Here is a 55,757-nt window from a genome sequence, read left to right as displayed (position 1 = left end):
GCATCGTCGAGCACGAGGACGAGCTCCTCCGCCGTCTCGTTCAGGCACTGTGCGACGTCGGTCCAGGGGTGCAGGAGCTCGTCGCCGGACGAGCCGGTCAGACCCTTGCGAGCCAATGCGCGGAGAGCGTCGCGGGCGAGTTCGTCGCTGCCTGACCTTCTCGCATCGACCGTGACCCAGATGATCGTCGACGTGGTGGCCCGCGCCCATTCCACGAGAGCGACCGTCTTCCCGAGCCCCGATGCGCCGCGCAGCACCGTCAGGGGACTGCGGTTCTCCAACGCGGCGACGAGTCTCGGGCGCGAGGTGACATCGCTCGGCATGCGGGGGACGTCCACATGCACGGGCGCGGCGGATGCTGGCATCGTCTCCTCCCCGGATGGTGTGCGTCTCTACGATATTCCGAAAGATCGGTGGGGGAGGGACATGGGTGGTCTTCGCGCGGCAGAGGGCTTCGGTCGCGAATCCGCGCGGCGGGTGCGCGGATCTAGGCTGGTGAGATGCATGAGGCTCGACCGAGAACCGTGAAGCGAGTGCCGACGAGCGCGCTGCTGATCAGCGCAGCATTCGCCGCGGTTCAGGCGCTGATCTTCGTCATGGTCGTGCCCATCACCTCGTTGCTCGCGGCGTCGTCTCCCCCTGCGTACGCACTCGTCGCCGCCGTGCACACCGCGATGCCGCTGCTCGCCCGCGTGGTCACCCGCGTGCCGGGCATGGCCACGTTCACGGCTGCGGTCACGGGGCTGCTGACGTCGGTGATCTCGCCGATCGGCCCGATCGCGGCGGTCCCGATGGTGTGCGCCGCCGTCGCGCTCGATCTGGTCCTGCCGCTGCAACGGGGAAGAACGGCGAGCGCGCGCCGCATCCTTCTGGCCGGTGCGGCCGCCGGTGTCGTGCTGTTCCTCGTCGCGCTGCCGGTGTTCTCGCCAGAGCACCTGGTGCCCGCAGTGCTGCTGGCGACGCTCGGCGCCCGTATCGCCGGCGAACTGGCGGTGGCAGGAGGCGTCATCGGAGTGCGGCGGTTGCTCGTGCGCGCCGGGACGATTCGGTGAGGGATGCCCTCTTTCGGCGGCGAGAAGAATACTTCTCATCTGCATCAATGTGAAGTATTCTTCTCATGTAGATGAATGTGAAGTATCCTGCACAAAGGAGGATTGGCAATGCAGATGCCATCGAGTACTGCCTTCGCAGCATTCGTGCGCAGCCAGCGCTTGCGGACGAACCTCACGCAGGACGAACTCGCGAGGGCTGTGCGCAAGAGCAGGCGCTGGGTGCACGACCTTGAGATGGGCAAGGTAGACCCCTCGCTCAGCGCGGCGGTCGATGTTGCTGCGGCGCTCGGCTTCACCGTGTCCCTGGAGCGCAGCGAACGTTCTGACATCCTTGACGGACTGTTTGAAGACCTGTGATGACCGACGTTCTCGATGTCTGGCTGGACGGCCGCTTCTCGGGACAGCTCCTGCGCGGCGAGCAGGATCAGGTGGAGTTTCTCTACGACGAGGAATACGTTTCTGAGCGGAACTCGACGCCCCTGTCGTTGAGCATGCCCATGTCTGCCCTCGCGCACGGCCCCGACGTCGTGATGCCGTGGCTATCGAACTTGCTTCCTGACGCCGATGAGGTGCGAAGCCGGTGGGCGGCGAAGTTCGGCGAGCGGCGTATCGATCCGTTCAGTCTGCTCGCCCACATGGGAGAAGACGCGCCCGGCTCCGTGCAGGTCGTCCCCGAGAGTGTGGTGCCTTCGGACCCCGGTGAGCTGTCCCCGCTCACGGACCGCGATATCGCGAGACGCGTGCGCGCCATCTTGGATGATCCGGATCACTGGGTCGACGACGGCGACGATGACGAGAGCCGATTCTCACTCGGCGGCAATCAAGGCAAATTCGCACTTGCCCGAATCGGCGGCGGATGGTTCGAACCGAACGGGCGCGCGGCCAGCACACACATCGTGAAGCCCGGCATGGTGCTCGCTTCGGGTCAGACGGACGCGCACGTCCAGGCCGTGGAGTTCGTGACGATGCGCGCCGCGCGCGCTCTCGGCATCCGTGCAGCGAAAGTCGAGATTCTCGACTTCGAGGGCCTCCCCGCATTCGTCACAACGAGGTTCGACCGCAGGCTCGCCTCAGACGGCACGGTGGTGCGCGTGCACCAAGAGGACTTCTGTCAGGCGTTGGGCGTCTATCCCTCCCGCAAGTACGAGGAGGACGGAGGTCCGACGATGGCCGACATGGTGGAGCTGGTGGAGAGCGCTTCGTCCCCGGCGTATCGCGTCGACGACAAGCTCGAGTTCGCCCAGCTGTTCGCGTACAACCTGCTCGTCGCGGGCGTTGACGCGCATGCGAAGAATCACAGCCTGCTGCATGCCGGCAACGCCACCAGACTCGCGCCCGCGTATGACCTCATCTCGGCGCACGGCATCTGGCCAGAAGATCGAGTCACGTACAAGTCCAGCGCTGCGGTGAAGTACGGCAAAGAGCGTCAGTATCGGAAGATCACAAGCCGCAATCTGATGCGAACCGCTGACGTTCTCGGAATCCCGCGAGGAGCCTTCGTGACCAACCTCAGCACGATGTCGCGGGCGCTCCCCGATGCGGTTCAGGGGGCCATCGACGAGGTGCCCGTCGGAATGGTGACGCCGCAGCTCCGCGCCATGCCGACCCGCATCGGCTCCTTCGCCGAGCGGTTCGTTCAGCAGATTCAGCGCGATGACCTGAGCTATAAGAATCTGCCACGCTTCGAAGGCTCCCACGCGATCGGCCGGCCGTTCACGAACCGCGTCTGGGAGCCGGGGGAGTGGCGCGCCGGCCGCTGGACCACGGGGCATTACAGGGGTCGATCCGGCGGATAGTCGAGAGCCGAGTGCAGCGCCTGGCATCACGGCAACGAAGGGGCGGATGCCGCGGCATCCGCCCCTTCGCTCACGCCGTCGGCGCTCAGGCGGGAGCGTCGTCCGGATCGAGTGTGCGAAGGGTGTCGCGCTCGACATCGTTGTCGGCGGTCAGCTGGTCCTCGGTGTTCTCGTCTCCGCCGAGCGCGGCGTCGCGGTCGGGGCTCGCATCGCCCTGGATCGCTCCGCGGGGCGATTCGCCGTGTGAGCTGTCGCCCTGGATCGCGCCACCCTGGGCTGCGCCCTGAGCGTTCTCTTCGTCGGCGTCGCCCTGAATGGCTCCGCGAGGTGACTCGCCGTGCGAGCTGTCGCCCTGGATGGCTCCGCCCTGGTTCGAGCCCTGGGCGTTGCCGTCGAGCCCGTCGGGGTGGCGTTCCGAACCAGTCGACGACTGGCCGTCAGGAGCGGTGTTGTGCTCGGGAATCGCCTCGGGGGATCCTTCGGCGGGCTGCTCGGCGTGCGGGGTGCGTCCTGTGTTCTGGTCCATGTCGTGACGGTACGTCTGCTCCGCGTGCGCGTGGAGGGCATTGACAAACAGCGACCACGCGTTCCGAACTCGGGTCAGTCCTTCTTCGACGTGCGGATCGGCGTCGTGACGGCCGCCTCGTCGCTGAACTCGACCGGGTCCGCCTTCTCGAGGATGTCGGCCTGGTCGACGACGTTCACGGGGCGCGTCTCGTCGAGCGTCATCAGGAACCGGCTGTCTTCCGAGCGGTGCAGTCGGCCCGAGGTGAAGACCCAGATCGCACCGATCGCGCAGGCCACGAAGCCTGCGGTGCCACCGAGCATGATCGCCATGCGCGGGCCGAATGTGTCGGCCACCCATCCGGCGATCGGGGCGCCGACCGGAGTCGAGCCCATGATCACCGCCATGTACAGCGCGAGCACGCGTCCACGCAGCGCCGGGGCCGTGGTCATCTGCACGTAGCCGTTGGCGGTCGTGAGCAGCGTCACGATCATGAAGCCGGTGAACGTCAGTGTGATCGCGTAGGTCAGATAGGTCGGCATGGATGCCGAGATGAAGGCCGCGATTCCGAACCCGCCCGCCGCGAAGATGACGACGCGCACGCGAGCGCGGTCGCGTCTGGCTGCCAGCAGCGCCCCGGCGAGCGAGCCGATCGCGAGCACCGAGCTCAGCACGCCGTAGCCGTCGGCTCCCGCCCCGAACTCGATCGCCATGGTCGAGGCGAAGATCGGGAAGTTCATGCCGAACGCGCCGATCAGGAACACCGTCACGAACACCACGCGCAGATCGCTGCGTCCCCACACGTAGCGGAATCCTTCGGCGAGCCCGCCGGGACGGCGGTTCTTCAGCCGGGGTGCGAGTTGGCCGGTGCGCAGCAGCATCAGCGCGACGAGCATCGCCAGGAAGGTCACCGCGTTCGCGATGAAGACCCACCCCGAGCCGATCGCGACGATCAGCAGTCCGCCGACGGCCGGCCCGATCATGCGGGCCAGGTTGAAGGATGCCGAGTTGAGGGCGACCGCGTTCGACGTGTCGCCGGCCGAGACCATGTCCGAGACGAACGCCTGCCGCGCGGGTGCGTCGAAGGCGTTGACGACACCGAATACCGCGGCGAAGCAGAACATCATCGGCAGGGTCATCACGCCGTTCAGCAGCAGCACGCCGACCGCTATCGCGAGAAGCAGCAGGGCGGATTGGGTGGCGAGCAGGATCCGGCGCCGTTCGAAGCGGTCGGCGACCCATCCGGTGAGGCTGACGAGCACCAGGGGCGGACCGAACTGCAGCGCCATCGTGAATCCCATGGCGGCGGCGTCGTTGTCGGTGAGCTCGGTGAGCACGACCCAGTCCTGGGCGGTCGCCTGCATCCACCCGCCGATGTTCGAGACCAGGGCCCCGGCGAACCAGATGCGGTAGTTGATGTTCGAGAACGAACGGAACATCGCGCTCATCGGTCGACCACCTTCCGCATCAGGGCGCTCGCCTCTCGCAGCGTCGTCAGCTCCTCCTCGGTGAAGTCGAGTTCGCCGAGCATCTCGGCCAGCAGCTCGTCTCGCCGACGGATGGTCTGCGCGACGATCTCGGTGCCCGCCTCGGTGATGTCGACCTGCACGCGACGGCGATCTTCGGCATCCGGAGTGCGGAGCACGAACCCCTGCTCTTCGAGCCCGTTGATCATGTTCGTCATCGAGGGTGCGGTGACCCGCTCGCGATCGGCGAGGGCCGTGATCGTGCGGCGGCCGTGCATGCGCAGCGTCGCCAGCACCGCGAGCTGCGCGTCGCTCATCGCGTCGACGGCGCGGGCCGAGCGGAGGCGCCGTGCGAGTCGGAACGTCGCCATGCGCAGGTCTGTCGCGGTGAGGTGGAGGGAATCATCGGTCGCAGACATTACTTAGACAGTCTAAGTAATTGTGGGCGCGATGGGAAGCGCGCGTCCGGCGGGCCACCGCCGACAGGCCAGAATGGACGCATGACCCGACCCGTTGCCTTCGAGCTCGCCGTGCAGGACCCCACCGGAGTGCGCATCGCCGGGACCATCGGCGCAGCGCGCGTCGAATTGGCTCAGGCGCTCGCTCTCGGCGGCCTCACCCCGTCGCCGGCGACCCTCGACCTGTCGATCGATGCAGCGCGAGCCGTGGGCGTCGAGGTGCACGTGCTCGTCCGCCCCAGGGCCGGCGGCTTCCGCTACACCGCCGACGAGATCATGATCGCCGAGAGCGACGTCCGCCGTGCGATCGAGGCGGGCGCCGACGGTGTCGTGATCGGTGCCCTGGATGACGACGGACTGCTCGACATCCCCGCCATGCGGCGACTGCGCGACGCCGCAGACGGCGCATCCGTCACCCTGCACCGAGCGATCGACGTGACCCCCGACCCCGTCGCGACGCTCGTTGCCGCCCGCGATCTCGGCCTGCGCCGGGTGCTCACCTCGGGCGGCGCCTCGGTCGCGATCGACGGCATCGACACACTGCGCGCGCTCGTCGCCGAGGCAGCCGGAGAGATCGAGATCATGGCGGGCAGCGGAGTGGACGCCGCCAGTGCGGCCGACCTGATCGCCGCCGGCGTCGACGCCCTGCACTTCTCCGCGAAGCGCATGGTGCACGAAGACGGCGGCGTGCGCATGGGATCGGCCTCCGACGGCGTCGGCGGATACGAGGTCACCGACCTCGAGATCGCCCAGGGCGTCATCGCCGCAGTCTCGGGCTGAGGCGCGTCGGGCGTTCGGCCTGACGCATGTCATGCACTCTCAGTAGGGTGGGGGCGTGACCGATACGCGTGAATTCACGGATGCCGACGGCATCGCCATCGTCTACGACGTGCACCCGGCGGTGGGCGATGCGCGGGGTGTGGTGCAGCTGCTGCACGGAGTGGGCGAGCATGCCGGTCGCTACGGCGCACTGATCGCCGCGCTCACCGAGGCCGGATTCATCGTCTACGCCGACGATCACCGTGGGCACGGCCGCACCGGCATCCGTCAGCACGGGGGCCCTGCCAAGCTCGGCCGCCTCGGGAAGGGCGGCCTGCGCGCGGCTCAGGCGGCGGTCTGGCAGCTCACCGGCATCATCAAGGACGAGAACCCCGACCTGCCGCTCGTGCTCCTCGGCCACTCGTGGGGCTCGTTCCTCGCGCAGATGCTCGTGAACGACCACCCCGAAGCCTGGGATGCGGTGATCCTCTCGGGGTCGGCGCTGCGCACGCCCGGGTCGCTCAACGCCGCTCCGCTCAACGCCCGCTGGGCGGCCGACGATGCCACCGGTCTCGAATGGCTGAGTCGAGACCCTGCGGTGTGGACCTCGTTCGACGAGGATCCGCTCACCACCGACGTCCCGCTGCTGAAGCTGTTCGGACCCGTCGAGGCGGCGAAGCTCTACGGACGACCGCGCAAGGACCTCGGCCGCGACATCCCGCTGCTGCTGCTCGTCGGCCGCGACGACCCGGTCGGCGGCCCGCGCAGCGTGCACAAGCTCGCCGACGAGTACCGCACGCGATCAGGGCTCACCGACATCACGACGCTGGTCTACCCCGATGCGCGTCACGAGATCTTCAACGAGCGGCAGCAGGACGAGGTCAGGGCCGACATCCTGTCGTGGCTCGACACCCGCATACCTCCGCGCTGAGCGCGGGCATTCCTCGGCGTCGCCGTGTTACGCGCGTCGGCGTGTTACGCCCCGTGAACCCGTGTTACAGCGGGTGAATGCGAATGACGCACCACCGGCATACCGGCCACTCTTCCGCATAGATTCGCGGCGAGAGGCAGGTGCGGGGTGGGTTTCGAAGACGAGTGGCGTGCATGGCATGACTCGCGAGAGCGCTATGCCGGCGCCGACTACGGCCCGGCCGCGCTCGAGTCGACGAACTGGCTCATCACCGAACCCGCTGCGGTCGAGGGGGTCCCCGGACTCTGGGCGCTCACGGGAGACGGGGGCATCCGCGGCAGCGATCTCGGCACAGCCGGTTCTGTCGTCACGCTGAGGGGCCGCGAGACTCTGCGGCTCGGGCACCGCGAGCTGCGCGTGTTCGACAGGCGAGGCGAAGTGGCTCTGCGGGTGTTCAACCCGAGACGGCCGGAGCGGGAACGGTTCAGCGCGATCGACGCGTACCCGCCGCGGAAGGGGTGGCAGATCGCCGCGGTGTTCGAGCCGACGCCGGGAGAGACGATCACCGTGACCTCGATCGACGGTCGCTCGCACGAGTCCGACCTGGCCGGCCGGCTGCGATTCACGCTCGACGGGGTCGCGGTGACGCTCGCCGTCACCCGCAGCCCGCAAGGTGGGCTCAGCGCGGTCTTCGCCGACGGAACCAACGGCACCGAGACCTACCGGTTCCGCTTCCTGCCGATCGAGGAGCCTGCATCCGACGGGTCGGCGATCATCGACTTCAACCGGGCATACCTGCCTCCGTGCGCCTTCTCCGACCAGTTCGTCTGTCCTCTGCCGCCGGCGGGCAACCGCTTCTCGGCGCCGATCCGCGCCGGCGAGAGGGCGGTCGTGCTGGGGCGCTGAATCCGCGGCGCACTGCGCCTGAGCGACGGGCTCGCCTTAAGCTGTAACCGTGCACGGTGAATTCAAGGTTCCAGGAGGAAAGCTCGTCGTCGTCGACCTCGAGGTCGAAGACGGCAGGATCGCCCGCTTCCGGCTCGCCGGCGACTTCTTCCTCGAACCCGACACCGCACTCGATGACATCGACCGGGCGGTCACCGGTCTGCCGGTCGAGACGGATGCCACGGCCATCGCCGCTGCAGTGCGCGGCGCTCTGCCCGACGGCGCACAGCTGCTCGGGTTCACTCCCGAAGCGGTCGGCACGGCCGTGCGTCGAGCACTCGTCACGGCACCGGGATGGAACGACTTCGACTGGGAGATCGTGCACGAGAAGGCGGTCTCGCCGCGCATGAACCTCGCGCTCGATGAGGTGCTCACCTCTCGGGTCGGTGAGGGTCGCCGTCGTCCGACGCTGCGCATCTGGGAGTGGGACCAGTCGGCCGTCGTCATCGGCTCATTCCAGTCGTACCGCAACGAGGTCGACCCCGAAGGTGCTGCCCGCCACGGCTTCGACGTCGTGCGCCGCATCTCGGGCGGTGGCGCGATGCTCATGGCGGCGGGGCAGATCATCACCTACTCGCTCTACGTGCCGGCGTCGCTCGTGCAGGGCATGACCTTCGCCGACTCCTATGCCTTCCTCGACGACTGGGTGCTGCAGGCCCTGCGCTCGCTCGGCATCGACGCGATCTATCAGCCCCTCAACGACATCGCCAGCTCGTCGGGCAAGATCGGCGGAGCCGCGCAGAAGCGCCTCGCCAACGGGGGAGTGCTGCACCACGCGACCCTGTCGTACGACATCGACGGTCAGATGATGACCGAGGTGCTGCGCATCGGTCGCGAGAAGCTCAGCGACAAGGGAACCACCTCGGCTGCGAAGCGGGTCGATCCGCTGCGCAGCCAGACCGGACTCTCGCGGGCCGAGATCATCGAGCGGTTCAAGGACACGTTTCGCTCGCTCACCTCGGCGGAAGACGGCGCGATCAGCGCCGACGAGTACGCGGATGCCGAGGCGCTGGTCGAGTCGAAGTTCGCCACGGACACGTGGCTGCATCGGGTTCCGTGACCGACCCCTCGCCTGCGCCTCCGCGGGAGCCTGCTCCGGCGGATCCCGCCCCCGTCGATCCCGGTCCCGTCGATGCCGCTCCCGTCGTCCGCGGCGACGTCTCGATCATCCAGGGTGACAATCTCGCGGTCGCCGCGACGCTGCCCTCTGCATCCTTCACGCTCGTCTACCTCGATCCGCCGTTCAACACCGGTCGCACGCAGGAGCGGCAGGTGGTCACGGCCCGGCGCACGTTCACGACTCAGGATGAATCGGATGCCGACGTCGTCGCCGCCCCGGAGTCCCGCGGGTCGGAGGCCGGGATCGATCCGGCCGTGCTGACTGCCGAACCGGTGGCGGCGCACTCCGAGGTTCGGCACGGGTTCCACGGCCACGCCTATGAGCGGGTGCGCGGGATGCTGCGTACTTACGACGATCGCTTCGACGACTACGGTGCCTTCCTGATGCCGCGGCTCGAGGAGGCGTGGCGACTGCTCGCCGACGACGGCACTCTGTATCTGCACCTCGACTACCGCGAGGCGCACTACGCCAAGGTCATGCTCGACGCGGTGTTCGGCCGCGACTGCTTCCTCAACGAGCTCATCTGGGCGTACGACTACGGTGCGAAGTCGCGCAGCCGCTGGCCCACCAAGCACGACACGATCCTCGTGTACGTCAAGAACCCGCGCGAGTACGTGTTCAACTCCGATGACATCGACCGCGAGCCCTACATGGCGCCCGGCCTCGTCACGCCTGAGAAAGCTGCGCGCGGCAAGCTGCCCACCGACGTCTGGTGGCACACGATCGTGCCGACGACCGGGCGAGAGAAGACCGGATACCCGACGCAGAAACCCGAGGGGATCCTGCGGCGCATCGTGCGCGCGTCCAGCCGCCCGGGTGACCGCGTGCTCGACCTCTTCGCCGGCAGCGGCACGACCGGCGCCGTCGCCTCGGCACTCGGCCGTGACGCGGTGCTCGTCGATGACAACCCCGAGGCGGTGCGCGTGATGACCGAGCGGATGCCGCACGCCGTGGCGACCCGCGTCGGGGAGTAGGGCCTCCTTCGACGCACCCGCGAACGTCGGATGCCCTGACTACTCTCGCAGTATGACCAGTTATACTCTTCCCATGAAGACGGCGATCTCAGTACCCGACGGCGACTTCGCTCGTTTCGAACGCGTGGCTGCGCGACACGGCATGAACCGGTCGGAGTTCTTCCAGCTTGCCGGGCGACGACTCGCGGATGAGTTGGAAGGCTCTTCGGACCTGACCCGTATCGCGAACCAGATCTTGGCTCAGACCGAGACCGATGCAGACGATGAGTTGTTCGTGCGTGGCAATGAGCAGCGGCTGCGCGAGAGCACCGACTGGTGATCCGCAGAGGCGACATCGTCTGGGTCGACTTCGGGATTCCGCGAGGCTCGGAACCGGCGAAAGTGCGTCCGTCCGTCGTGGTGCAAGAGGACTGGCTGCTCGATACGAACATCAACACCGTCCTCGTCGTGCCGCTGACCTCGAACACCGCTCTTGAGGGGTTTCCCGGCAACGTGCTGGTGCCGGCCGCAGCGTCTGGGCTCGATCGCGACTCGGTGGCGAACGTCAGCCAGATCGGTCCGGTCACACGCGAGTTCGTCGACACCTACCCGGCCGGCCACCTCGCGCCATATCTGATGGCGCAGATCGGGACCGGCATCCGTCTCGCCCTGGGGGTCTGAGGCGCCCGTCGTCACGGTCACGCTCGCCGAGCTGGCTGCAGGTGCGCGTCGTCACCTGATGCCGGGTCTCGTCACGCCCGAGCAAGCTGCCCACGGACGTCTGGTGGCACGCGATCGTGCCGACGACAGGTCGCGAGAAGACCCGATACCCGACGCAGAAGCCGCGCGCAGTGGTGTGGCGCGGTGGGGAGAGTAGCTTTCGGCCCCCTTGCCGTTCGGATTGCGTGGGCTGATAGCGGCAGCGTCAGGGATGCAACCCGATCATGCGGAGACGTCGCTTCGGCGTGAACATCTGCGACGTAACGCGATCCGTGCAGGGTGTGAGACTGGGGGTGTGGCAGCCATCGGATCAGCGAGCACTCGCCTCATCGTGCTGCGCGGTGACTCGGGGTCAGGCAAAACGACAACCGCCGCTGCGCTGCGACCCTTTCTCGGTCTCAAGACTGCAGTGATCCATCAGGATTACTTTCGGCGTGAACTGCTGGCTGGTGGTGAGAAAGAGTCCCGCTCCGCCGACGCAGCAGTACTCATCGACGCTGCCGCTCGGCAATCGCTCGATCTCGGGTACGACGTCATCCTTGATGGAATCTTCAATCTCCGCGACTATGCCGGTCGATTGGAACAGTTCTGGAGAGACCGCCGAGGCGTCACGCGCATCTACCAGTTCGACGTCGGCTTCGATGAGACAGTCAGGCGTCACGAAACACGGGAGCTGCGCCATGCTTTCACCGCCGACAAGATGCGGGAGTGGTATGACGGCTGGCAGCCACTCGAGTTCGTCGAGGAGGGCCGAATCGGCCCCGACGAACCTCTCGCGCAGATCACCGAACGCATCATCACTGACATCCGCGCGGCCAGCTCGCGAGTTGATCGATGACCTCGAGTTGAACCGACCGACCAGCATCCGCGTGCCTGAATGGCCTGCCGTCGGGGGCGATGATCGCATCTGAGAGCCCGTGTCTGCCCGCACCTGAACCACGCCGCACGCGACCGTCCTCGGAGGGCCGCTTCTTCGTCCTGCCCATGCGCGACCGAAACTGACGGGTCGAAACGTCGTCTCCGAAGGATTTTCGTGCAATGTGGAACCGAGATGCTCCCACGGAGGAATACATAGTGTGAACAACGACCGCGACATCATCACTCGCTCGATCGCCGAGCCTGCACTGTTTGCGCAGATCTTCGAGCGTCACGCAGCGGCAATCGGCGGCTATACGCGCCGTCGGATCGGACTCGATGCCGTCGATGACGTTCTGAGCGAGACGTTCCTCGTGGCGTTCCGCAAGCGTGCGTCCTTCGATTCGGAAGCAGAATCGGCACGGCCTTGGTTGCTAGGCATCGCCACGCGTGTGATGCACCGGCATCGACGTGCCGAGGAACGCGAGTGGCGCGCGAGCGCATCCGAGCCGACGCGGTCCATGGCTTCGCATGAAGATCGGTCGGACGCGCGCCTGGATGCGTCATCCGCGGTGCGCGATCTTGGGCCCAGGATTGCGGCGCTCTCGCAGAGGGAACGCGATGTGCTGCTGCTCTACGCCTGGGGCGACCTCAGCTATGAACAGATCGCGGACGCGCTGCAGATCCCTATCGGAACCGTCCGGTCGAGGCTGAGCAGAGTTCGACGAAAGCTCGCACCTCCGGGCTCAAAAGGTGCGGCACGAGTGACGTGGATGGCGAAGGAGGAGACCGATGCGGTTGTTGGATGATGTTCGAGAGATCCGCTCAGACGAGGCAAGCGTGGAAGCCGAGCATCTGACCGTGGCGCGCAGGGCTTTGGAGATGGAAATCGAACTGGCGCAGCCACGTCCGGTGCGAGTTAGGCGCCGTCTGGGTCTCCGCCTCGGGCTCGGGCTTGGCGGCCTCGGTGCTGCCGCGCTGGGGACCTTCGCAGTTCTCTCCATCGTCGCAGGCAGCGTCGTGGCTCCCTCGGGGGTCACAAGTGCCTCCGCTGCCGAGGCTTTGGAGAAAGCATCCGAGGCTGCGCTGGCGCAGGTGAACGCCGTCGACGCACAACTGGCGCCGGGACAGTACCTGCGGGTGGAGACGACCATGGATCAGATCACCACCGATGGAACCTCCACGGGCGAACCAGCCGAAACAGGAGCCTTCCGGCGGCATACGGTCGAAGTCGTGTATGTGCCGGCTGACCGGACTCAGGATTGGATCGTGGAAACCCGGGCCGACGAAGTCACCGGTGTGTACGGCCCGGAAGGCGAGGACTTCTTGGAGCGAGTCCTTGCTGAGCCAAGTACGAACGAGGATTCAGTTCAGGCTTACCCGGCGGGTGTCCGAACATACGGCGATGTGTCCCAACCGATCGATATGTACCGCGATCAGTACGACGAGATGCCCCGAGATCCAGACGCGTTGCTGACATGGTTTGAAGCGCAGACGCCCGACGGATACGCGGGTCTGGCGATTCTGAATGCGCTGTACCAGAACCTGCCCCCGGCAGATCTGCGAGCTGCACTACTGGGCGCCCTTTCGCGGCTACCGGAATTCACTCTCGTCGCGGAGGACGGCGAGCTCGCAACGATCCAACGCTCCAACGCTGAAGCGACGCAGCAGTTCGTCGTCAATACGCACACGGGCATGCTCGTCTCCGTCATCGACCCGGCGCGTCATCCAAATGAGATCGTGCCCGACGGCTTACCCGACAGCATCCAAACGTTCCAGATGTCGATCGTGGATTCGGCTCCGAGGCCCACGTCGTGACCTCGACTTGTTCCGGCGACTCGAGGATCCGCCGGAACAAGTGTCCTTCGCATTTCTTGCGAGAGTGTCACTGCCGGCGCGCACAGGCGTCAGCGCGATCCGTGCTCGTTCGTGTGCGCGTGGCAACGCGCGAGCAGGTCGGCGCGGCGTCTGATGGCGGCTTGGGCGCTCTCGGTGACGCTGCGTCCCACGCTGCTCGGGGTGGTCACATCGAGTTCGGGACGGGCGAACAGGACGTCGTAGAACGGAGCGAGAGTCTCGTCGGAGAACTTGAGCGTGCGGCAGAGTGTCTGCAGCGGCGTGCCCCACCGACTGCCGCTGTCGGCATTGATGTCCGCGCCTTCATCGAGCAGGCGGGCGAGCAGAGCTGCTTCAGCGATGAAGTCGTGGGTCGTCGCGCTCAGCAACACGTGCAACGCGTTCACATGGCTCTCGGTCGCCGCGCCGGCATCAGCACCGTCGTCGAGCAGTCGCGTGGCGATCGCGACTCGGCTGGCGGGATCGGCGTTGCGCACAGCCCGCATCAGCAGGGTCGATCCATCCTCGTCCGCCCATGTCGCGAGCGATGGTTCGTAGTCGGCAAGGAACTCGGCCTCGTTCTGGATCGCGGAGAAGTAGACGCGGGGGTGGACCATGACGTCGACACTAGGCGACTGGCGGGATCCGTGACGGGAAGATGCGGGACGAGGATCGGCCGACGGGACGCATCCCGGGCTGCCGTTCGGCGGGAGAGAGTCTCGGCGTGAGAGTGTGAGAGTCATGACCGAGTACGTCGAGGCGCAGACCGCCGCAGGGCGGGTCCGAGGGCGCTGGCGCCCGACCACGGGAGGGCGAGGGGCCCCGCGGTCGGCGGCCTTTCTCGGCATCCCGTTCGCAGAGGCGCCGATCGGTGACCTGCGGTTCCAGGCGCCGGTGCCGAAGGCGCCGTGGGAGGGCGTGCGCGATGCGCTCGAGTTCGCCGCCACCGCGCAGCGGGGCGATCCCGGTGTGACGCTGATTCCCGAGCCGAGCGTCGAGGGCGAGTCGACGCTGAACGTCAACGTCTTCACGCCCGACCCCACGGCATCCGGCATGCCTGTGCTGGTGTGGATCCACGGCGGCGGGTACTTCGCAGGCTCCCCGGCGAGCCCCTGGTACGACGGTCGCAACTTCAACCGCGACGGCGTCGTCACCGTGTCGATCTCCTATCGCCTCGGGTTCGACGGCTTCGGCTGGATAGCGGATGCCCCGTCGAACCGTGGTGTGCGCGACTGGCTGCTCGCACTCGAATGGGTGCAGCAGAACATCGCCGCCTTCGGAGGAGACCCCGGGCACGTGACGATCGCCGGACAGTCCGCCGGCGGAGGAGCCGTGCTCACTCTGCTCGGCATGGAGGCGGCCCAGCATCTGTTCCACGGGGTCTATGCGATCTCGGGAGCTCTCGGCGATGTATCGACGTCGCGGGCCGAGGCGTTCGGGCGAGCGCTCGCCGCGACGGCGGGCGTCGAGCCCACCGTGGCCGGTCTGTCGACCGTGAGCGAGGACCGTCTGCTCGCGCTGCAGAAGAAGGCGACCCAGCTCGGGCCGTCGTCGATGACCGCCATGATCGACGAGGGCCTGCCGCTCGGCCCCGCGATCGACGGCGACCTTCTCACTCGTCCGACCCCTGAATCGCTGCGAGCCGGAGTCGGTGCCGACAAGCCTCTCGTGATCGGTGCCGCAGACGACGAATTCACGATGGCGTTCACCGGCAGTGCGGCGAAGGCGCTGCGATGGGTGCCGCAGGGAGTGCTGCTGACCCGGCTCGGGTTGCCCAAGAGCATCCGGGCCGAATACCTTGCAGCGAATGCCGACGTCGCTCGCCTCGGCAAGGCGCGCCTCGCGGGACGGGTGCTCACCGACCGCATGTTCCGCAGTGCCGTTCCCCGCATCGCCGCCGTCCGTGGCGACGCGCCCACCTGGCTCTACCGCTTCTCGTGGCCGTCAGGGCACTTCGGCTTCGCCGAGCACTGCCTCGACGTGCCCTTCTTCTTCGACTGCCTCGACGGGCCGTCCATGGAGGCGCTGGCCGGGCCGAATCCGCCGCAGGAACTCGCCGACGAACTGCACGGCGCTGCGGTCGCGTTCATCAGCACGGGCGATCCGGGATGGACGAGGCACGAGGGGGATGCCGGGATCGTGCGAGTCTACGACCGGCCGACACGTGACGTCGCCGATGCGTACGGCTCGGTGCGGGCGCTCCGGTGAGGGATGCCGTGTTGGCGACGCTCTGGCGTCGGGCGTCACAAGACGGAAGCAGTTGTTGGCTCAGCCGCCGTGCCCTGCCGAAAACGCTCATGCCGAAGTTTCGGTGGATCAGGTTTCGGCAGGGGGTTCCGGCGGACCGCTGGGCGGCGTGTTGCCCATGGAGTTCTTCGCGCCGCAGCGTTCGCCAAAAACGATCGTTATCGGCAGGCCGACATGACGGAATCCGCGGAGATGACTCATTAGCTAAGCTCGCGGCGTGCCCCTTGCTGCGTTCGACCTAGACGGAACACTCGTCGACCAGTCGAGCGCTGCACGTTTGTGGACCGAAGAGTTTGTCGAACAGCGGGACCTACCGACCGAAGCTACCGATCTCATCGCTGCAGCCCTGAGCGAGCGGGGATCCAAGGGCGTGGTCTTCGACCGCATTGTCAATGAATGGGCCGTAGCGTCATCCGGAGCCGAGATCTGGGCGGTCTATAGGGCGAGGATGCCGCAGCTCGTGCGCTGCTCGCCCGAAGATAAAGAAGCGCTCGCCGAACTTCGGGCTGCTGGTTGGCGCATCGGCATCGCGAGCAATGGGATGGCGGATAACCAAGAAGGCAAGATCCGGTCGACCGGCCTCGCAGAACTGGTCGACGGATGGGTCGTTTCCGGAGAAGCAGGAATCCGCAAACCGGACCCCCAGATATTCGAGGTCTTGGCACAGCGCCTCGGTTGTGCGCTCGAAGGTTGGATGGTCGGCGACAGCCTTGAGCACGACGTTATGGGCGGACTGGCGGCCGGCCTGCAAACAGCCTGGATTGCTCCGCCGGACGCGTCCGTCCCTGTCGGGAGCGCACGGTTCGACATTCATCGATCGACTGTCGCTGAGGCAGTAGCGACAATCCTCGCCGTCTAGGTATGAGGCCCCAAGCCCCAGCCGGAAACCCTTGCCGTTTGGCGGTTATGGCGAGCGTTTGCGGCAGTCGGTTCGGGCCCCACGTCAGGACCGCGCCGAAAACGATCGTTTTCGGCAGCTCCCACGGTGTGCGGTTGGCCGCCCGCTTCCGCCCTTAGGACCAGCGTTCTCTGAGCCAATCCATTCCGGCGAGAGCTTCGCGGCGTTGGAACTCTCGCAACGTCGGCATGCTTGGCGGGGAGGGTAACCGTGCTTTGTCGAAGTACCGGCCTGTGACCGCGGCAAGCACGCTATCGATGTCTCCGGTGCTGACGCCCTCGAACAGCGGGTGGGTGAGTAGCACCAGCTCTGAATCTAGGCGTTCGGCACGGAAACGGGCGTCCAATAGGTAGAGCAGGCCGTCGATCCAACGCGCCCCGACTCCTGCCCAGGGCCAGTCGATCACCCATGCGAGACCGGTTTCACCGATCAGGACGTTGTCTGCTCGGCCATCCAGGTGAAGCAGGTAGTCGCCTTGCACGACGTCGCACACGCGTTCTCCTTCGGTGCGAAGGCGAGAGCCGAAGTCCTGAGCCCAAGACGGCAGCGGCACTCTGTCTCTATCGAGGACGCTCCAACTGTCACGCTCAGCGACAAACTCCTCAGCAGCCGCGGGTAAGGTCGCTACCGCCTTCCCGGTGAGACGGGGAAATGTTGAGAAAGCATCCAAGACGGCCTGAACGTCGGTGCCATCCAGAGCGCCTCCTGGATGACGACCCTCCACATCCTCGAGGATGAGAGCCGCCCAGTCCCGGGTGACGAACGACCCAAGAAGCGCAGGAGCTCGTACCTGCGGAGGAATCACCCGCATGACTCCGATCTCGCGGCGGTGCAGGTCGTATGCATCAGCGTTTCGGCTCCGGTGCACAGCCTTGACGAACGCTCGGCGTCCATTCGCCGCTACGACCCGATCGGCGCTACCCGGCGAGAATCCCGCCGTCTGACTCATCGCTGCGACGACCGGTCCGCCGAGGATGTCCGACACCTTGGCCACCAGATCAGCCGGGAGATCAGTCCACAGCGTGCGAGCTTTCGCATCGTTCGACATCATCCCAACCTAGCCACCGTCGACGTGACCTGCCGGTGGGCCGCTGACCACCGTTTTCGGTAGGCCTCAGATGGCTCCGCCCGGAACTTCGCCGAGAACGATCGTTTTCGGCAGGCCGCCGCTCCCGTCACTGGAGGCAGATGCTTCGCTCCGCCGAAGATGTTCAGGCGTCCAGCGCGACAGCTGAGTTACTTTGAAGCCGTGACTCAACGCGCATCGAGATTGACGGCATTCGTCGGTGCTTCAGTGGCGCTGTTGGGCGCCGCGACAGCAATACTGTTCTTCTTCCAGCCCTGGAGAAGCTGTCCCTACGAGGACACGTCCGTAGGGTGCGCCATGCTGCCGAACGACGCCACAGCGATGGTGACCGCGCTGGGTATCGCCGTCATCGGTGTCGGGGTGTTCGTTGTCGGCAGGCTTCAGCCTCGTCGATCGGGTGCTAGCCGAGAGTAGGCGGCGTAGCCAGCACTGCTATCAAGGTCCCCAGCACGAGGACCGTGCTGAGTCCCACGACGCTCCATACCGTGGCACGCCGCTCGCGCGTCGGGCGGTCGCCGCGCAACCCCACAAGCACGGCAGACAGCAGCAGGATCAGCCAGGCCACAAGCGCGATGACTCCCATCCCGATGCCGATCGCTCGCTCGGCATCATCCGAATCGGAGTATTCGATGACCGTGACACCCGGCCCTGCCCAGTTGAGGCCCGAACCTGCCAGGGTGAGGCCGGCTACGCCGAGCATGAGGTTGCCGAAAAGTCCGATGAGCGTCGCTGCGATGGCCAGGAAGGCACTGCCGACGATCCGCACGGCCCCATACTGGCACGTGAAGGCGCGTCAGCCCGACGCCTAGCCGCCGCCGGCTGACGCGTGCTGCACCATGACCAGCGTCAGGAGAAGAGCTGGCGAAGCGCGTCGAGGTCGCCCGAGTCGACGACCTTCTGGACGGCGTCGATGGTCTCCTGGGTCACGAACATGCCCTTGAGGGTGTCGTTCCAGATGGCGCGCACGGTGTCCACGTCGCCGGCGTCGACTGCCCTGCCCGCGGACTCGATTGCCTGCTGGTAAGGAATCTGCTGGAACCCCGCAGGCGCGTCATTCGGGCTGTAGTACGGCACCCAGGGGCTCTCGGGGTCGGGTGTGAGCCAGAGCACCTGCCCCGGCTGGATCACGCGCACGTGGTTCATCGAGTCGAGGGTCGGGTACGCGCAGAGCCGTTCAGCGATCACAGCCTGGACGTCGCCGGGCTCGACCGTATAGGTCAACGGGGTGCCGTCCTCATCGAATGTCACCTCGCCCCGCGCGAACTCACGTGCGCCGAGGTCCCGGAGAGTCCCCTGCCGCTCCAAATACAGACTGCCGGTGGTGCCGTAGACCTCAGACATGCCGGAGCAGGTTTCCGGCTCGGTCGACGCCGGCGTCGGCGTCGGCGCAGCATCGGTCACTGGGTCAGCGACATCCGTCGGCGCGGATGCGTGGGACGTCTGAACTGCCGCCGGTTCTATGACGGTGCACCCGGCCAGCGCCGCAGCCGCCACGGAGAGTGCGGCGAGTGCATGAGCGAGCTTGTGCGTCCCAGACATGACGTCATACTGACAGACCGGTTCCCACTCTCGACCACCCTCGCCGTCCTGATCGTCGGCGAACGCCTCTCCACGCTCGGCTGAGTCATGCGCGCGGGAGCCCATCGCTGATGCAGACGTTCGTTGCTCTGCGCCTCACCCTGGCAGGGTGATGTCGGAGGACGAAGGCATCGACAACACGGCCTTTCCCCGTAGCGTGAAACCCACGCCTCGCATATTCGGGCGGGGTGCCGGCTCGTGAGGAGAAGGTCGTGGTTGAGATTCAGCGTCAGGTTCTGCCGATCCCGGATGCGAAGCATGTGGGCCTCACGACATACGTCACGACGGATCCGGCGACGAAGTTCCCGCCGATCACGCCGCTGCGGCCCCCGGCTGGCGCACCGAATGTCCTTGTGATCCTGCTCGATGACGTGGGCTTCGGCGCGTCGAGTGCGTTCGGTGGGCCGTGCGCGACCCCGACGGCGGAGAGACTCGCGGCCTCCGGCCTGAAGTACAACCGGTTCCACACCACTGCGCTGTGCTCGCCCACTCGGGCGGCGATGCTCTCCGGCCGGAACCATCACAGCGTCGGCATGGGAGCCATCACTGAGATGGCGACATCCGCCCCCGGCTATAACTCGCTTCGCCCGAACACGTGTGCACCGCTCGCCGAGATACTGCGCCTGAACGGATACTCCACCGCGCAGATCGGGAAGTGCCACGAAGTCCCCGTCTTCGAGTCCAGCCCGATCGGCCCGTTCGACCACTGGCCGCACCCCGGCGGCGGATTCGAGTACTTCTATGGGTTCATCGGTGGAGAGAACAACCAGTGGTATCCCGCGCTCTATGAAGGGACCGCGGCCGTCGAGCCATGGGGGACTCCGGAGGAGGGCTACCACCTGATGGCTGACCTGGCCGATCACACCATCAACTGGATGAAGCAGCAGAAGTCCATGGCCCCGGACAAGCCCTTCTTCACCTATCTGGCACCCGGCGCGACCCACGCTCCGCATCACGTCCCACAGGAGTGGGTCGAGAAGTACAAGGGAAAGTTCGATCAGGGCTGGGACGCTCTGCGCGAGGAGAGCTTCACGCGGCAGAAGGATCTCGGTGTCATCCCGGCTGATGCGGTGCTGACCGAGCGTCCCTCTGAGATCCCCACGTGGGACTCCCAACCAGAGGAGCTCAAGCCGGTCTTGGCGCGCGAGATGGAGGTCTACGCTGCATTCCTCGAGTACGCCGACCACCACGTGGGCCGGGTCATCGACGCTCTCGAAGACATGGGGATCCTCGAAGACACCCTGGTGTATTACATCATCGGTGACAATGGTGCTTCCGCCGAAGGCACGCTGCTAGGCACGACGAACGAGGTCATGGTCTCCGAAGCGCCCGACCTCGCGACCTCGGAGTGGCTCATCGACCGAATCGATGACCTGGGTACCCCGCGGGCCTACAACCACTATGCGGTGGGCTGGGCGCACGCGATGGACACCCCGTACCAATGGACCAAGCAGGTGGCCTCTCATTTCGGCGGCACTCGCAACGGCACGATCGTGCACTGGCCGTCTCGAATCCAGGCTGCTGGCGAGGTGCGCTCGCAGTTCCATCACGTGATCGACCTCGCCCCCACCGTTCTCGAAGCGGCAGGATTGCCGTTTCCGACGTCGGTGAACGGCGTGCAGCAGGAGCCGTTGCACGGGGTGAGCATGGCCTACAGCTTCGACGATCCCGCCGCAGCGGACAGGCACGAGACTCAGTACTTCGAGATGATGTGCAACCGCGGTATCTACCATCAGGGCTGGACAGCGGTAACCAAGCACGCCACCCCCTGGGAATTCAGCGGCCGCAGCGAAGATATCGACGCTGATGTGTGGGAGCTGTACGACACGAACACGGACTGGACGCAGTCGCACGATCTCGCCGCCGAGATGCCCGAAAAGCTCGCCGAGCTCCAGAGACTGTTCCTCATCGAAGCCACAAAATACAACGTCCTCCCGCTGGAGCCACGGTTCGCGGAGCGCTTCAACTCCGAACTCGCCGGACGACCGTCAGCGGTCAACGGAAGCAGCCAGCTCCTCTACGGGGGGATGCACCGACTGCAAGAGAACGTCGTGATGAACATCAAGAACAAGTCGCACGCCGTCACGGCCTCCATCACGGTGCCCGAGGCCGGAGCATCCGGTGTCATCATCGCCCAAGGCGGCAACATGGGCGGCTGGAGCCTCTACGCTCTCGAGGGCTCGCTCCGATACGCGTACAACTTCACCGGGGCCCGCATGTACTATGTCGGATCGGAGGTCAAGATCCCCGCCGGCGAACACCAGGTCCGCATGGAATTCGAGTACGACGGCGGTGGTATCGGAAAGGGCGGCGATGTCACCCTCTACCTCGACGGCGAGCAGGTCGGCGCGGGCCGCGTCGAGCGGACGCACTGGGGAATCTTCTCGATGGACGAGACGACAGAGGTCGGCTCCGACGCCGGCGCAGCCGTGACCGAGGAGTACGGAATGGGTGGCGGCAACGTGTTCAGCGGCGCCGTCACATGGGTACAGCTCGACATCGACACCGCAGCCGAGAACGTCGACCATCTGATCTCGCCGGAACAGCGGTTCCGAGTAGCCATGGCCAAGCAATAGCTGGGTTCGCCCCCACCGAATCCTCACCAAAACCCCGATACGGCGCATGTCTCTGGATTGCTCTAGGGCTTGCGGGTTGCGCTACGCCTATAGTGATCGTTTACGGCAGCGTGTTCGGGGACTAAAGGCCAACGTGCGCAGTGCGTACGGCTAAGCCGGTCTCCTCCCACAGCTCGCGAAGGCAGGCGTGTTGATTGATCCGCTCGCGACTCACGGCATGTATCAACGCCCGAAGCGATCGTTCTTGGCGGCACTCGTCACCCGCGGACTGCGTGAGCTACGGTCGAATCATGCCTGTTGCACTTGTCACTGGAGCTGCTCGAGCCAACAGCATCGCCGCCGGCATAGTTCCCCGGCTACGCGCAGACGGGTGGGACGTGGTCACCAGTGACCTCAATGCGGGGGACTATCCGTGCGATCTGGCCGACGCAGAAGCACCGGGCGCGTTGGTCGAGCGAGTCTCACGGGAACGAGGCACTCTGTCGGCCCTTGTGCTCAGCCATGCCCACGATGTGCAATCAGGCATCCTCGACACCACCGCCGAGAGCTTTGATCGACACGTCTCAGTGAACGCTCGAGCGGCCCTACTTCTGATCGCGGCGTTCGCCCGCCAAGTCGATGAAACCGGCGGAGCGGTCGTCGCGTTCACGAGCGACCACACGACCGGCAATCTTCCCTACGGCGCTTCGAAAGGTGCACTCGACAGACTGGTTATCTCGTCGGCCCGAGAACTGGGCTCCCTCGGAATCTCCGCCAACGTCGTCAATCCAGGCCCGATCGATACCGGGTGGATGGATGGCGAAACACGCGAAACCCTGACCTCGTACCACCCCCTTGGCCGAGCTGGCACCCCCCAGGACATCGCAGCCATCACCGCGTTCCTCCTCTCCGACGAAGGCCGATGGATCAGCGGTCAACTGCTCCACACCGACGGTGGATTCTCCGCCCGATTCTGAGACCCGTCGACTCTTCGGGACTCCCTGGGTGGACTGCTGCGTCACGACGTCTCGCCGAGCCTAATCACGAGGTGTTCACGTGACGACTGAACGTCCAGGACGTACGGTCCCTGACCGATCTCTGCATTTCGGGTAGAGCAGCCCACCAGCAGGTGCACTCGATCGGGTGCTCGCCGCGCTGTCGCAGACCGATATGTTGGGTGATCGGAACTCGCTCGCCGATGGAAAGGCACCAGCACATGCGCGTCACCCCTCGGGTCTGGATCGGCCTGGCGATCTACGTCGGCTACGTGGCGGTCATCTTCGTCGTGTCGAAACTGAGCGGGGTGGCGTACACCGAGATCGGCACCTCCGCCGAGTTCACCTGGCGCGGGGCTGTGCTCGATCTCGCGGTCGGGGCGGTGCTGCTCGCCATCACCACGTGGCTTCTGGGGTGGTGGAAGTCGGCGCTGTTCGAGCGCACGCGCTCGCACCACAAGTGGCCGATCTTCGTGCCCGCGATCATGCTCGTCGTCGCTGTCGCGAACCTGTTCAACACCGACTGGTCGAAGTTCGACGCGTCGTTCCTGCTGTCGCTGCTCGCCCTCGGGCTCGCCGTCGGATTCTGCGAAGAGCTGATGTCACGAGGACTCCTGCTCACGGCCCTCCGCTCACGCCTCTCCGAGGTGTGGGTGTGGCTGCTCACCTCCCTGCTCTTCGGCGGGATGCACATCATCAATGCCGCGCTCGGCGCCCCCGTCGGGCCCACCCTCGGACAGGTGGTGCTCGCCGCGATGTCGGGCACCTGCTTCTACATCGTGCGGCGGGTGACCGGGTCGCTCATCTGGGCGATGGCCTTGCACGGCCTCTGGGATGTCTCGGTGTTCGCGGTCGGGTTCGCCCCGCTCGGCACGGCCTGGGCCGCGTTCCTGAGCCCGGTGATCGGCATCCTCGCGGTCGCCGTCGTGTACTGGGTGATCAAGGGCGCCGATGAGAAGCCGACCGTCGCAGCGACGGCGGCAGCACCCGCGCGCGCCTGACGCGCGTCAGGCGATGTAGACCTTGCGCAGCGTCTCGGTGACCGTCCACACAGTGCGCTGTCCTTCGGGCAGGCGCACGACCGAGCCCGCGTCGACCTCGATCGCGGGCAGCGTCGGCTCGACGAACTCGATGCGGGCGTGACCTGAGAGCACGACGAAGACCTCGTCGACCTCGACATCGGATGCCGTGCCCGGCGTCATCTCCCAGATGCCGACCTCGACCTCACCGAGCGTCGCCAACGCATGCACCGCCGTCGTCGGGCGACCGATGACCACGTCATCCGCAGGCAGCGGTTCGTGCACGAGCGGCAGTGCCGCGGCATCCACCCCGGTTCCCGCAGCGAGCTCGCTCACGAGTCGAAGCCCATGCCGACGGCATCCAGCGTCTTGAGGAACAGGTTGCGCTTGCCCTCGTTGTGATCGGCCCGGTTCATCGCGGCTCGCACGAGATTGACGCCGATCGAGGCGGCCGGCTCGGGCGGGAACGGGATCGGCTTCTCGCGCACCATGGCGAGCTCGGTGCGCTCGGTCGGCTCGCCCGAGAGCTTGTCGAGCATTACGTCGGCGGCGAAGCGGGCGGCGCCGACACCGAGGCCCGTGAACCCGGTCGCGTACGTCACGCGCCCCTTGCGTGCGGTGCCGAAGAACGCGCAGAAGCGGCTCGAAGAGTCGATCGCCCCTGCCCAGCGGTGGGTGAACCGCAGGCCCTCGAGCTGCGGGAAAGTCGTGAAGAAGTGCGAGGCGAGCTTGCGGTGGCTCCCGGCGCGGTCCTCGTATTCGGGGCGCACCTTGCCGCCGAAGTGGTAGACCGCGTCGTAGCCGCCGAAGAGGATGCGGTTGTCGGCCGTGAGCCGGTAGTAGTGGAACTGGTTCGCGCTGTCGGCGAGACCCTGCCTGTTCGACCATCCGATCGAGGTGAGCTGCTCGTCGGTCAGCGGCTCGGTCATCAGCACGTAGTCGTACACAGGCACCGTCATCAGGCGGTTGCGCTTGAGCAGCGAGGGGAAGACGTTGGTTGCGAGCGCCACGGCATCCGCTCTGACCTGCCCGCCATTCCGGGTGACGAGCGTGATCGCACTCGATCCGTCGCCGATCACCTCGCGCACGAGCGAGTGCTCGTAGATCTCGACCCCGAGCTCGACCGCGACACGGGCCAGTTCGAGGCCGAGCTTCGCGGGGTGCACGAGGGCGCACGCGTCGCGTTCCCACGCCCCGGCGAGGAACGTGTCGGAGTGCACCTCGGCCTGCACGGCCTCGCGGTCGAGGAAGCCCTCCTCCTCGCGCAGCCACTCCACCTGGTGCGGCTCGACGGCGACGGCGAGCTGGCCGGTGCGTTCGAAGTCGACGTCCATGTCGTACCTCTTCACGGTCTCTTCGATGCCGTCGAGGTTCTCGATCCCCAGCTCTTCGAGGCGATCGATCTCGTCGGGCCAGCGGGTGAGGCCGTTCTCGTGCCCGTGCGTGAGGCTCGCCTCGCAGAACCCGCCATTGCGGCCGGATGCCGCCCACGCGATGCGGGATGCCTCCAGCAGCACGACGCGACGCTCGGGGTCGCGCTCCTTTGCGCGGACGGCGGTCCAGAGGCCCGCATAGCCGCCGCCGACGATGGCGAGGTCGGCCGTGATGCTCCCAGTGAGGGCGGGATGCGAGACGCGCTCGACGTCATCGAGCCAGAACACGCTGAGAGCCGTGTCGCGCAGCGAGGCGTCGATCACGGCATCCGCGGGGCGGCGACGTTCGAAGACCGTGGTTCCCATGATGTGCTCCTGGTTTCCGGACCCGCGCCTCAGCGCGTGCCCCAGTTGTAGAGGTCTTTGTAGAGCTCGGCGTAGAGCAGGCTCTCGGTGTGAGTGATGCCCGGGATCGTGCGGATGCGGGTCGCGATCAGGTCGAGCAGATGGCTGTCGCTCTCGCACACGGCCTCGACGAGGATGTCGAAGGTGCCGAGCGTGACGACGACGTAGGCGAGCTCGGTGATCTTCGTCAGCTCCTCGGCGATGAGCCTCGGATCGCCCGTCACGCGGATGCCGATCATCGACATGCGGTTGAAGCCGAGCTGCATCGGGTCGGTCACCGCGACGATCTGGATGATGCCCGCCTCGGTCATCCGCTGCACGCGCTGACGCGCCGCCGCCTCGCTCAGCCCCACCTCCCGGCCGATCTCGGCATAGGGCCGGCGTCCGTCCTCCTGCAGGAGCTCGACGATCCGCTTCGAGATGTCGTCGAGTACGGGCTGCTTCGCTGTGGCGCTCATGTGTCGATATTGACAGGATCAACCTGCCGAAGCAACTGATTCCATCGTTTGATTCAGATGAGTCTTCTGTATTCGCAATCTGATCGCTAACATGGCCGTCATGGCCACAGAACTCCTTCAGAACTTCATCGGCGGGCAGTACGGTCCCGTGAGCGGGCAGGGGCGGATGCCGCTGATCGACCCCGTGACCGAGGAGACCTACGGAGAGCTGCCCGTCTCCGACACCTCTGATGTCGATGCCGCGTACGCCGCCGCATCCGCCGCGTTCCCGATCTGGCGTGACACGACGCCGGCCGACCGGCAGCTGGCGCTCTTCCGCATCGCCGACGAGATGCAGGCGCGCGCCGAGGAGTTCGCCGACCTCGAGTCGAAGGACACCGGCAAGCCGCGCGCGAGCCTCGTGACCGACGAGATCCTGCAGTCGATCGACCAGCTGCGCTTCTTCGCCGGTGCCGCCCGCAGCCTCGAAGGGCGCGCGGCGGGGGAGTACCTCGCCGGACACACCTCGTTCGTGCGCCGCGAGCCGATCGGCGTGATCGGACAGGTCACGCCCTGGAACTATCCGCTCAACATGGCGGTGTGGAAGATCGCCCCCGCGCTCGCCGCGGGCAACACGGTCGTGCTGAAGCCTGCGGAGTCGACGCCGCTGACCACGCTGCTGCTCGCCGAGATCGTCGCGCTGCACACTCCCGCCGGCACGCTCAATGTCGTGCTCGGCGACCGCGACACCGGGGTGGCTCTGGTCGAGCATCCGACCCCGCAGATGGTCGCGATCACGGGATCCGTCCGTGCCGGCATGGCAGTGGCCCGGTCGGCGGCGAACGACGTCAAGCGCGTGCACCTCGAGCTCGGCGGCAAGGCGCCGGCGATCGTCTTCCCCGACGCGAACCTCGACAAGGCGGCATCCGGCATCGTCACCGGAGCATTCTTCAACGCCGGGCAGGACTGCACGGCCGCGACCCGCGTGCTCGTTCACTCATCGGTGCACGACGAGTTCGTCGCAGCGCTGGTCGAGAAGGCGAAGACGGATGCCCGCACGGGCGCCCCGCACGAAGAGGGAGTGCTCTACGGCCCGCTCAGCAGTGCGGCCCAGCTCGCCCAGGTGCAGGGCTTCGTCGACCGTCTGCCCGCGCACGCCACGATCGAGACCGGCGGCGCGCGTCAGGGCGAGACGGGCTACTTCTTCGAGGCGACCATCGTCTCGGGCCTGCACCAGGACGACGAGGCCGTGCAGGGCGAGATCTTCGGCCCCGTGCTGACTGTGCAGTCGTTCGACACCGAGGAGCAGGCGCTCGAGATGGCGAACGACGTGCCCTACGCGCTCGCGTCATCGGTGTGGACCACCGACCATGCCAGAGCGATGCGCTTCTCGCGGGATCTCGACTTCGGGTGCGTGTGGATCAACACGCACATCCCGTTCGTCTCCGACATGCCGCACGGCGGGTTCAAGCACTCGGGCTACGGCAAGGACCTCTCGCAGTACGGCTTCGATGACTACACGCGCATCAAGCACGTGATGTCCGCGCTGGACTGAAGGTGCTTCAGGCCGAGTCGGGACGCTTGGTCGTGGCCGGATCGGTGACTCAATCGAGCAGGCGAGTGTACTGAGGGCGAGCCTTCATCGCGTGGATGAGTTCCTCGGTACCGTCGTCCCAGACGAGAACGACGAGTTCCAGCAGGCGTCCATGCGTATCGAATCCGAGACGAAGCTCGCGTCCGGGGTTGTCGTCGTCGAGGGTGATCGCTTTCGCCGGCCAGGTCGCGGCTTCTACCGAGTCGTTTTCGGAGATGCCATGTTTGAGCGCTGAGGCGCGGACGATCATGCGTCGACGCGTGCCCAGGCAGCGAGAGCGGCGCGGAAAGCTTCTGAACGGTTCAGATGCTCGCGTTCGGCTCGGTTCATGACTGCTTCGAGCTCGGCGCTCGTCAGCCGAACAGGGACGACCTCGGAGGGTTCGCTACCGCGTGCGGGTCGCCCGCCACGTCGACGCAGAAGCTCCTCGACGTCGTATCCCGACTCGGCCTCAGCCACCCAAGCGTCGACCTGCTCTTCGGAGACCTCTTTGCCCTGCATCTTCCTCGCCATGGGGCAATTGTAATACGAAACCTGCGGGTTTTGGGGATTCGGTCGGTGCGATCGGAGCAGCCAGTCGGTCAGGAGTCGGTGAAGCGCTTGACCCGGCGGTGCTCCGGCAGGCTCATGTCCGGTCGCTCCTCGACCTTGCGCGCACCGTCGAGCTCCCAGCCGTGGCGAGCGTAGAAGGCGTCGGCGCGCTCGTTCCCGTCGAGCACCCACAGGTAGGCCCGGGTGTGCCCGGCGGCTGTGATCCGCTGCTCGGCCTCCGTGAGCAAGGCGCGCCCGACCCCGGTCGACCACTCCGCAGGGTCGGCGTAGATGCCGTAGATCTCGCCGTCGTCCGCTCCCTCGTCTTCGCGTCCTGAGCCGAACGACGTCCAGCCGATCACCCTGCCCTCGCGTTCCGCGACCAGGATGCCGATGATCGTGGGCAGCGGGGCGACGAGGTTCCGTCGCCAGCCGTCAGCGCGGTCGGAGATCGACAGGCCATCGAGGATCTTCTGGTCGATGAGGCCGCGGTAGGCCGCTTGCCACGAGCGCACATGCACTTCGGCGATCTGGTCTGCATCGGCCACGGCACCGTCGCGGATCGCCAGAGTCGTCATCCGTCCACTCTAAGAGCCAGTCCCGTCGTGTGACGGGACGCAGATCGCTGCTCCGATCCCTCGACACGTATGACGCGATGTGTCAAGCTGGGCGCACGTCGAATCCGGGGGGATCAACTTGGCACGACCACTCGCGGGGCCCCAGACCCTGCTCCGAACGCTCAACGGCCGTGCGATCCTCGAGACGCTCGCGCGCCGCGGCCCGCTCACCCGCGCTGAACTCGTCGCCGAGACAGGGCTGTCGCGTACGGCAGTGACCCAGGTGCTGCGAATGCTCGAAGCGTCGTCGGCCGTGGCCGCGGCCGGGGTGGATCGTGACACCCGCGGACCGGCAGCGGGGCGCGTCGCACTGCATCCGCAGCTCGGCTTCGCCGCAGCCGTGCACGTCGACGCCCATGCCGCCCATGTCGCCCTGGTCGACCCGACCGGGGCCGTGAGGGCCGAGAGTCACGCCGCATTCCCTCCGCGTGGAGACCGCGTGCAGCACATCGCCGGGCTGATCGAAGCGTGTCGCCGCACGGTGAACGGACGGCTGCTGCTCGCCGTCGTCGGAATCCCCGGCATCGTCACCGCCGACGGAGGCATCCGCGACGACCAGGGGCCGGACGGCGGCGCATTCAAGAACTCGCTGTCCGCACGCCTCGGCTGCACGGTGCGGGTCGAGAACGACGTCAACCTCGCGGCGCTCGCCGAACTGTCCGAGGGGACCGCCGCAGGACTCAGCAGCTTCGCGCTGCTCCTCCTCGACGACGGTCTCGGAGCAGGCATCGTCATCGACGGCTCGCTGCACCGAGGGTTCTCCGGTGTCGCGGGTGAGGTCATGTATCTGCCGCAGAGCCCGTTGCCGATCGGAGCTCCGGTGCTCGGCGACGCGGTCGTGCGCGATCTCGCGCTGGCCCACGGCCGCGACCCGGACGAGACGATAGACCAGCACCTCGATGCCGCGTGGGCCGGCGATCCGGCCGCGCTCGCCATGGCGGCCGAGATGGGGCGCAGACTCACCCTGATCGCCGGCAGCATCGCGCTCGTCCTCGACCCGGAGGCGTTCCTGCTCAGCGGCACTGCCGCGCACCCGGCTCTCGCGCGCGCCGCAGCCGAGTTCGCCGAAGAGCTCGCCCCGCAACTGCCGCTCACCCTCGTGGTCTCGTCGTTCGGCCCGGAGGCGCCGCTGGTCGGCGCGGTCGGCGAGGCGGCATCCGCTCTTCGGGCGTCGATCTTCTCGCTGCTGCTCCCCGCCTCAGACAGGAACCGTCGATGACCTCAGACCTCGCTGATCGCCTCGGCCTCGCACCGGGGGCCAGGGCCGTGATCATCAACGCCGACGACTTCGGCATGTGCCACGCGGCGAACACGGCGATCATCCGGCTGCTGGACGCAGGACACGTCGACTCGACGACTCTGATGGTGCCCTGCGCCTGGGCGCCGGAGGCGCTGGCATTCGCCGCCACGCGCACCGACCTCGACGTCGGCGTGCACCTGGTGCTCACGAGCGAGTGGACCGACTACCGCTGGCGGCCCCTCACCGGCGCCGACACCACCCTCGTCGACGACGCGGGGTATTTTCCCGCCGGCGTCCTGGCGATCGAGGAGCTCGCGTCGGTCGACGACGTCACCGCCGAGATCGCCGCGCAGCTGCAGGCGGCGCTGGATGCCGGTGTCGACGTGACCCACCTCGACAATCACATGGGATCTGTCTACGGGCTGCTCACCGGGCGGGACTTCCTGGGTCCGGTCTTCGAGCTCGCCGCCCGCCACGGACTGCCGTTCCGGCTGCCGCGCAGCATGGAGGGCACAGGAGACGACGCCGCGCTGCAGGCGAAGCTCGCCGAGGCAGCGGCTGCGGCCGACTCCCTCGGCGTCGAGATCATCGACCGGCTGTGGAGCCACCCGTTCGAGGAGATCCCCGGAGAATCGTACGAGCAGATCCGCGACGGCTTCATCGCGCTCCTGCGTGCCGTTCCGGCCGGGGTGACCGAGATCTACCTGCATCCGATGGTCGACGACGACGAGCTGCGCGCGGCCGTCGACTTCGCCGCAGCCAAGCGCGGACACGAGCTTCGACTGCTCTCCGACCCCGCGGTGCTGCAGGCGATCGCCGACGAAGGGCTCGTGCGAGTCGGATGGCGCGACCTGCGCGATCTGCAGCGGAGCCGGCGCGCATGACCTCGATGGCGACGCGGCTGCGCGACCGTCGACTCGACGAGGCCCCCACCAGGGCGCAGGCGATCGCGTTCGGCGCATCCGGGTTCCCGACGCAGCTCATGGCGCAGACGTTCTCTGCGTTCGTCGTCTACTTCTACGTCACGCACCTCGGCGTCGCACCCGGATGGGTCGCCGCGGCGATGATCGCGCACGGCATCCTGAACGCGGTGCTGAATCCGATCGTCGGCGCCCTGTCCGACCGCATCCGCACGCCGTGGGGTCGTCGCATCCCCTGGATCGGTCTCGGCATCGTTCCGCTCGTGGTCGCTTTCGCGCTGGTGTGGATGCCGCCGGAGCTGCCGACCGCCGGACTGATCGTGTGGTTCCTCATCGTGGTCGCGGTGTACGACATCGCGTTCGTGGTGGTGGTGCTGAACATCTCGGCGCTGTTCCCCGAGATCTTCCGCACGACCGACGAGCGGGCGCGAGGCAACGTGCCCCGCCAGATCTTCGCGATCCTCGGCATGGTGCTCGGCACCGCGGGGGCGCCCGCGCTCTACGGGTCGATCGGCTGGCCGGGCATGGCGATCGTGCTCTCGGCCGTCTGCCTCGTGCTGCTGGTGTGGTCGTTCGTCGGCGGCATGATCGAGCGTCAGGTGCCGGAGGCCGCATCCGAGGCGATGCGGTGGCGCGACCAGCTGAAGTACACGTTCGCGAACCGCGCGTTCGTCCCCTACGTGCTCGGCTCGCTGTTCATCCAGACGTCGATCGCCGTCATCCTCGCCGCTCTGCCGTTCTACGTGAGGTATTCGCTGGGCGCCGCCGAGGGCGAAGCCAGTCTGCTGCTGGGGGCGATCTTCGTGACCGCCATCCCGTCGATCGTGCTGTGGAGCGCGGTCGTGCGACGCACCTCACCCCGCACGGCGCTGCTGTGGAGCGTCGCGGTCTTCGGCATCGCCGTGCTCGGCTATCTGCTGCCGTCGACGGTGCTCACGGCTGCTCTCGTCGGCGTCGCGGTGGGCGTCGGAGTCGGCGGCCTGCTGCAGCTCCTCGAGGTGGTGCTCGCGCAGATCATCGATGAGGACGCCACCCGCACCGGGCATCGGCGAGAGGGCGCCTACTTCGGCGTGAACGGCTTCGTGGTGCGCGGCTCGGTCGTGCTGCAGGCCGTCGTCGCGGCGGCCGTGCTCACGGCATCGGGCTTCGATGCGTCGCTGGGCGAAGCGCAGCCGGAGGCGGTCGACGGCGGCATCCGGGTGATGGTCGCGGTGGTTCCGCTCGTGTTCGCCGCTCTCGCGTGGTTGTGCTTCTGGCTCTACCCGATCCGCACGCGCGACCTCTGACCGACGTCAGGACGCGGCTCGACGCGCCTCCCAGCCCGTCCGCACCATCTCGTCGACCGTGTATCGCATCTTCCAGTCGAGGTCGCGAGCGGCGAGCTCGCCGGTCGCGACGATGCGGTCGGGGTCGCCGGGGCGGCGGGGGCCGATCTCCGGGGTGAAGTCGATGCCGGTGACGCGTGCGACGGCATCCATGATCTGCTTCACGCTGAGGCCGTCGCCGGAGCCGAGGTTGTATGCCGCTTCGATCGACTCGCCTGCTGCGAGGCGCTTCGCGGCAGCCACGTGAGCTGCGGCGATGTCTCCGACGTGCACGTAGTCGCGCACGTTGGTGCCGTCCTCCGTGTCGTAATCGTCACCGTTGATCCGCGGGGTCTCTCCGGCGAGGAGCTTCTCGAACACGATCGGGAACAGGTTGTGCGGGCTCACGTCGTAGACCGTCGGGTCGGCCGAGCCGACGACGTTGAAGTAGCGCAGCGACGTGTGCCGCAGCGGCTTCTCGGACTCCGCGGTCGCGATCGCCTGATCGCGCAGCAGCCACTCTCCGATCAGCTTCGACTCGCCATAGGGGCTGGCCGGCTTCTTGGCGGTGTCTTCGACGACGAGCGGCACGTCGGGGGTGCCGAACACGGCGGCCGACGATGAGAACACGATGTTCGTGACGCCCGCGGCCTCCATCGCCTCGAGGATCACGCGGGTGCCTTCGACGTTCTGCGCATAGGTGTGCAGCGGACGCTGCACCGAGACTCCGGCGTACTTGTAGCCGGCGACGTGGATGACGCCGTCGGCGTCATGGTCGCGCAGCGTCTTCTCGACGAGCTCGCGGTCGAGGATGCTGCCCTGCACGAAGGCCACGCCCTCGGGCACGAACGAGGCGACCCCGCTCGAGAGGTCGTCGAGGATGACGGGCGTCAGCCCTGCATCCGCGAGTGCGCGAACGACGTGCGAGCCGATGTAGCCGGCGCCGCCGGTCACGATCCAGGACATTGTGCTCCTCAGGGTGGGGAAGTGTTCAGTATCTCAGGTCGCGATCAGCGGACCCTGACCCGGGTCAGGCGTCGCGGTGCGCCCCTGCCGACGGGGTGACGGTGAAGATGACGGGGGCGGTGAAAGCGGATGCGGCGAACGCGGCGTTCACGGCATCCGTCACCTGCTGCACCGAGTCCTGCTCGATCAGCGCGATCGCGGCTCCGCCGAATCCACCGCCGGTCATCCGAGCGCCGATGGCGCCGGCTGTGAGGGCGGCCTCGACCGCGGTGTCGAGCTCGGGCACCGAGATCTCGAAGTCGTCGCGCATCGAGGCGTGAGAGGCCACGAGCAGGTCGCCGATCGCGCGGGGTCCCTCTTCGCGCAGCACCTTCACGGTGTCGAGGACACGCTGGTTCTCGGTCACGACGTGACGCACTCGACGGAAGGTCACGTCGTCCATGAGCTCCTCGGCGCGGGGCAGGTCGTCGACCGAGACGTCGCGCAGGCTCGGCACGCCCATGATCGCGGCACCGCGTTCGCAGGCGGCGCGGCGCTCGCCGTATCCACCGGTCGAGTGGGCGTGCTTGACGCGCGTGTCCATCACGAGGATCGCGAGGCCCGCCTCGGCGATGCCGACCTGCACGAGGTTCGCGTCGAGCGAGCGGCAGTCGAGGAAGATCGCCGCATCGGGTTCGCCGAGCATCGAGGCCATCTGATCCATGATGCCGGTCGGGGCTCCGACGGCCTCGTTCTCGGCCCGGCGGCCGACGCGAGCGAGGGCGACGCGGTCGAGTCCGGCCGCCCACAGATCGTTCAGGGCGGATGCCGTGGCGCCCTCGATCGCGGCGGACGACGACAGGCCTGCGCCCACCGGGACGTCGGAGGTGATCGCGATGTCGAGGCCGGTGCCGGTGGCGGCCGACGGGGCCACGCCGTCGGCCTGACGGAGAGCCCAGGCGACGCCGAGCGGGTACGCGGCCCACTCGGGCACAGCAGGGGCTTCACCGGTGGGCGTGGGGAACAGCTCGTCGAGGTCGTCGAGGGAGACCTCTACGGGCTCATCGGCGAAGGTCGACGCGACACGCACGCGGCCTCGGCCGTCGTCGCGGATCCCGACGGCCGCGTAGGTGCGGTGCGGGATCGCGAACGGCAGCACGAAGCCGTCGTTGTAGTCGGTGTGCTCGCCGATCAGGTTCACGCGGCCCGGCGCCGACCAGACGCCGTCGGGTGCGCGTCCGGTGAGGTCTGTGAAGAGTGCGCGCGCGGCGTCCTGGGTGGTGGTCATGCGGATGCCTCGTCTGCGTGCTGGGGGTCGGGTGTCGTGTCTGCGGATGCCGTGTGCGCGGAGGCCGCCGTGTGTGCGGCGTCTGCCTTCGCGATGGCCTCGCGGATGCGGGCCGCGCCCTGCTCGGGGGTGACCTCGGCGGCCCACGCCCACATCGCGGCCTCGGAGCCGGCGAGGAACTTGAGCTTGTCGGCAGCGCGGCGAGGGCTCGTCAGCTGCAGGTGCAGGCGCACGCTGTCGCGGCCGACGTTCACCGGGGCCTGGTGCCAGGCGGCGATGTAGGGGGTCGGGGTGTCGTAGAGCGCGTCGACACCACGGAGCAGGCGCAGGTAGAGAGGAGCCAGCTCGTCGCGCTCGGCATCCGTCGTCTCGGCGAAGTCGGGCACGTGCCGGTGCGGCATCAGGTGCACCTCGAGGGGCCAGCGGGCGGCGAAGGGTACGAACGCCGTCCAGTGCTCGCCCCGGAACACGACGCGCTCGGACGCCTGCTCGGACTCGAGGATGTGCTGGAACAGGTCGGGTGCGGTGCGGTCGATCGAGTCGAGCAGGCGCGTGGTGCGCGGGGTCACGTAGGGGTAGGCGTAGATCTGGCCGTGGGGGTGGGGGAGCGTGACCCCGATCGCTTCGCCGCGATTCTCGAACGGGAAGATCTGCTCGATGCCGGGCAGCTTCGAGAGTGCGGCGGTGCGATCGGCCCAGGCCTCGATCACGGTGCGGGCGCGGGTTACCGACTGCGTGCCGAACGAGCCGGTGTGCTCAGGGCTGAAGCACACGACCTCGCAGCGGCCGACCGACGTGCGGGTGCGGCCGAGGCCCAGAGCGCTGAGATCGTCGAGCCCGCGAGGAGGGTTGCTCGCCTCGGGGGCCGTGCCGGTGGCCTCGGCGAGGGCGGGACCGAAGGCGGGCGAGCGGTTCTCGAACACGGCGACGTCGTAGAGCGACGGCACCTCAGACGGGTTGGTGGGGGACTGCGGAGCGAGCGGGTCGGCGTCGGCGCTCGGCATCATCACCCGGTTCTGACGGTTCGCGGCGACCGTGATCCAGTCACCCGTCAGCACGTCGAGTCGCATCGTGGCGGTCTCGCCGCGGGCATCGAGGGTGCGGGAGTCGACCGCGCGCTCGGCGCCGAGCGTCGTGTCGGGGTCGTCGAAGTAGATCAGCTCGCGGCCATCGGCGAGCGTCGTCGCGCGCTTGACGATGCCGGCGGAGAGGGTCTCGGTTCGCAACTCAGGAGATTCGGGCGTGTTCACGTAAACATGGTACGCACAGCGCCGTGGTAACGTCAACATTCCGGAGTTGTGAACGCGAAGAAAGGGCGCCCGTGGACGACGACCTGCTGCGCGGCGGTGACCTGTCGCGCGGCGATGACCTGCTGCGCGGCACCGCGCGCCCGCGTCGACGCCAGGCCCCGTCCGGTCGCGTCTCGATGGCGATGGTCGCATCACGCGCCGGGGTCTCAGGACAGACCGTCTCGCGTGTCGTCAACGACAGCCCCCGCGTCGATCCGGCGACCCGCGCGCGTGTCGAGAAGGCGATGACGGAACTCGGCTACCGCCCCCACCGCGCCGCCCGCGCCCTGCGCACCGGTCGCTCGCAGACCATCGGACTCGTGGTCACCACCCTCGCGACGGTCGGCAACTCGCGGATGCTGCAGGCCACCGCCGAGGCTGCCGCCGAGCGCGGCTACGCCCTCACTCTCGTGACGGCCGGGGAGAACTTGGCCGACGCGTTCGAGCGCCTCGCCGAGCAGGAGGTCGACGGCGCGATCGTGCTGAACGAGGCGTCGGCGCTGGTGCCCGCAGCCGATCGACCGCCGGGACTGCGGCTCGTGGTCGTCGACGCCCCGGGGTCCGCGGATCTCGCCGTCGTGCACAGCGACCATGTCGGAGGCGCCGCCGCGGCGACGGCGCATCTACTGGGCCTCGGGCATGCGACGGTGCACCACCTCGCCGGGCCGGCCGATTCGTTCGCGGCTGCCGAGCGTGAGCGGGGATGGCGGAAGGCGCTCGCGGATGCCGGAGCGATGGTGACCGAGGTCGTCCGTGGCGACTGGACCGCCGAGGCAGGGTTCGCCGCGGGCGAGGCGCTGGGCGCAGCATCCGCCGTCTTCTGCGCCAACGACCAGATGGCACTCGGGCTCCTCCGCGCGCTCGCCGAATCGGGGCGGCGGGTTCCCGAGGACGTCAGCGTCATCGGCTTCGACGACGTGCCGGATGCCGCCAACTACCGCCCGCCGCTGACGACGATCCGTCAGGACTTCGCCGCCTTGGCGCACCGGGCCGTCGACCTGCTCGTCGCCGACATCGAGGGTGCCGCGGACGGTGCGGCATCCGCTGTCGTCGTGCCGACGCTTCTGGTCGAACGCTCCAGCACTCGCTGACGCGCACCGCCGCGGTCGCACTTCGGTGCGAACTCGCTGAGTGTCCAGCAGGGCATCCGCCGCTCGCTGCGGGGCCGCTTCTGCATCTGCCGTCCGCTGCGGGGTCAGTTCTGCATCTGCCGTCCGGTGCGGGGTCACTTCTGCATCTGCCGCTCGCTGCGGGGTCACTTCTGCATCCGAATCGGGATTCTCCGATGCGCTTTTGGCCCCGGCTGACTGAAACGCAACTCGGGACAGGAGGCACCGGGGCGACGGAGGGACAGGGGTGCGTCGTCGACCGGCACCCTTCGTCCTGAGCGGGGCCACATCCGCGCCTCTCGTCCCGAGCGGGGCCAGATCCGCACCTCTCGTCCTGAGCGGGGCCACATCCGCACCTCTCGTCCCGAGCGGGGCCAGATCCGCACCTCGCGTCCCGAGCGGGGCCAGATCCGCACCTCTCGTCCCGAGCGGGGCCAGATCCGCACCTCTCGTCCCGAGCGGGGCCACATCCGCGCCTCTCGTCCCGAGCGGGGCCAAATCCGCACCTTTCGTCCCGAGCGGGGCCAAATCCGCACCTCTCGTCCGGTGCGGGGCCACTTCTGCATCTGAATCGAGCCTTTCCGATGCGTTTTTGACCACCGCTGGCCCGAGAGCAGTGCGGGACGGGATGCCTCCTGGGGGTTTCTGCGACGGCCTGCGACGGCCTGCGACACCCCGCACCCGGATAGCGGTTTCCGTCCGCCGCTTGCGCGCCCGACTGAGTCATGGCATGCTGACGGAAAGCGCTTACCCATCACGGGCGATCGGCGCAACGGCTTCCCACAGAACGGACCAGCAATGTCACAGGCGACAACCCGCGAGATCGGGATCATCATGAACGGCGTCTCCGGGCGCATGGGCTACCGCCAGCACCTCGTGCGGTCGATCCTCGCGATCCGCGACGAGGGCGGCATCGAGCTGCCCGACGGATCCCGCGTCACGGTGAAGCCGCTGCTGGTCGGCCGCAACGAAGCGAAGCTGGCCGAACTCGCCGCGAAGCACGGCATCGAGGACTACACGACCGACCTCGACGCGGCTCTCGCCGACCCGAAGTGGGAGATCTACGCCGACTTCCTCGTGACCAAGGCCCGTGCCTCGGCCCTCCGCAAGGCGATCGCCGCAGGCAAGGCCATCTACACCGAGAAGCCCACCGCCGAGTCGCTCGACGAGGCCCTCGAGCTCGCGCGCCTCGCAGACGCGGCCGGTGTCAAGACCGGCGTCGTGCACGACAAGCTCTACCTGCCGGGCCTGCAGAAGCTCAAGCGCCTGATCGACTCGGGTTTCTTCGGCCGCATCCTGTCGGTGCGCGGCGAGTTCGGCTACTGGGTCTTCGAGGGCGACTGGCAGCCCGCCCAGCGCCCGAGCTGGAACTACCGCACCGAAGACGGCGGCGGCATCATCGTCGACATGTTCCCGCACTGGAACTACGTGCTCGAGAACCTGTTCGGTGAGGTCAAGAGCGTCTACGCCCAGGCGGCCGTGCACATCGCCGACCGCTGGGACGAGAACGGCGAGCACTACACCGCCACCGCCGAGGATGCGGCATACGGCATCTTCGAGATCGAGGGCGGCATCGTCGCCGAGATCAACTCCAGCTGGACGGTGCGCGTCAACCGCGACGAGCTCGTCGAGTTCCAGGTCGACGGCACTCACGGGTCGGCCGTGGTCGGACTCTTCGGCGCCAAGATCCAGCCGCGCAATGCGACGCCGAAGCCCGTGTGGAACCCCGACCTCGAAGACAGCCACGACTACGACACCGACTGGCAGAACGTGCCCACGAACGACGTCTTCATCAACGGCTTCCGTCAGCAGTGGGAGGAGTACCTGATCTCGTTCGTCGAGGGCACGAAGTACCCCTTCGACCTGCTCTCCGGCGCCCGGGGTGTGCAGTTCGCCGAGGCGGGTCTGACCTCCAGCGCCGAGGGCCGCAAGGTCGCGCTCGAGCCGCTGACGCTGGGCTGAGCATGAGCACTCTCCGACTTCTCGACGCCGCAGGCGCGGTGACGGATGCCGAGCTGCGCGAGGGCGGCGGGTACTCCCGCCCGACCTCCGCGCTGCAGAGTCGCGTGGCGTACGCCGCCGCCCACGTGGTGCCGAAGGTGCACGCCGACAACACTCCGGGGCAGCCCGCCGACATCGACTGGGACTCGACGCTCGCGTTCCGCCGCAACGTCTATTCGTGGGGTCTCGGCGTCGCCGACGCCATGGACACCGCGCAGCGCAACATGGGCCTCGATGCCGCGGCGACGCGTGAGCTCATCTCGCGCAGCGCCGAGGTCGCCCGCGAAGAGGGCGGCTCGGTGGTGGTCGGCGTCAACACCGATCACGTCGCCGAGTCGCACATCTCGCTCGACCAGGTGATCGACGCCTACAAGGAGCAGCTGCACTTCACCGAGGAGCAGGGGGCGGGCCCTGTGCTCATGGCCTCGCGCCACCTCGCCCGCGTCGCAGAGAACGCCGACGACTACCGTCGCGTGTACCGCGAGGTGCTCTCGTCGGCCACGGTGCCGGTCGTGCTGCACTGGCTCGGCACCGCCTTCGATCCCGAGCTCGCCGGATACTTCGGCGCGGACGACTGGCAGACGGCATCCGCTGTGCTGCTCGACGTGATCGCCGAGAACCCCGACAAGATCGCGGGCGTGAAGATGAGCCTGCTGAACGCCGAGTCCGAGATCTCGGTGCGCGAGCGACTGCCCGCGGGCGTGCGCATGTTCACCGGAGACGACTTCAACTACGTCGGACTCATCGGCGGCGACACCGTGGCGCAGGGCGACGGGCACTCCGACGCGCTGCTCGGCGCGTTCGCGGCGATCACCCCGGTGGCGTCCGCGGCGATCCAGGCGCTGGATGCTGGAGATCCCGCGCGGTACCTCGAGATCCTCGGCCCGACCGAAGAGCTCAGCCGTCAGGTGTTCGCGGCTCCGACGTTCTACTACAAGACGGGCGTCGCCTTCCTCGCGTGGCTCAACGGGCACCAGCCCGCGTTCCAGATGGTCGGCGGGCTGCACTCGGCGCGCAGCCTTCCGCACCTCAGCCGCATCGTCGAGCTGGCGAACGCCTCGCTCGCACTCGAGAACCCCGAGCTCGCACGCGAGCGCTGGCACGGGATGCTGCGCCTGAACGGCGTCGATGCAGGGAGCGTGACCGCATGACCGTCGATCCCCGCCTGTCGATCAACCAGGCCACGATCAAGCACGCCGATCTCGCGACCGCGCTGCGGGTCACGGCGGATGCCGGCATCCAGGCGATCGGTCTGTGGCGCGAGCCTGTGAACGAGGTCGGACTAGACGTCGCTGCGCGCATGCTCGCAGACTCGGGTCTGCGGTTCACGACGCACTGCCGCGGCGGTTTCTTCACCCTGCCCGAGGGGCCGGAGCGCGTCGCCGCACTCGACGACAACCGCCGCGCGATCGAGGAGACCGCGACGCTCGCCGCCGCGGGCGCCGACGGATCGACCGCCGTGCTCGTGCTCGTCGCCGGGGGACTGCCTGCCGGGTCGCGCGACCTGATCGGTGCGCGTGAGCGGGTGCGCGACGCGATCGGCGTGCTCGCGACCGACGCGAAGGCGGCGGGCGTGACGCTCGCGATCGAGCCCCTGCATCCGATGTACGCCTCCGACCGCGCCGTCGTCTCCACCCTCGGGCAGGCGCTCGACATCGCCGCCGACTTCGATGCCGACGTCGTGGGTGCGGCGGTCGACACGTTCCACATCTGGTGGGACCCGCAGGTGCTCGAGCAGATCGCGCGCGCTGGCCGCGAGGGCCGCATCGCGACCTACCAGGTGTGCGACTGGAAGACCCCGCTCGCCGCCGATGTGCTGCTTTCACGGCACTACACGGGCGACGGGGTGATTGACTTCGGCTCGCTCACCCGCGCCGTGATCGACACGGGCTACGACCGCGACATCGAGGTCGAGATCTTCAACGCCGACATCTGGGCGGATGCTCCCGAGAACGTCGTGCGCCGCACGGCCGAGACCTTCGGGGTCGCGGTCTCGCCGCACCTGCGCTGACGCACGGGAGTCGATGGTCCCGGGTGTGCCACTGGTGTGCCACCCGCAGGCCGCCTGCAGGACTCGGGCACGGATGCAGGAATCGGGCACGCCTGCAGGAATCGGGCACGGATGCAGGAACGGAATACGGTTTCTTGTCCTGCATCCGTGCCTCGTTCCTGCAGACGGTACGGGCTCGATGTCGAATGGCGGGGAACCGCCCGGACTGGCACCGCTTTGCCGGCTTCACCTGCAGGACGCGGGCACGGATGCCGGGCCGGGGCACGGTTTCTGGTCCTGCATCCGTGCCTCGGTCCTGCAGACGGCACGGCGTGCTGATACGGAGCGAGCCGCCGGACGCAAGCCCCGCGACACCGCACCGAACGATTGAGAGGATGACGTCATGACGAAGATCCGTCCGGGACTCTGCTCGGTGACCTTCCGGGCGTTGAGCGCCGAACAGGTCGTCGAGCTCGCCGCCGATGCCCGACTCGAGGTCATCGAGTGGGGAGCCGACGTGCATGTGCCGGCCGGTGACGTCGAGCAGGCGGCGAGGGTGGCGAAGCTGACGACGGATGCCGGGCTCACGTCCTGCTCCTATGGGTCGTACTTCCGCGCCGGGGCAGAGGAGTCGATCACCCCTGTGCTCGACTCCGCCGCAGCTCTCGGTGTCGACCGCGTGCGGATCTGGGCCGGAGAGAGCGGTTCCGACGAGTCCGCGCCCCAGGACCGGGCGTCGACCATCGCCAGGTTGCAGGATGCTGTCGACGAGGCGGACGCCCGAAGCATCTCCCTCGCGCTCGAGTTCCATTCGGGCACGCTCGCCGACACGGCGCCGGCGACTCTCCGCGTGCTGGAGGAGGTCGCGAGGCCGACGCTCAGCACCTACTGGCAACCCACTGTCGGTGCTGGGGTCGATGCGGTGCTCGACGAGTATCGTGCGGTCGCAGATCATGTGAGCGCCGCGCACGTGTTCTCGTGGTGGCCCGCGCACGACAGGCTTCCGCTGCGGGCGCGGGACGCCCTCTGGACCCGATTCTTCGGAGAGGCGCAGTCCGCGACCACGCCGCCGAGAGACGCCCTGCTCGAGTTCGTGCCCGGCGATGACCCGGCGATGCTGCGCGGCGAGGCCGCGACGCTCCGCTCGTACCTCTCGCTGTAGTCGGCCATGCTCCGCAGCCGTCCGGACGCCGCAGCCCTCGGAAGCTCCCCGGCGACCCCCGCACCGCGCAGTATGCTCAGGGCATGAGTCAGCAGGAAAGCCCTTCCCGCGTGCGTCAGCCGCGGCACTCGCGGGGCGCAGCCCCGACCCTGCACGACGTCGCCCGTGAGGCCGGGGTCTCGCTCGCCACGGCATCCCGCGTTCTCAACGGATCCGAACGCAAGGTCGCCGAGTCCTTCCGCGAGCGCGTCGAGCAGGCGGCGGCCGAGCTGGGCTATACGGCGAATGCGTCGGCCCAGGCCACCGCTCGCGGCAGCTCGCCCGTGATCGCGTTGCTCGTCGCCGACATCGCCGACCCCTACTTCGGACTCATCGCCGCCGGTGTCGCCCGCGGAGCCGACGAGCAGGGTCTCGTCGTCACGATCGCGATCACCGAGCGCGACCCGGCCCGCGAGGCACGCATCGTGCGAGCTCTGCGGGGACAGCGACCTCAGGGTCTGATCCTCGCCGCGTCGCGCACGAACGAGCCGACCGACTCCGACACCTCGCGCGAGCTGGCGGAGTATGCCCGGTTCGGCGGCCGCGTGGTCACGTTCGGGGCAGGCAGTGCCGAGAACCGCCACGTCGAGATCGACAACCGCGCCGGTGCCGAGGCACTCGGTCGCCGCATGGCGTCGCTCGGCTACCGCTCGGCCATCGCGATCGGTGCCGCCGAGGGAGTGCTCACCTCCGATGAGCGTCTCGCCGGATTCCGCGCGGGCTTCGAATCAGGCGGCGGCTCGATCGATCGCGTGATCCGCGGCGATTTCCGTCGTGAATCGGGTGTGCAGGCGATGTCGGCGGCACTGGCCGACGGCGTCGAGCCGGGCACCCTCGTCTTCGGGATGAGCGACGTCGTCGCGATCGGAGCGACCGCGGCCATCCGCGAGGCAGGTCGAGAGGTCGGTCCTGACATCGCCGTGTGCGGCTTCGATGACGTGCCCTCCAGCAGCGATGTCACCCCGGCGCTCACCACGGTGCGCGTGCCGCTGAGCGAGGTCGGCTACCAGGCCTTCCGCGCGACCGTCGACTCCGACTGGCAGCAGGCGGCGCTGCCGCTCGAGGTCATCGTGCGGGCGAGCACTCCCGGTATCGCACGATGACACGGGTGGTGCTGGCGCCAGACAGCTTCAAGGGCACGATCACAGCAGCGGATGCTGCAGCATCCCTCGCCGAAGGCTGGTCGTCGGTCGACCCGAGTGCGTCGTTCGTGCACCTGCCGATGGCAGACGGCGGCGAGGGCACCGTCGCCGCATTCGCCGCGGCCGTGCCGGGGGCGCGGCGGATGCCGCTGGTCGTCGACGGGCCCGCGGGCGTGCCGCTGGAGACCAGCTGGCTGCTGCTGCCCGTCTCTGCCGGTTCTCCCGGCGGCACCGGCGTCGTCGACCTCGCCTCGACCTCGGGCATCGAACTGCTCGACGAACTGCGCCCGTGGGATGCCGACACGACCGGCTTCGGCCAGGCGATCGCCGCGGCCCTCGATCATGGCGTGACCCGCCTGGTGGTCGGCATCGGATCGAGCGCGTCGACCGACGGCGGCACCGGGATGCTGACTGCCCTCGGCGCGCGATTCCTCGACGCCGCCGGCGAGCCGGTCGTCCGCGGGGCGCGCGGGCTCGCTGCCATCGCGTCCGTCGACCTGAGCACCCTGCGCACCGCGCCCCAGGTGCGGGTGCTCACCGATGTCACCAACCCGCTCGTCGGACCGCGGGGTGCCGCAGCCGTGTTCGGACCGCAGAAGGGACTCGACGCCGACGCGATCGCCCAGGTGGATACCGGGCTCGCCCGACTCGCCGACCTGCTCGGTCTCGACGTCGCGCTGCCCGGCACCGGAGCAGCCGGCGGCACCGGCGGTGCGCTCGTCGTCTGGGGAGCGACGCTCGCTCCCGGCGCCGCAGAGGTGGCCGAGCTGATCGGACTCGCCGACGCGATCGCCGACGCCGACGTCGTCGTCACGGGCGAAGGGTCGTACGACGGTCAGTCCGGCGACGGCAAGGTGCCCTCCTTCATCGCGGGCCTCGCTGCCTCCGCGGGGGCCACCGCGATGCTCGCGGCCGGGCGCATCACGGCCGACTCCGACACGGCGCTGTTCGCGGCCTCCGCGTCGTTGACCGACATCGCGGGGTCGTCGGATGCCGCTCTCGCCGAGCCCGCCCGTTGGCTGCGCGACGCCGGGGCGCTGCTCGCCCGGTCGGTCTGACCCCGCCTCACGGCATCCGCTCGCGTTCGGGTTCGCTCCTGCACAGCATCCGCCCGCATCCTTCCGCCCGGGTCGCCCCCGCCCGCCCGGGTTGCCCCCGCCCGCCCGGGTTGCCCCCGCCCGCCCGCCAGCCCGCCAGGCGGGGTCACTTTCGCACCGGAATCGGCCGTTTCGGGTGCGTTTTTGACCCCGCACACGCAGGAGGCGAGCATGAGGACCGGAAGGCATCTCCGTCCGCCAGTCGGGGTCACTTTCGCACCCGGCCCGCCAGGCGGGGTCACTTTCGCACCGCGCCAGCCAGGCATGGTCACTTTCGCACCGGGATCGGCCGTTTCGGGTGCGTTATTGGCCCCGCACGCAGAAGGAGGGGATGCCGCGGGGCGTTCCGCCCCCCGGATTCCGCCACGGGGGCGTTCCGCCACGGAGGCGCTCCGGGCCCGGATGCACTTCTGCCCCCACACGCGCGACGTGCGGGGGCAGAAGACAGGAAGGGGCGCGAGCCTCAGCCGCCGAGGGCGGCCGACACCACGGCGCGGGCCTCGGCCTGCACCTCGGCGAGGTGCTCCGGTCCGCGCAGGCTCTCGGCATACAGCTTGTAGACGTCTTCTGTGCCCGAAGGGCGGGCGGCGAACCAGGCGTGCTCGGTCTGCACCTTGAGGCCGCCGATCGCCGCGCCGTTCCCGGGAGCGTGCGAGAGCTTGGCGGTGATCTCTTCACCGGCGAGGGTCGTCGCCGAGACGGCATCCGGGGCCAGCTTGCCCAGCGTCGCCTTCTGCGCGGGCGTCGCCGGAGCGTCGACCCGCTGATACGCCGACGATCCGAACGCCTCCTCCAGCTCGGCATACCGCTCCGACGGGGTCTTGCCCGTCACGGCGATGATCTCGGCGGCGAGAAGGCACAGCAGGATGCCGTCCTTGTCGGTCGACCAGACGGTGCCGTCCTTGCGCAGGAACGATGCTCCGGCCGACTCCTCGCCGCCGAACGCCACCGAGCCGTCGAGCAGCCCTGGCACGAACCACTTGAAGCCGACCGGCACCTCGAGGAGGCGGCGTCCGAGCGACTCGGCGACGCGGTCGATGATCATCGACGAGACGAGGGTCTTGCCGATCGCGGCGTCGCGCGGCCACTCGGCCCGGTGCGAGAAGAGGTAGTCGATCGCGACCGCGAGGTAGTGGTTGGGGTTCATCAGCCCGGCGTCGGGGGTGACGATGCCATGGCGATCGGCATCTGCGTCGTTGCCGGTGAGCACGTCGTAGTCGCCCTTCTTCGCGACCAGCGACGCCATCGCCGAGGGGGATGACGGATCCATGCGGATCTTCTCGTCCCAGTCGAGCGTCATGAAGCGCCAGGTCGGGTCGACCTCGGGGTTCACGACGGTCAGGTCGAGGTCGTAGACCTCCTTGATGAGCGCCCAGTACTCGACGGAGGCGCCGCCGAGCGGGTCTGCTCCGATGCGCACCCCGGCGGTGCGGATCGCGTCGATGTCGATGATGGTCGCGAGATCGCGCACGTAGGCGTCACGGAAGTCGTAACCCGGAAGGGCGTCCCAGTCGACGTCGGCGAACCGCTCGCGCTTGACCTCGGTGAGACCTCCGGCGATCAGCTCGTTGGCGCGGTCGGCGATCCAGCCGGTCGCGTCGGTGTCGGCCGGTCCGCCGTGCGGCGGGTTGTACTTGAAACCGCCGTCGCGGGGCGGGTTGTGCGACGGGGTGACGACGATGCCGTCGGCGCGGCCCGCGGCATCCGGTGCGAGGTCGCGGTTGAAGGTGAGGATCGCGTGGCTGAGCGCGGGTGTCGGCACCCACGCGTCGCGCGCGTCGACGCGGAGGTCGACGCCGTTCGCGACCAGCACCTCGATCGCGCTGCGCTCGGCCGGCAGCGACAGCGCGTGCGTGTCACGTCCGAGGAAGAGCGGGCCGGTGATGCCCTGCGCCGCGCGGTAGTCGACGATCGCCTGCGTCGTCGCGAGGATGTGGTTCTCATTGAAGCTCTTGGTGAGCGAAGACCCGCGGTGACCGCTCGTCCCGAACGCGACCCGTTCGGCGGCGACGCCGGGATCGGGGACGCGATCGTAGTACGCGGCGATCAGCTCGTCGACATCGATCAGATCGGATTCTTCGGCTGGTAGGCCGGCACGGCTCGTCATGCAGACAGTCTGCCCCCATCTCGGCATCCGCGCATCTTCTGGGCGCCTACCGGTGCCCTAAGGTGAAACGCGTGACTGAACGCCGCACCTACAGCTATCTCGGCCCCGCCGGAACATTCACCGAAGCGGCGCTCGAACAGGTCGCCGAAGCGCGAGGCCAGGACTGGCGTGCCGTGCACAACGTCGGCGAGGCGCTCGCCGACGTGCTCGAGGGTCGCAGCGATGCCGCCATGATCGCGATCGAGAACTCGATCGAGGGTGGCGTCTCGACCACGCAGGATGCTCTGGCGACGCTGCCCGGCCTGCGGATCGTCGGCGAGTACCTGGTGCCGGTGAACTTCGTGCTCGTGGCTCCGCGCGGCACCACGCTGGCCGATGTGCAGGTGATCGCGGCCCACCCTGTCGCCTATGCGCAGTGCCATGGCTGGCTCGGCGAGCATCTGCCGACGCACTCGCACGTTCCGGCGGCGAGCAACGTGGCTTCGGCGATCGGCATGCTCGACGGCGGTCTTCCCGCGCAGGCGGCCATCGCCGCTCCCGGCGTCGTGAAGCACCTCGACGTCGACGTGCTGGCCGAGGACATCGGCGACAACGCCCAGGCCGTCACGCGCTTCGTGCTCGTCACCCGCACCACCACGGCACCGGCCCCCACGGGCGCCGACAAGACCTCGCTGATCGTCGAGCTGCCGAACGATCACCCCGGTTCGCTGCTCGAGATGCTCGAGCAGTTCTCGACCCGCGGCATCAATCTCTCGCTGATCCAGTCGCGTCCGATCGGCGACGAGCTCGGCCGCTACCGGTTCGTGATCGACGCCGACGGGCACATCGAGCACGAGCGCATGGCCGACGCCCTGCTCGGCATCCGTCGTTTCAGCCCGCGCGTGGTGTTCCTCGGCTCATACCCGCGGGCCGACCGGCAGATCGTGCAGTACCCCGACCGCTACTCCGACGACATCTTCGTCGAGGCGCGCGACTGGCTGCGCGGCATCCTCTCGGGCGAACCCGAGGACTGAGACCCGGCTCCGGCTCGGACCGCCGCGCTCACGGCTCGACGCCCGGCCCGGCCCGCCCCGGCTCGACGCCCGGCCCGCTCCGGCTCGAGGCCCGGCTCGAGGCGCTGAGACCGGCCCCGCGTCAGACCGCGCTCAGCTGCACGAGCGCCCGCTTGAACTCGGGCATCGCCGAGTGCGGATCGACCCGGTCGTCGGTGAGCAGATTCGCACTCTCGGCATCGGGGTAGTGGAACGGCAGGAACACCGTGTCGGGCCTGATGTCGTGTGTCAGCTCGGCTCGCGCCTGCACGGTGCCGCGGGAGTTCGAGAGACGGATGCCGTCGCCGTCGCCGATCCCGTGGCGCCGAGCCGTGGCAGGATGCAGCTGGGCGACGAGAGCCGGTCGTTTCTCGGTGAGCTCGGGGATGCGGCGGGTCTGCGCACCGCTCTGATACTGCTCGAGCAGTCGTCCGGTGATCAGGGTGAGCCGGTCGCCGCTCGCGGCGGGATGCGTGCGTGCGCGCACCGCCACGAGCTTCGCGCGCCCGTCGGCGTGGGCGAACCGATCGGCGAACAGGCGAGGCGTGCCGAGGCTTCCGATCGGGAACGGCCAGTGTGCTTCGAGGCCGAGGTCGAGCAGCGCGTGGCTGAGACCGGAGTAGTCGGCGCGTCCGCCGGCGGAGGCACGGGCGAGCTCGTCGAACACCTCTGAGGGGTCGAGGCTCCAGGTGCCGGGCGCGTCGAGGCGTCGGGCGATCTCGGCCATGATCCACAGCTCGCTGCGTGCTCCGGTCGGGGCGTCGACCGCCCGGCGGCGGCGCAGCACCCGACCTTCGAGGTTGGTCATCGTGCCCTCCTCCTCGGCCCATTGCAGGACGGGCAGCACGATGTCGGCGGCTTTCGCGGTCTCCGAGAGGAAGAAGTCCGACACGACGAGCAGGTCGAGCCGCCCGAGGGCGTCGCGCACGGTCTGGACGTTCGGAGCAGACACGAACACATTGGAGCCGTGCACGAGCAGAGCCCGCACGCCGCCGGGCAGCCCGGCGCTCTGCAGCAGCTCGACGGCGGGCACCCCGGGGCCGGGCAGGTCGTCGGGGTCGACGCCCCACACCGCCGCCACCGAGGCGCGGGCGGCAGGGTCGGTGATCGACTGGTATCCGGGAAGCTGGTCCGCCTTCTGTCCGTGCTCGCGCCCACCCTGCCCGTTGCCCTGCCCGGTGAGTGTGCCGTAGCCGCAGCCGGGGGTGCCGGGGAGTCCGAGCAGCAGCGCGAGGTTGATGGCCGCGGTCGCCGTGTCGGTGCCGTCGACATGCTGCTCGACCCCGCGCCCGGTGAGGATGTACGTCGACCCGGAGCGTGCGAGTGCACGAGCGAGATCCCGGATGCTGCGCGCCGGAACCCCGGTGACGGTCTCGGCGCGCTCGGGCCACCACGCCGACACCGACTGACGAAGCTCATCGATGCCGGAGGTGCGCTGGCGTACGTAGCCGTCGTCGAACAGCTCTTCGGCGAGCACCACGTGGATCAGCGCGAGCAGCAGGGCGAGGTCGGTGCCGGGGACGGGCTGCACATGGGTGCCGGCGCCGTCAGCGCACAGCCGCGCGGTCGAGCTGCGCCGAGGATCGACGACGATGAGACCGCCGCGAGCGCGGGCACCCTGCAGATGAGACACGAACGGAGGCATGGTGTCACCGACGTTCGAGCCGAGCAGGAGCACCGTCTCGGCGGTGTCGAGGTCGGTCAGCGGGAACGGCAGGCCGCGGTCGATGCCGAAGGAGCGGTTGGCGGCGGCGGCGGCGGATGACATGCAGAAGCGGCCGTTGTAGTCGATGCGCGAGGTGCGCAGCGCGATCCGGGCGAACTTGCCGAGCTGGTACGCCTTCTCGTTCGTCAGTCCGCCGCCGCCGAAGACGCCGATCGCATCGCGGCCGGTCTCCGCGGCGATCAGGCGCAGCTGCGCGGCGATCAGGTCGAGCGTGGCGTCCCACTCGGCGGGATGCAGCTCGCCGTCGTCGCCTCGGACGAGAGGCGTGGTGAGGCGGCCGGTGTCGGCGAGCAGCTCGGCCGACGTCCAGCCCTTCTTGCACAGCCCGCCGCGGTTGGTCGGGAACTCGCGACCGGCGACGGTCACCGGCAGGGTCTCTCCGATGGTGGGCGTCAGGGTCATCGCGCACTGGAGCGCGCAATAGGGGCAGTGGGTGTCGGTCATGCGACGGCCTCCGCGCGGGCATGCAGCAGTTCGGTGATCCTGGCTCGGCATCCGCCGCATCCGGTGCCGGCGCGCGTGCACTCCCCGACGGCGGCGACCGTGCCGCAGCCGTCGTCGATCGCGTCTTCGATCTGCCCGACGGTGACGGCGTTGCAGATGCAGAGTGTCGCGTCGCGACCGGCGGGCGTGACCCCGTCGACATCCGGATCGTCGAGCCGCAGCAGCAGCGACCGGTCGGCCGGCAGCTCCCCGCCGCGCAGATACAGCACGCTCAGCTCGGCGGCGGCTCGCGGCATCCCGACCGCCACGAATCCGGTGAGGATGCCGTCGCGGGTCGCCATCTTCACGTACGTGCCGTGTTCGGGGTCTGCCCACACCGCGATGCCCGGGGCGATCTCACCCGCGGGCACCGGCGCGAACGGATCGGCCGAGACGTCTCCTGCGGAGGCGATGTCGACCAGCTCGCCCTTCAGCACGACGACCCCGGGATGCTCGTCGGCGAAACCGTCGACGTCGTCGGCTCCGCCCAGCTCCGCGGCGATGGCCGCGGCGAGCCAGCTCGCCTGTCGCCAGCCCGGCCCGACGAGACCGTGCGGGCCGCCCGGAACCTGTCGCTCGTGCAGGTACTCGGCGGGGTCGGCGATGTGCGCGCAGTCGCCGATCGCGTGGATGCGAGGATCCGACCACGACCGCAGGGAGCTGTCGACGAGCACGCCGTTGCTCACGCGCAGCCCTGCGGCCTCGGCGAGTTCGGTGCGAGCTCTGACGCCGCACGAGAGCACGAGCAGGTCGCCCTCGATGCGCTTGCCGTCGGAGCTCACGAGGGCGCGGAACCGACGGATGCCGTCGTCGCCCTCGACCCCGATGACGCCCTCGGCCCGGGTGTGCGGCACGAGCGTGACACCGGCCGAGGCGAGAGCGGTCGAGAGGATGCTCGCCGACCCCCGGTCGAGTTGGCGGGGCATCGGCATCGGACCGAAGTGGGCCACGGAGGGCACGGCGCCGGCGTCCGCGAGCAGCATGGCGAGCTCGATCCCGAGCACGCCGGCCCCGAGCACCACGACCCGGCCGCCCCGCTCGACCACGGCGCGCACCTGCTCGGCATCCGACAGGTCGCGCAGCACGCAGACGCCCGCGGTGAGACTGGTGTCGAGGCCCGTGCCGTCCGGCCCGAGCGTGTCGAGCCCATCGAGGTTCGGGACGATCGACCGTGCGCCGGTCGCGAGCACGAGCCGGTCGTAGCCGACGGTCGAACCGTCGGCGAGCTCGACGACCCGCGCCGCGCGGTCGATCCGCACCGCTCGCGCCCCCAGACGCAGATCGATCCCCGGAAGACTGCTCGAGGTGGCCAGAATGAGCTCGTCGGCCGTGGCCTCGCCGACCGCGAGCTCTGCGAGGAGCACCCGGTTGTAGGGATCCGCCGTCTCTGCACCCAGCACGGTCACCGTCGCCTGCCCCTCGGAGACGAGGGGCAGGAGCTCCTCGGCGAAGCGGATGCCGACAGGCCCCGCGCCGATGACGACGATGCGCTCGGTCATGATCAGATCCGGTGTCCGGCGAGGGAGGCGCGGGGGATCAGATAGACGAAGACCGTGATCAGGAGCAGCACCACGTAGGCGGCGACGAAGCCGCCGAACGCCGGGGCGTACGATCCGGTGCCGCTCTTGGCGGCAGCGAGCACCTGCGGGATCACGAACCCGCCGTAGGCGCCGATCGCCGAGATCAGGCCGAGGGCGGCCGCACCCTTGCGCTGGGTGCTGACCGCGAGCGCATCGCCCGCGGTCGCGGCGCCCCGGGCGGCGAAGACGTTCGGGATCATCCGGTAGGTCGCACCGTTGCCGACGCCCGCCGCGACGAACAGCAGCAGGAAGCACCCGAGGAAGAGCGCGAAGCTGTTCGCCTCGAGGGTGACGAGCAGCGAGAGGGCGCCGACGATCATGAGCGAGAAGGCCGCGATCGTCATCGGAGCACCGCCGAACCGGTCGGCGAGCTTGCCGCCGTAGGGGCGGGCGAGTGACCCGACCAGCGCGCCGAGGAAGGCGAGGGTGATCGAGGCGCTGCCGATCTGGAAGGTCGAGAACTCGGGGAACGTGTCGGCGATGAGCTTCGGGAAGACGCTCGCGAAGCCGATGAACGATCCGAACGTGCCGATGTAGAGCAGCGAGAGCACCCACAGGTGCGGTTCGCGCAGAGCCGCGGCGGCCCCGGCGAAGTCGGCCTTGGCCGACGAGAGGTTGTCCATGTGGCGCCACGCGCCCCAGACGGCCACGAGGATCAGCGGCACCCACATCCACCCGGCGAGCGAGAGGTTGAACGTGAAGGCGGCTGTCATCGAGACGACGATCGGCACCGCGAGCTGCGCGACCGAGGTGCCGAGGTTGCCGCCCGCGGCGTTGAGTCCGAGCGCCCAGCCCTTCTCCTTCTGCGGGAAGAAGTAGGTGATGTTCGCCATGGAGCTGGCGAAGTTGCCGCCGCCGAAGCCGGCGAGAGCGGCCACCGCGAGCAGCACCCCGAACGGCGTCTCGGGGTTCTGCACGACGACGCCGAGCAGGACGGACGGGATCAGCAGCAGCAGCGCCGAGACGATGGTCCAGTTGCGTCCGCCGAAGCGAGCGACGAGGAACGTGTAGGGGAACCGCAGGGTCGCGCCGACGAGGCTCGGCAGCGAGATCAGCCAGAACGACTCGGTGGTGCTCAGCGTGAAGCCGGCGGCGGGGAGCAGCACGACGACGATGCTCCACAGCTGCCAGATGATGAACCCGAGGAACTCGGCGAAGATCGACCAGCCGAGATTCCGACGGGCGATCGCCTTGCCCTCGGCGGCCCAGAACGTCGGATCCTCGGGGTTCCACCCGTCGATCCAGCGTCCGGGTCGATGGGTGAGCGTGACTGCGGCGGCGTCGACGCTGCTTGTTCCGGTGATCTGTGACATCGCGGCTCCTGGCGTTCGAGAGGATGAATGCTCTGAACGTAGGCGGCAGATGTTGCAGGGCCGCACGAGTGCGGTTTCCGGACGATTACTTCTCGATCACATCGGGGTGGTCGGCGATGAGAGAACTTCAGGAATCGTCGTCGACGCGCCAGGTCGCGGCGAGCTCGGTGATCGTCGCGACCGCCGCAGCGGTGTCTTCGCGGCTGCCGCCGGCTCGACCCGCGGCGAGGCCGGCGAGGTAGGCGCTGAGCGGGGCGGCGGGGCGCGCGACGCCGTGCGCGACGTCGCGGGCGAGATCGAGCAGCAGGGCGATGTCGACCGACTCCCGGTCGATCCCGAGGGCCGCGCAGGCGGCGGTGGCCCAGTCGTCCAAGGCCTCGACCGGAAGGTGCTGCGGCTTGTCAGTCATGTCGTCTCCTCGTCGAGTGCGCTGCTGCGGGGGTTGCCGGCACTGGCGCGCGCCTGCGTGGTCGCGCGGGCACGTTCCAGATCGTCCCATGTGTCGACATCTGTCGCCAGGTCTCCTGCCGACAGCGAGGTGATGGCGAGGCCCGCGAGCAGGGAGCGGATGGAGGCGTCTCGACCGGAGTCGGGCAGGGCGGAGACGGCCGCGCGCAGTGCGTCGGTGCGGTAACGGCCGATCAGCCACTGCATCCGCCCGGACTCGTCGGTCAGACAGATGCCGTCTTCGCCGCTGGCGAGGGGCGGATGCTGTCGCAGCAGCGCGACCGCCTCTTCGGCGTTCGGCAGATCGGCGGCGAGGACGTACACCTCCGTGCTGGTGCTGGTGCTGGTGCTGGTGCTGGTGTCGGTGCTGGAGCTGGTGCTGGCGGCGGTGCTGGCGGCCAGTCCTGCGGCGATTCCGGCGACCGGTCCGCCGAACTCCGGAGTCTCGCGAGTCCAGACGACCACGCCGTTCACCGGCGCCTGCGGCCCGACGACGATGATCGGATCGCAGCCCGCGACGGCCGCGACGGCGCGATCGAGCAGCGTGCGGCCGTCGATCTCCAGCAGCGGTTTGGCGGCGCCGTCGAGTCGAGATCCTCGCCCGCCTGCCAGGATGATCGCCGGGGTCGCCGGGGTCGCCGGGGTTGCCGGGGTTGCCTCCGTTGCCTCCGTGGCCGGGGGTGCCGGGGTTGTCGTGTTGCCCGGGGGTGCGGGGGATGCCGCGCTTGCAGTGTTTGCGGGGGTTGCCGCGGGTGTCGCGCCTGCCGGGGTTGCCGGTTCTGCCGGGGATGCCGTGGTCACGAGAGCAGCATCACATCGATGAGATCGCCCGCGGCGACGGCAGATACCTCGGCCGGCACGACGGCGTAAGCATCCGCTCGGGCGAGTCCCGCGGCGAGATGAGCCCCGGAAGATCCATCGGCCGCAGCAGGGCGCGCCGTCCAGGCGACCGGGTCGGAGCGGTCGAGCGTGACGGGCACGTACTGCTGTCGCCCGGCCGGGCTGCGCCAGCCGGTGGTGACGGCGACGCGGAGCGTCGGCCGCCGCACCGCTTCGCGCCCCTGGAGTGCGAGAAGCGCCGGGCGCACGAAGGCCTCGAACGACGCGGCGACGCTGGCGGGGTTGCCGGGGAGGCCGAAGACGAGGGCGTCGTCGATGCGTCCGAACGCCTGTGGTCGACCCGGCTGCATGGCCACGGCCACGAACTCGATGCGATCGCGGAGCACGTTCTTCACGACCTCGTGGGCTCCGGCGCTGACGCCTCCGGAGGTGACCACGACATCGGCGCGGCCGGCGCGCAGCGCGCGTTGCAGAAGGGCCGTGAAAGCGGCATCCTCGTCGGCCACCGTGTCGACCGAGATGACCTCGGCGCCCGCCTCGGCGCACATCGACGCGAGCAGCACCGAGTTCGACTCGGGGATCTGCCCGCGGGCGAGGTCTGCGCCGGGGGCGGCGAGCTCGGTGCCCGTCGAGATCACGGCGGCCCGAGGGCGACGACGCACCTGCACGGTGTCGATGCCGGCGGCCGCGATGCCCGTCAGCTGGAGCGCCCCGAGCACCGTGCCCGCCGGCGCGACGACTGCACCGGCGTGCAGCTCTTCACCATGCCGACGGATGTTCGCGCCCGCTCGGGCCGGAGCTCGGGTGACGATTGCGGGAGCATCCCAGGCCTGGAGTCCGTCGCGGGTGTGTTCGAAAGGCACGACGGCGGTCGCCGTGCGCGGCACGGGAGCGCCGGTCATGATCCGGGCAGCGAACCCCGCGCGCAGCTCGGGCTCTGCGGTCGAACCTGCGGGGAGGTCGGCGATCACGTGCAGTTCCATCGGATGCTCTGCCGTCGCGCCCTCGACGTCGGTGAAGATGACGGCGTACCCGTCCATCGCGGAGTTGTCGAAGAGCGGCACGTCGACACGGGCGTGCACGTCGGCGGCCAGGGTGCGACCTGCTGCCTGGGCGATCGGCACCGCCTCCGCCTCGAGCGGGCGCGCGGCGGACAGCACCTTCGCCGACTGCTCCTCGACACTCAGCATGGCCGGAGGAGTGGTCGGGTGGTGAGGGGCATGCAGTCAGCGTACGACGGTCGCGGGGCTGCCCCCGCGACCGTGACGCCCCTCTACCCCTTGTTTCCCCGCTCGAAAATCAGTGCTCGCGGAACATCGGCCAGCCGCTGCCTGGCAGCATGTGCGAGTGCAGCGCTCCCTTGGCCGATTCCAGGTTCGGATACGTGCCCGTCGCGGCATCCGATCCGGCCATGACAACCGTGTAGCCCTCGTCATCGTGTCGGATGCTGCCGACGACGCCGTTCGTGCCGTAAGCCACCCAGAGGGCCAGGGTCTTGGTCGTGCTCATCATCGAACCCCTTCCGTTGCCGCTGACGCTACGCCCCGCCGCACCGGAATACCAGCCCTTGTCGCGGGTCCCGCACCGCGCCCGTGCGGGCTAGTTTCGTACCGCGCGCCCTGGGGCGGGCCAGTTCCGCTCCGCGTTCGCCGTGCGGGGCCAGTTCCGCTCCGCAACGGGGCGTTTCGGGGCCAGTTCCGCACCGCAACGGGGCGTTTCGGGTGCGGAAGTGGCCCCGCCTGGCGTTTCGGGTGCGGGAGTGGCCCCGCCTGGAGTCGTAGATGCGCCGTGGTGGGTCGGCGGGTTCGCGGCATCCGGGAGTGCGCTTGGCGTGCCCGTGCGGGGCCAGTTTCGCACCGCAACGGGGCGTTTCGGGTGCCGAAGTGGCCCCGGCTGGAGGGTCGGGTGCGGAAGTGGCCCCGCCTGGAAGGTCGGGTGCCGAAGTCGCCCCGGCTGGGGTGGAAGTTGCCCCGGCTGGAGTCGTAGACACGGC

Annotated in this window: 55 protein-coding genes and 1 pseudogene (1 of these 56 cut by a window edge); 31 read left to right on the top strand and 25 right to left on the bottom strand. The window is 68.6% G+C overall.

What is annotated here, in order from left to right:
* On the bottom strand, positions 1-365 hold the 5' end (the start) of the coding sequence (locus tag ACIP5T_RS18640; protein ID WP_400866892.1) for a LuxR C-terminal-related transcriptional regulator. Its footprint begins 2,164 nt before the window's first position; 365 of the gene's 2,529 nt are visible here — the first part of the coding sequence; its start codon is at positions 363-365; the stop codon falls past the left edge of the window.
* A 135-nt stretch (positions 366-500) separates the two neighbouring features.
* Between ACIP5T_RS18640 and ACIP5T_RS18635 the strand changes: the two genes are divergently transcribed.
* The 3 genes from ACIP5T_RS18635 (at position 501) to ACIP5T_RS18625 (ending at position 2,848) form a co-directional block, all read left to right on the top strand.
* Positions 501-1,052 (top strand): hypothetical protein, encoded by a 552-nt coding sequence (locus ACIP5T_RS18635; RefSeq protein ID WP_400866889.1) that lies wholly within the window; start codon positions 501-503, stop codon positions 1,050-1,052.
* 108 nt (positions 1,053-1,160) lie between these two features.
* The gene (locus tag ACIP5T_RS18630; protein WP_400866886.1) at positions 1,161-1,409 is read left to right on the top strand and encodes a helix-turn-helix transcriptional regulator; all 249 of its coding nucleotides are present in this window, start codon (positions 1,161-1,163) and stop codon (positions 1,407-1,409) included.
* Entirely contained in the window at positions 1,409-2,848 is a 1,440-nt protein-coding gene (locus tag ACIP5T_RS18625; RefSeq protein WP_400866883.1) for a type II toxin-antitoxin system HipA family toxin, read from the top strand. The genes ACIP5T_RS18630 and ACIP5T_RS18625 overlap by 1 nt, the downstream gene beginning before the upstream one ends.
* Before the next feature lie 85 nt (positions 2,849-2,933).
* On the opposite strand, the gene ACIP5T_RS18620 is transcribed toward ACIP5T_RS18625, so the two are convergent.
* The 3 genes from ACIP5T_RS18620 to ACIP5T_RS18610 all read right to left on the bottom strand — a co-directional run bounded on the left by ACIP5T_RS18620 (position 2,934) and on the right by ACIP5T_RS18610 (position 5,238).
* Entirely contained in the window at positions 2,934-3,374 is a 441-nt protein-coding gene (locus ACIP5T_RS18620) for a hypothetical protein (protein ID WP_400866881.1), read from the bottom strand.
* Positions 3,375-3,448: 74 nt separating this feature from the next.
* Positions 3,449-4,792 carry an MFS transporter gene (locus tag ACIP5T_RS18615; protein WP_400867021.1) on the bottom strand — a complete coding sequence of 448 codons (1,344 nt, stop codon included), beginning with the start codon at positions 4,790-4,792 and terminating at the stop codon, positions 3,449-3,451.
* Positions 4,793-4,797: 5 nt separating this feature from the next.
* Positions 4,798-5,238 carry a MarR family winged helix-turn-helix transcriptional regulator gene (locus ACIP5T_RS18610; RefSeq protein ID WP_400866878.1) on the bottom strand — a complete coding sequence of 147 codons (441 nt, stop codon included), beginning with the start codon at positions 5,236-5,238 and terminating at the stop codon, positions 4,798-4,800.
* 81 nt (positions 5,239-5,319) lie between these two features.
* Between ACIP5T_RS18610 and ACIP5T_RS18605 the strand changes: the two genes are divergently transcribed.
* The 11 genes and pseudogenes from ACIP5T_RS18605 (at position 5,320) to ACIP5T_RS18555 (ending at position 13,357) form a co-directional block, all read left to right on the top strand.
* On the top strand, positions 5,320-6,057 hold the full coding sequence (locus ACIP5T_RS18605; RefSeq protein WP_400866875.1) for a copper homeostasis protein CutC: 738 nt from the start codon (positions 5,320-5,322) through the stop codon (positions 6,055-6,057).
* Between the two features lie 55 nt (positions 6,058-6,112).
* Entirely contained in the window at positions 6,113-6,967 is an 855-nt protein-coding gene (locus ACIP5T_RS18600) for an alpha/beta fold hydrolase (RefSeq protein WP_400866872.1), read from the top strand.
* Between the two features lie 147 nt (positions 6,968-7,114).
* Entirely contained in the window at positions 7,115-7,852 is a 738-nt protein-coding gene (locus tag ACIP5T_RS18595) for a DUF1684 domain-containing protein (RefSeq protein WP_400866869.1), read from the top strand.
* 49 nt (positions 7,853-7,901) lie between these two features.
* A complete protein-coding gene (locus ACIP5T_RS18590; RefSeq protein WP_400866867.1) occupies positions 7,902-8,951 on the top strand; it encodes a biotin/lipoate A/B protein ligase family protein in 1,050 nt (349 codons plus the stop codon).
* 104 nt (positions 8,952-9,055) lie between these two features.
* The gene (locus ACIP5T_RS18585) at positions 9,056-9,985 is read left to right on the top strand and encodes a DNA-methyltransferase (RefSeq protein ID WP_400867018.1); all 930 of its coding nucleotides are present in this window, start codon (positions 9,056-9,058) and stop codon (positions 9,983-9,985) included.
* A 73-nt stretch (positions 9,986-10,058) separates the two neighbouring features.
* Positions 10,059-10,304, top strand: coding sequence for a CopG family transcriptional regulator (locus ACIP5T_RS18580; RefSeq protein WP_400866864.1), 246 nt, complete (start codon positions 10,059-10,061; stop codon positions 10,302-10,304).
* Entirely contained in the window at positions 10,301-10,645 is a 345-nt protein-coding gene (locus ACIP5T_RS18575) for a type II toxin-antitoxin system PemK/MazF family toxin (protein ID WP_400866861.1), read from the top strand. Before ACIP5T_RS18580 ends, ACIP5T_RS18575 begins: the two co-directional genes overlap by 4 nt.
* 52 nt (positions 10,646-10,697) lie before the next feature.
* Positions 10,698-10,851, top strand: a pseudogene (locus ACIP5T_RS18570) (site-specific DNA-methyltransferase); the annotation flags it as partial.
* Between the two features lie 128 nt (positions 10,852-10,979).
* Positions 10,980-11,522, top strand: coding sequence for an AAA family ATPase (locus tag ACIP5T_RS18565; protein WP_400866858.1), 543 nt, complete (start codon positions 10,980-10,982; stop codon positions 11,520-11,522).
* 238 nt (positions 11,523-11,760) lie between these two features.
* A complete protein-coding gene (locus tag ACIP5T_RS18560; protein ID WP_400866856.1) occupies positions 11,761-12,348 on the top strand; it encodes an RNA polymerase sigma factor in 588 nt (195 codons plus the stop codon).
* Positions 12,332-13,357, top strand: coding sequence for a hypothetical protein (locus tag ACIP5T_RS18555; protein ID WP_400866853.1), 1,026 nt, complete (start codon positions 12,332-12,334; stop codon positions 13,355-13,357). Before ACIP5T_RS18560 ends, ACIP5T_RS18555 begins: the two co-directional genes overlap by 17 nt.
* Positions 13,358-13,446: 89 nt before the next feature.
* Here the strand turns inward: ACIP5T_RS18555 and ACIP5T_RS18550 are convergent, their stop codons facing one another.
* Positions 13,447-13,992 carry a hypothetical protein gene (locus ACIP5T_RS18550; protein WP_400866850.1) on the bottom strand — a complete coding sequence of 182 codons (546 nt, stop codon included), beginning with the start codon at positions 13,990-13,992 and terminating at the stop codon, positions 13,447-13,449.
* A 124-nt stretch (positions 13,993-14,116) separates the two neighbouring features.
* Here ACIP5T_RS18550 and ACIP5T_RS18545 point away from each other — a divergent pair, with 124 nt between their 5' ends.
* Both ACIP5T_RS18545 and ACIP5T_RS18540 read left to right on the top strand, forming a co-directional pair.
* Positions 14,117-15,583 (top strand): carboxylesterase/lipase family protein, encoded by a 1,467-nt coding sequence (locus ACIP5T_RS18545; RefSeq protein WP_400866847.1) that lies wholly within the window; start codon positions 14,117-14,119, stop codon positions 15,581-15,583.
* Between the two features lie 256 nt (positions 15,584-15,839).
* Positions 15,840-16,481 carry an HAD family hydrolase gene (locus ACIP5T_RS18540; RefSeq protein ID WP_400866844.1) on the top strand — a complete coding sequence of 214 codons (642 nt, stop codon included), beginning with the start codon at positions 15,840-15,842 and terminating at the stop codon, positions 16,479-16,481.
* Positions 16,482-16,635: 154 nt separating this feature from the next.
* On the opposite strand, the gene ACIP5T_RS18535 is transcribed toward ACIP5T_RS18540, so the two are convergent.
* From ACIP5T_RS18535 to ACIP5T_RS18525, 3 genes are all read right to left on the bottom strand, one after another.
* Positions 16,636-17,568, bottom strand: coding sequence for a hypothetical protein (locus tag ACIP5T_RS18535; protein WP_400866841.1), 933 nt, complete (start codon positions 17,566-17,568; stop codon positions 16,636-16,638).
* Between the two features lie 439 nt (positions 17,569-18,007).
* A complete protein-coding gene (locus ACIP5T_RS18530) occupies positions 18,008-18,373 on the bottom strand; it encodes a hypothetical protein (RefSeq protein WP_400866838.1) in 366 nt (121 codons plus the stop codon).
* Positions 18,374-18,453: 80 nt separating this feature from the next.
* On the bottom strand, positions 18,454-18,948 hold the full coding sequence (locus ACIP5T_RS18525; RefSeq protein WP_400866835.1) for a hypothetical protein: 495 nt from the start codon (positions 18,946-18,948) through the stop codon (positions 18,454-18,456).
* A gap of 449 nt (positions 18,949-19,397) precedes the next feature.
* Between ACIP5T_RS18525 and ACIP5T_RS18520 the strand changes: the two genes are divergently transcribed.
* From ACIP5T_RS18520 to ACIP5T_RS18510, 3 genes are all read left to right on the top strand, one after another.
* Positions 19,398-21,761 (top strand): arylsulfatase, encoded by a 2,364-nt coding sequence (locus ACIP5T_RS18520; protein WP_400866833.1) that lies wholly within the window; start codon positions 19,398-19,400, stop codon positions 21,759-21,761.
* A 290-nt stretch (positions 21,762-22,051) separates the two neighbouring features.
* On the top strand, positions 22,052-22,717 hold the full coding sequence (locus ACIP5T_RS18515) for an SDR family oxidoreductase (RefSeq protein ID WP_400866830.1): 666 nt from the start codon (positions 22,052-22,054) through the stop codon (positions 22,715-22,717).
* 239 nt (positions 22,718-22,956) lie between these two features.
* Complete coding sequence (locus ACIP5T_RS18510) at positions 22,957-23,736, top strand: lysostaphin resistance A-like protein (protein ID WP_400866827.1); 780 nt, start codon at positions 22,957-22,959, stop codon at positions 23,734-23,736.
* Between the two features lie 6 nt (positions 23,737-23,742).
* Here ACIP5T_RS18510 and ACIP5T_RS18505 read toward each other — a convergent pair whose 3' ends face one another.
* From ACIP5T_RS18505 to ACIP5T_RS18495, 3 genes are read right to left on the bottom strand one after another with little or no spacing between them, the layout of a single operon-like run.
* A complete protein-coding gene (locus ACIP5T_RS18505; protein WP_400866824.1) occupies positions 23,743-24,090 on the bottom strand; it encodes a cupin domain-containing protein in 348 nt (115 codons plus the stop codon).
* On the bottom strand, positions 24,087-25,493 hold the full coding sequence (locus ACIP5T_RS18500) for an NAD(P)/FAD-dependent oxidoreductase (protein WP_400866821.1): 1,407 nt from the start codon (positions 25,491-25,493) through the stop codon (positions 24,087-24,089). Before ACIP5T_RS18500 ends, ACIP5T_RS18505 begins: the two co-directional genes overlap by 4 nt.
* Before the next feature lie 29 nt (positions 25,494-25,522).
* Complete coding sequence (locus ACIP5T_RS18495) at positions 25,523-25,990, bottom strand: Lrp/AsnC family transcriptional regulator (protein ID WP_400866818.1); 468 nt, start codon at positions 25,988-25,990, stop codon at positions 25,523-25,525.
* Between the two features lie 100 nt (positions 25,991-26,090).
* Here ACIP5T_RS18495 and ACIP5T_RS18490 point away from each other — a divergent pair, with 100 nt between their 5' ends.
* Positions 26,091-27,524 carry a gamma-aminobutyraldehyde dehydrogenase gene (locus tag ACIP5T_RS18490; RefSeq protein WP_400866815.1) on the top strand — a complete coding sequence of 478 codons (1,434 nt, stop codon included), beginning with the start codon at positions 26,091-26,093 and terminating at the stop codon, positions 27,522-27,524.
* Between the two features lie 49 nt (positions 27,525-27,573).
* Here the strand turns inward: ACIP5T_RS18490 and ACIP5T_RS18485 are convergent, their stop codons facing one another.
* The 3 genes from ACIP5T_RS18485 to ACIP5T_RS18475 form a co-directional block, all read right to left on the bottom strand.
* Positions 27,574-27,813 (bottom strand): hypothetical protein, encoded by a 240-nt coding sequence (locus ACIP5T_RS18485; RefSeq protein WP_400866812.1) that lies wholly within the window; start codon positions 27,811-27,813, stop codon positions 27,574-27,576.
* A complete protein-coding gene (locus ACIP5T_RS18480; protein ID WP_400866809.1) occupies positions 27,810-28,076 on the bottom strand; it encodes a ribbon-helix-helix protein, CopG family in 267 nt (88 codons plus the stop codon). Before ACIP5T_RS18480 ends, ACIP5T_RS18485 begins: the two co-directional genes overlap by 4 nt.
* A 68-nt stretch (positions 28,077-28,144) precedes the next feature.
* On the bottom strand, positions 28,145-28,672 hold the full coding sequence (locus ACIP5T_RS18475; protein WP_400866806.1) for a GNAT family N-acetyltransferase: 528 nt from the start codon (positions 28,670-28,672) through the stop codon (positions 28,145-28,147).
* Between the two features lie 118 nt (positions 28,673-28,790).
* Between ACIP5T_RS18475 and ACIP5T_RS18470 the strand changes: the two genes are divergently transcribed.
* Genes ACIP5T_RS18470 through ACIP5T_RS18460 form a run of 3 tightly spaced genes read left to right on the top strand, consistent with a single transcriptional unit; the run spans position 28,791 to position 32,157 of the window.
* On the top strand, positions 28,791-29,930 hold the full coding sequence (locus ACIP5T_RS18470; protein WP_400866804.1) for an ROK family protein: 1,140 nt from the start codon (positions 28,791-28,793) through the stop codon (positions 29,928-29,930).
* Positions 29,927-30,835 carry a polysaccharide deacetylase family protein gene (locus ACIP5T_RS18465; RefSeq protein WP_400866801.1) on the top strand — a complete coding sequence of 303 codons (909 nt, stop codon included), beginning with the start codon at positions 29,927-29,929 and terminating at the stop codon, positions 30,833-30,835. Before ACIP5T_RS18470 ends, ACIP5T_RS18465 begins: the two co-directional genes overlap by 4 nt.
* Positions 30,832-32,157, top strand: coding sequence for an MFS transporter (locus ACIP5T_RS18460; protein WP_400866798.1), 1,326 nt, complete (start codon positions 30,832-30,834; stop codon positions 32,155-32,157). The genes ACIP5T_RS18465 and ACIP5T_RS18460 overlap by 4 nt, the downstream gene beginning before the upstream one ends.
* A 6-nt stretch (positions 32,158-32,163) precedes the next feature.
* On the opposite strand, the gene galE is transcribed toward ACIP5T_RS18460, so the two are convergent.
* The 3 genes from galE to galT all read right to left on the bottom strand — a co-directional run bounded on the left by galE (position 32,164) and on the right by galT (position 35,658).
* Positions 32,164-33,141: a UDP-glucose 4-epimerase GalE gene (gene galE / locus ACIP5T_RS18455; protein ID WP_400866795.1), complete on the bottom strand. Its 978-nt coding sequence runs from the start codon at positions 33,139-33,141 to the stop codon at positions 32,164-32,166.
* Positions 33,142-33,205: 64 nt separating this feature from the next.
* The gene (gene galK / locus ACIP5T_RS18450; protein WP_400866792.1) at positions 33,206-34,408 is read right to left on the bottom strand and encodes a galactokinase; all 1,203 of its coding nucleotides are present in this window, start codon (positions 34,406-34,408) and stop codon (positions 33,206-33,208) included.
* Positions 34,405-35,658 (bottom strand): galactose-1-phosphate uridylyltransferase, encoded by a 1,254-nt coding sequence (gene galT / locus ACIP5T_RS18445; protein ID WP_400866790.1) that lies wholly within the window; start codon positions 35,656-35,658, stop codon positions 34,405-34,407. Before galT ends, galK begins: the two co-directional genes overlap by 4 nt.
* A gap of 176 nt (positions 35,659-35,834) precedes the next feature.
* Between galT and ACIP5T_RS18440 the strand changes: the two genes are divergently transcribed.
* The 7 genes from ACIP5T_RS18440 (at position 35,835) to ACIP5T_RS18410 (ending at position 44,198) form a co-directional block, all read left to right on the top strand.
* Positions 35,835-36,788 carry a LacI family DNA-binding transcriptional regulator gene (locus ACIP5T_RS18440; RefSeq protein ID WP_400867015.1) on the top strand — a complete coding sequence of 318 codons (954 nt, stop codon included), beginning with the start codon at positions 35,835-35,837 and terminating at the stop codon, positions 36,786-36,788.
* A gap of 816 nt (positions 36,789-37,604) precedes the next feature.
* Complete coding sequence (locus ACIP5T_RS18435) at positions 37,605-38,768, top strand: Gfo/Idh/MocA family protein (RefSeq protein WP_400866787.1); 1,164 nt, start codon at positions 37,605-37,607, stop codon at positions 38,766-38,768.
* Between the two features lie 2 nt (positions 38,769-38,770).
* The gene (locus ACIP5T_RS18430; RefSeq protein WP_400866785.1) at positions 38,771-39,958 is read left to right on the top strand and encodes a dihydrodipicolinate synthase family protein; all 1,188 of its coding nucleotides are present in this window, start codon (positions 38,771-38,773) and stop codon (positions 39,956-39,958) included.
* Positions 39,955-40,818 carry a sugar phosphate isomerase/epimerase family protein gene (locus tag ACIP5T_RS18425; RefSeq protein ID WP_400866782.1) on the top strand — a complete coding sequence of 288 codons (864 nt, stop codon included), beginning with the start codon at positions 39,955-39,957 and terminating at the stop codon, positions 40,816-40,818. The genes ACIP5T_RS18430 and ACIP5T_RS18425 overlap by 4 nt, the downstream gene beginning before the upstream one ends.
* Positions 40,819-41,200: 382 nt before the next feature.
* Positions 41,201-41,959 (top strand): sugar phosphate isomerase/epimerase family protein, encoded by a 759-nt coding sequence (locus tag ACIP5T_RS18420; RefSeq protein ID WP_400866779.1) that lies wholly within the window; start codon positions 41,201-41,203, stop codon positions 41,957-41,959.
* A gap of 83 nt (positions 41,960-42,042) precedes the next feature.
* Positions 42,043-43,101, top strand: a complete 1,059-nt coding sequence (locus tag ACIP5T_RS18415; RefSeq protein ID WP_400866776.1) for a LacI family DNA-binding transcriptional regulator — start codon at positions 42,043-42,045, stop codon at positions 43,099-43,101.
* A complete protein-coding gene (locus tag ACIP5T_RS18410) occupies positions 43,098-44,198 on the top strand; it encodes a glycerate kinase (protein ID WP_400866773.1) in 1,101 nt (366 codons plus the stop codon). The genes ACIP5T_RS18415 and ACIP5T_RS18410 overlap by 4 nt, the downstream gene beginning before the upstream one ends.
* 502 nt (positions 44,199-44,700) lie before the next feature.
* On the opposite strand, the gene pgm is transcribed toward ACIP5T_RS18410, so the two are convergent.
* Entirely contained in the window at positions 44,701-46,344 is a 1,644-nt protein-coding gene (gene pgm / locus ACIP5T_RS18405; protein ID WP_400866771.1) for a phosphoglucomutase (alpha-D-glucose-1,6-bisphosphate-dependent), read from the bottom strand.
* A gap of 62 nt (positions 46,345-46,406) precedes the next feature.
* Between pgm and pheA the strand changes: the two genes are divergently transcribed.
* Positions 46,407-47,357, top strand: coding sequence for a prephenate dehydratase (gene pheA, locus ACIP5T_RS18400; protein WP_400866768.1), 951 nt, complete (start codon positions 46,407-46,409; stop codon positions 47,355-47,357).
* Between the two features lie 121 nt (positions 47,358-47,478).
* Here the strand turns inward: pheA and ACIP5T_RS18395 are convergent, their stop codons facing one another.
* From ACIP5T_RS18395 to ACIP5T_RS18365, 7 genes are all read right to left on the bottom strand, one after another.
* Complete coding sequence (locus ACIP5T_RS18395; RefSeq protein WP_400866765.1) at positions 47,479-49,545, bottom strand: molybdopterin oxidoreductase family protein; 2,067 nt, start codon at positions 49,543-49,545, stop codon at positions 47,479-47,481.
* Positions 49,542-51,083 (bottom strand): FAD-dependent oxidoreductase, encoded by a 1,542-nt coding sequence (locus ACIP5T_RS18390; protein ID WP_400866763.1) that lies wholly within the window; start codon positions 51,081-51,083, stop codon positions 49,542-49,544. Before ACIP5T_RS18390 ends, ACIP5T_RS18395 begins: the two co-directional genes overlap by 4 nt.
* 2 nt (positions 51,084-51,085) lie before the next feature.
* Positions 51,086-52,477, bottom strand: coding sequence for an MFS transporter (locus tag ACIP5T_RS18385; RefSeq protein WP_400866760.1), 1,392 nt, complete (start codon positions 52,475-52,477; stop codon positions 51,086-51,088).
* Between the two features lie 127 nt (positions 52,478-52,604).
* Entirely contained in the window at positions 52,605-52,886 is a 282-nt protein-coding gene (locus tag ACIP5T_RS18380; RefSeq protein WP_400866757.1) for a DUF6457 domain-containing protein, read from the bottom strand.
* Entirely contained in the window at positions 52,883-53,725 is an 843-nt protein-coding gene (locus tag ACIP5T_RS18375) for a molybdenum cofactor guanylyltransferase (protein WP_400866754.1), read from the bottom strand. The genes ACIP5T_RS18380 and ACIP5T_RS18375 overlap by 4 nt, the downstream gene beginning before the upstream one ends.
* The gene (gene glp / locus ACIP5T_RS18370; RefSeq protein WP_400866752.1) at positions 53,722-54,954 is read right to left on the bottom strand and encodes a gephyrin-like molybdotransferase Glp; all 1,233 of its coding nucleotides are present in this window, start codon (positions 54,952-54,954) and stop codon (positions 53,722-53,724) included. Before glp ends, ACIP5T_RS18375 begins: the two co-directional genes overlap by 4 nt.
* A gap of 109 nt (positions 54,955-55,063) precedes the next feature.
* The gene (locus tag ACIP5T_RS18365; RefSeq protein ID WP_140038123.1) at positions 55,064-55,273 is read right to left on the bottom strand and encodes a methyltransferase; all 210 of its coding nucleotides are present in this window, start codon (positions 55,271-55,273) and stop codon (positions 55,064-55,066) included.
* Positions 55,274-55,757 lie beyond the last annotated feature (484 nt).

It is taken from the genome of Microbacterium sp. NPDC088619 (assembly GCF_044752825.1).
Lineage (GTDB): Bacteria > Actinomycetota > Actinomycetes > Actinomycetales > Microbacteriaceae > Microbacterium.
Note: the sequence above shows the minus strand (reverse complement) of the source record. Positions and strands in the feature narration are given on the sequence as shown.

What these genes read in the sequence shown, in the direction of transcription:
- ACIP5T_RS18635 (WP_400866889.1), top strand. Translation starts at nt 501, where the DNA reads ATGCATGAGGCTCGACCGAGAACCGTGAAGCGAGTGCCGACGAGCGCG.
- ACIP5T_RS18630 (WP_400866886.1), top strand. Translation starts at nt 1,161, where the DNA reads ATGCAGATGCCATCGAGTACTGCCTTCGCAGCATTCGTGCGCAGCCAG.
- ACIP5T_RS18625 (WP_400866883.1), top strand. Translation starts at nt 1,409, where the DNA reads ATGACCGACGTTCTCGATGTCTGGCTGGACGGCCGCTTCTCGGGACAG.
- ACIP5T_RS18620 (WP_400866881.1), bottom strand. Translation starts at nt 3,374, where the DNA reads ATGGACCAGAACACAGGACGCACCCCGCACGCCGAGCAGCCCGCCGAA.
- ACIP5T_RS18615 (WP_400867021.1), bottom strand. Translation starts at nt 4,792, where the DNA reads ATGTTCCGTTCGTTCTCGAACATCAACTACCGCATCTGGTTCGCCGGG.
- ACIP5T_RS18610 (WP_400866878.1), bottom strand. Translation starts at nt 5,238, where the DNA reads ATGTCTGCGACCGATGATTCCCTCCACCTCACCGCGACAGACCTGCGC.
- ACIP5T_RS18605 (WP_400866875.1), top strand. Translation starts at nt 5,320, where the DNA reads ATGACCCGACCCGTTGCCTTCGAGCTCGCCGTGCAGGACCCCACCGGA.
- ACIP5T_RS18580 (WP_400866864.1), top strand. Translation starts at nt 10,059, where the DNA reads ATGAAGACGGCGATCTCAGTACCCGACGGCGACTTCGCTCGTTTCGAA.
- ACIP5T_RS18555 (WP_400866853.1), top strand. Translation starts at nt 12,332, where the DNA reads ATGCGGTTGTTGGATGATGTTCGAGAGATCCGCTCAGACGAGGCAAGC.
- ACIP5T_RS18550 (WP_400866850.1), bottom strand. Translation starts at nt 13,992, where the DNA reads ATGGTCCACCCCCGCGTCTACTTCTCCGCGATCCAGAACGAGGCCGAG.
- ACIP5T_RS18545 (WP_400866847.1), top strand. Translation starts at nt 14,117, where the DNA reads ATGACCGAGTACGTCGAGGCGCAGACCGCCGCAGGGCGGGTCCGAGGG.
- ACIP5T_RS18535 (WP_400866841.1), bottom strand. Translation starts at nt 17,568, where the DNA reads ATGTCGAACGATGCGAAAGCTCGCACGCTGTGGACTGATCTCCCGGCT.
- ACIP5T_RS18525 (WP_400866835.1), bottom strand. Translation starts at nt 18,948, where the DNA reads ATGTCTGAGGTCTACGGCACCACCGGCAGTCTGTATTTGGAGCGGCAG.
- ACIP5T_RS18515 (WP_400866830.1), top strand. Translation starts at nt 22,052, where the DNA reads ATGCCTGTTGCACTTGTCACTGGAGCTGCTCGAGCCAACAGCATCGCC.
- ACIP5T_RS18510 (WP_400866827.1), top strand. Translation starts at nt 22,957, where the DNA reads ATGCGCGTCACCCCTCGGGTCTGGATCGGCCTGGCGATCTACGTCGGC.
- ACIP5T_RS18500 (WP_400866821.1), bottom strand. Translation starts at nt 25,493, where the DNA reads ATGGGAACCACGGTCTTCGAACGTCGCCGCCCCGCGGATGCCGTGATC.
- ACIP5T_RS18495 (WP_400866818.1), bottom strand. Translation starts at nt 25,990, where the DNA reads ATGAGCGCCACAGCGAAGCAGCCCGTACTCGACGACATCTCGAAGCGG.
- ACIP5T_RS18490 (WP_400866815.1), top strand. Translation starts at nt 26,091, where the DNA reads ATGGCCACAGAACTCCTTCAGAACTTCATCGGCGGGCAGTACGGTCCC.
- ACIP5T_RS18485 (WP_400866812.1), bottom strand. Translation starts at nt 27,813, where the DNA reads ATGATCGTCCGCGCCTCAGCGCTCAAACATGGCATCTCCGAAAACGAC.
- ACIP5T_RS18480 (WP_400866809.1), bottom strand. Translation starts at nt 28,076, where the DNA reads ATGGCGAGGAAGATGCAGGGCAAAGAGGTCTCCGAAGAGCAGGTCGAC.
- ACIP5T_RS18475 (WP_400866806.1), bottom strand. Translation starts at nt 28,672, where the DNA reads ATGACGACTCTGGCGATCCGCGACGGTGCCGTGGCCGATGCAGACCAG.
- ACIP5T_RS18465 (WP_400866801.1), top strand. Translation starts at nt 29,927, where the DNA reads ATGACCTCAGACCTCGCTGATCGCCTCGGCCTCGCACCGGGGGCCAGG.
- ACIP5T_RS18460 (WP_400866798.1), top strand. Translation starts at nt 30,832, where the DNA reads ATGACCTCGATGGCGACGCGGCTGCGCGACCGTCGACTCGACGAGGCC.
- galE (WP_400866795.1), bottom strand. Translation starts at nt 33,141, where the DNA reads ATGTCCTGGATCGTGACCGGCGGCGCCGGCTACATCGGCTCGCACGTC.
- galK (WP_400866792.1), bottom strand. Translation starts at nt 34,408, where the DNA reads ATGACCACCACCCAGGACGCCGCGCGCGCACTCTTCACAGACCTCACC.
- ACIP5T_RS18440 (WP_400867015.1), top strand. Translation starts at nt 35,835, where the DNA reads ATGGCGATGGTCGCATCACGCGCCGGGGTCTCAGGACAGACCGTCTCG.
- ACIP5T_RS18435 (WP_400866787.1), top strand. Translation starts at nt 37,605, where the DNA reads ATGTCACAGGCGACAACCCGCGAGATCGGGATCATCATGAACGGCGTC.
- ACIP5T_RS18430 (WP_400866785.1), top strand. Translation starts at nt 38,771, where the DNA reads ATGAGCACTCTCCGACTTCTCGACGCCGCAGGCGCGGTGACGGATGCC.
- ACIP5T_RS18425 (WP_400866782.1), top strand. Translation starts at nt 39,955, where the DNA reads ATGACCGTCGATCCCCGCCTGTCGATCAACCAGGCCACGATCAAGCAC.
- ACIP5T_RS18420 (WP_400866779.1), top strand. Translation starts at nt 41,201, where the DNA reads ATGACGAAGATCCGTCCGGGACTCTGCTCGGTGACCTTCCGGGCGTTG.
- ACIP5T_RS18415 (WP_400866776.1), top strand. Translation starts at nt 42,043, where the DNA reads ATGAGTCAGCAGGAAAGCCCTTCCCGCGTGCGTCAGCCGCGGCACTCG.
- ACIP5T_RS18410 (WP_400866773.1), top strand. Translation starts at nt 43,098, where the DNA reads ATGACACGGGTGGTGCTGGCGCCAGACAGCTTCAAGGGCACGATCACA.
- pgm (WP_400866771.1), bottom strand. Translation starts at nt 46,344, where the DNA reads ATGACGAGCCGTGCCGGCCTACCAGCCGAAGAATCCGATCTGATCGAT.
- ACIP5T_RS18395 (WP_400866765.1), bottom strand. Translation starts at nt 49,545, where the DNA reads ATGACCGACACCCACTGCCCCTATTGCGCGCTCCAGTGCGCGATGACC.
- ACIP5T_RS18390 (WP_400866763.1), bottom strand. Translation starts at nt 51,083, where the DNA reads ATGACCGAGCGCATCGTCGTCATCGGCGCGGGGCCTGTCGGCATCCGC.
- ACIP5T_RS18385 (WP_400866760.1), bottom strand. Translation starts at nt 52,477, where the DNA reads ATGTCACAGATCACCGGAACAAGCAGCGTCGACGCCGCCGCAGTCACG.
- ACIP5T_RS18380 (WP_400866757.1), bottom strand. Translation starts at nt 52,886, where the DNA reads ATGACTGACAAGCCGCAGCACCTTCCGGTCGAGGCCTTGGACGACTGG.
- glp (WP_400866752.1), bottom strand. Translation starts at nt 54,954, where the DNA reads ATGCTGAGTGTCGAGGAGCAGTCGGCGAAGGTGCTGTCCGCCGCGCGC.
- ACIP5T_RS18365 (WP_140038123.1), bottom strand. Translation starts at nt 55,273, where the DNA reads ATGAGCACGACCAAGACCCTGGCCCTCTGGGTGGCTTACGGCACGAAC.